This is a genomic window from uncultured Ellagibacter sp. (assembly GCF_934617235.1).
Taxonomy (GTDB): Bacteria; Actinomycetota; Coriobacteriia; order Coriobacteriales; family Eggerthellaceae; genus Ellagibacter.
The window spans coordinates 1-56,654 of the sequence record NZ_CAKTTZ010000007.1 but is presented as its reverse complement, the minus strand read 5'-3'; the positions used below and the strand labels follow the sequence as shown (position 1 = coordinate 56,654).

At 57.9% G+C, this 56,654-nt stretch carries 54 protein-coding genes and 1 tRNA gene (1 of these 55 running past the window's edge); 50 read left to right on the top strand and 5 right to left on the bottom strand.

Annotated features, from left to right (window positions below):
- The 13 genes from nusA to rnhA all read left to right on the top strand — a co-directional run.
- Positions 1-691, top strand: partial view of a transcription termination factor NusA gene (gene nusA, locus Q0G85_RS02655; protein ID WP_297154471.1) — the 3' portion only. It extends 527 nt beyond the left edge of the window; only the last 691 of its 1,218 coding nucleotides appear in the window; its start codon lies off the left edge, out of view; the stop codon is at positions 689-691.
- Positions 692-717: 26 nt separating this feature from the next.
- Positions 718-1,014: an RNase P modulator RnpM gene (locus tag Q0G85_RS02650; protein WP_297154469.1), complete on the top strand. Its 297-nt coding sequence runs from the start codon at positions 718-720 to the stop codon at positions 1,012-1,014.
- A gap of 12 nt (positions 1,015-1,026) precedes the next feature.
- Positions 1,027-3,786: a translation initiation factor IF-2 gene (gene infB / locus Q0G85_RS02645; protein ID WP_297154467.1), complete on the top strand. Its 2,760-nt coding sequence runs from the start codon at positions 1,027-1,029 to the stop codon at positions 3,784-3,786.
- A gap of 9 nt (positions 3,787-3,795) precedes the next feature.
- Positions 3,796-4,173 carry a 30S ribosome-binding factor RbfA gene (rbfA, locus tag Q0G85_RS02640; protein ID WP_297154465.1) on the top strand — a complete coding sequence of 126 codons (378 nt, stop codon included), beginning with the start codon at positions 3,796-3,798 and terminating at the stop codon, positions 4,171-4,173.
- Between the two features lies 1 nt (position 4,174).
- Entirely contained in the window at positions 4,175-5,161 is a 987-nt protein-coding gene (locus Q0G85_RS02635) for a bifunctional oligoribonuclease/PAP phosphatase NrnA (protein ID WP_297154462.1), read from the top strand.
- 29 nt (positions 5,162-5,190) lie between these two features.
- Positions 5,191-5,673 (top strand): pantetheine-phosphate adenylyltransferase, encoded by a 483-nt coding sequence (gene coaD, locus Q0G85_RS02630; protein WP_297154460.1) that lies wholly within the window; start codon positions 5,191-5,193, stop codon positions 5,671-5,673.
- A gap of 132 nt (positions 5,674-5,805) precedes the next feature.
- Entirely contained in the window at positions 5,806-6,825 is a 1,020-nt protein-coding gene (gene truB / locus Q0G85_RS02625; RefSeq protein WP_297154458.1) for a tRNA pseudouridine(55) synthase TruB, read from the top strand.
- Positions 6,809-7,732 (top strand): riboflavin biosynthesis protein RibF, encoded by a 924-nt coding sequence (ribF, locus tag Q0G85_RS02620; RefSeq protein WP_297154456.1) that lies wholly within the window; start codon positions 6,809-6,811, stop codon positions 7,730-7,732. The genes truB and ribF overlap by 17 nt, the downstream gene beginning before the upstream one ends.
- Before the next feature lie 176 nt (positions 7,733-7,908).
- Positions 7,909-8,184, top strand: a complete 276-nt coding sequence (gene tatA / locus Q0G85_RS02615; RefSeq protein ID WP_297154454.1) for a twin-arginine translocase TatA/TatE family subunit — start codon at positions 7,909-7,911, stop codon at positions 8,182-8,184.
- 307 nt (positions 8,185-8,491) lie between these two features.
- The gene (locus tag Q0G85_RS02610; protein WP_297154452.1) at positions 8,492-9,811 is read left to right on the top strand and encodes a helix-turn-helix transcriptional regulator; all 1,320 of its coding nucleotides are present in this window, start codon (positions 8,492-8,494) and stop codon (positions 9,809-9,811) included.
- Between the two features lie 107 nt (positions 9,812-9,918).
- On the top strand, positions 9,919-10,170 hold the full coding sequence (locus tag Q0G85_RS02605; RefSeq protein ID WP_297154450.1) for a DUF6110 family protein: 252 nt from the start codon (positions 9,919-9,921) through the stop codon (positions 10,168-10,170).
- 12 nt (positions 10,171-10,182) lie between these two features.
- On the top strand, positions 10,183-12,264 hold the full coding sequence (locus Q0G85_RS02600) for a heavy metal translocating P-type ATPase (protein ID WP_297154448.1): 2,082 nt from the start codon (positions 10,183-10,185) through the stop codon (positions 12,262-12,264).
- Positions 12,265-12,373: 109 nt separating this feature from the next.
- Positions 12,374-12,850: a ribonuclease HI gene (gene rnhA / locus Q0G85_RS02595; RefSeq protein ID WP_297154447.1), complete on the top strand. Its 477-nt coding sequence runs from the start codon at positions 12,374-12,376 to the stop codon at positions 12,848-12,850.
- Here the strand turns inward: rnhA and Q0G85_RS02590 are convergent.
- Positions 12,847-14,076 carry a deoxyguanosinetriphosphate triphosphohydrolase family protein gene (locus Q0G85_RS02590; RefSeq protein ID WP_297154446.1) on the bottom strand — a complete coding sequence of 410 codons (1,230 nt, stop codon included), beginning with the start codon at positions 14,074-14,076 and terminating at the stop codon, positions 12,847-12,849. The genes rnhA and Q0G85_RS02590 overlap by 4 nt on opposite strands.
- Positions 14,077-14,295: 219 nt before the next feature.
- Here Q0G85_RS02590 and Q0G85_RS02585 point away from each other — a divergent pair, with 219 nt between their 5' ends.
- The 14 genes from Q0G85_RS02585 (at position 14,296) to Q0G85_RS02520 (ending at position 28,414) form a co-directional block, all read left to right on the top strand.
- Positions 14,296-15,027: a hypothetical protein gene (locus Q0G85_RS02585; RefSeq protein WP_297154445.1), complete on the top strand. Its 732-nt coding sequence runs from the start codon at positions 14,296-14,298 to the stop codon at positions 15,025-15,027.
- A 12-nt stretch (positions 15,028-15,039) separates the two neighbouring features.
- Positions 15,040-16,926 carry a DNA primase gene (gene dnaG, locus Q0G85_RS02580; RefSeq protein WP_297154443.1) on the top strand — a complete coding sequence of 629 codons (1,887 nt, stop codon included), beginning with the start codon at positions 15,040-15,042 and terminating at the stop codon, positions 16,924-16,926.
- Between the two features lie 93 nt (positions 16,927-17,019).
- Complete coding sequence (locus tag Q0G85_RS02575; protein ID WP_297154442.1) at positions 17,020-17,457, top strand: NfeD family protein; 438 nt, start codon at positions 17,020-17,022, stop codon at positions 17,455-17,457.
- Between the two features lie 26 nt (positions 17,458-17,483).
- Positions 17,484-18,446 (top strand): SPFH domain-containing protein, encoded by a 963-nt coding sequence (locus Q0G85_RS02570; RefSeq protein ID WP_297154441.1) that lies wholly within the window; start codon positions 17,484-17,486, stop codon positions 18,444-18,446.
- 164 nt (positions 18,447-18,610) lie between these two features.
- Positions 18,611-19,153: a peptide deformylase gene (gene def, locus Q0G85_RS02565; RefSeq protein WP_297154438.1), complete on the top strand. Its 543-nt coding sequence runs from the start codon at positions 18,611-18,613 to the stop codon at positions 19,151-19,153.
- Positions 19,154-20,113 carry a methionyl-tRNA formyltransferase gene (gene fmt / locus Q0G85_RS02560; RefSeq protein WP_297154436.1) on the top strand — a complete coding sequence of 320 codons (960 nt, stop codon included), beginning with the start codon at positions 19,154-19,156 and terminating at the stop codon, positions 20,111-20,113.
- Positions 20,040-22,346 carry a transcription antitermination factor NusB gene (locus Q0G85_RS02555; RefSeq protein WP_297154434.1) on the top strand — a complete coding sequence of 769 codons (2,307 nt, stop codon included), beginning with the start codon at positions 20,040-20,042 and terminating at the stop codon, positions 22,344-22,346. Before fmt ends, Q0G85_RS02555 begins: the two co-directional genes overlap by 74 nt.
- A gap of 170 nt (positions 22,347-22,516) precedes the next feature.
- Entirely contained in the window at positions 22,517-23,101 is a 585-nt protein-coding gene (locus Q0G85_RS02550) for a helix-turn-helix domain-containing protein (RefSeq protein ID WP_297154433.1), read from the top strand.
- 98 nt (positions 23,102-23,199) lie between these two features.
- Positions 23,200-24,987 (top strand): AMP-binding protein, encoded by a 1,788-nt coding sequence (locus Q0G85_RS02545; protein WP_297154432.1) that lies wholly within the window; start codon positions 23,200-23,202, stop codon positions 24,985-24,987.
- Positions 24,988-24,989: 2 nt separating this feature from the next.
- Positions 24,990-25,721 carry a ParA family protein gene (locus Q0G85_RS02540; RefSeq protein ID WP_297154430.1) on the top strand — a complete coding sequence of 244 codons (732 nt, stop codon included), beginning with the start codon at positions 24,990-24,992 and terminating at the stop codon, positions 25,719-25,721.
- Positions 25,722-25,749: 28 nt separating this feature from the next.
- Positions 25,750-25,956 carry a 4Fe-4S binding protein gene (locus tag Q0G85_RS02535; protein WP_297154429.1) on the top strand — a complete coding sequence of 69 codons (207 nt, stop codon included), beginning with the start codon at positions 25,750-25,752 and terminating at the stop codon, positions 25,954-25,956.
- A gap of 3 nt (positions 25,957-25,959) precedes the next feature.
- Positions 25,960-27,027 (top strand): 3-methyl-2-oxobutanoate dehydrogenase subunit VorB, encoded by a 1,068-nt coding sequence (locus Q0G85_RS02530; protein ID WP_297154427.1) that lies wholly within the window; start codon positions 25,960-25,962, stop codon positions 27,025-27,027.
- Positions 27,027-27,866, top strand: coding sequence for a thiamine pyrophosphate-dependent enzyme (locus Q0G85_RS02525; protein ID WP_297154426.1), 840 nt, complete (start codon positions 27,027-27,029; stop codon positions 27,864-27,866). The genes Q0G85_RS02530 and Q0G85_RS02525 overlap by 1 nt, the downstream gene beginning before the upstream one ends.
- Entirely contained in the window at positions 27,866-28,414 is a 549-nt protein-coding gene (locus Q0G85_RS02520) for a 2-oxoacid:acceptor oxidoreductase family protein (protein WP_297154424.1), read from the top strand. The genes Q0G85_RS02525 and Q0G85_RS02520 overlap by 1 nt, the downstream gene beginning before the upstream one ends.
- Positions 28,415-28,585: 171 nt before the next feature.
- Here Q0G85_RS02520 and Q0G85_RS02515 read toward each other — a convergent pair whose 3' ends face one another.
- Together Q0G85_RS02515 and Q0G85_RS02510 are read right to left on the bottom strand one after the other, a co-directional pair.
- On the bottom strand, positions 28,586-29,590 hold the full coding sequence (locus tag Q0G85_RS02515; protein WP_297154421.1) for a formamidase: 1,005 nt from the start codon (positions 29,588-29,590) through the stop codon (positions 28,586-28,588).
- A 132-nt stretch (positions 29,591-29,722) separates the two neighbouring features.
- On the bottom strand, positions 29,723-30,259 hold the full coding sequence (locus Q0G85_RS02510) for an AmiS/UreI family transporter (protein ID WP_297154419.1): 537 nt from the start codon (positions 30,257-30,259) through the stop codon (positions 29,723-29,725).
- A 688-nt stretch (positions 30,260-30,947) separates the two neighbouring features.
- On the opposite strand from Q0G85_RS02510, the gene Q0G85_RS02505 reads away from it, so the two are divergent.
- From Q0G85_RS02505 to Q0G85_RS02435, 15 genes are all read left to right on the top strand, one after another.
- Entirely contained in the window at positions 30,948-32,261 is a 1,314-nt protein-coding gene (locus Q0G85_RS02505) for a trigger factor (RefSeq protein ID WP_297154417.1), read from the top strand.
- A 617-nt stretch (positions 32,262-32,878) separates the two neighbouring features.
- The gene (locus Q0G85_RS02500; protein WP_297154415.1) at positions 32,879-33,409 is read left to right on the top strand and encodes a 4Fe-4S dicluster domain-containing protein; all 531 of its coding nucleotides are present in this window, start codon (positions 32,879-32,881) and stop codon (positions 33,407-33,409) included.
- 29 nt (positions 33,410-33,438) lie between these two features.
- On the top strand, positions 33,439-35,601 hold the full coding sequence (gene fdhF, locus Q0G85_RS02495) for a formate dehydrogenase subunit alpha (RefSeq protein ID WP_297154413.1): 2,163 nt from the start codon (positions 33,439-33,441) through the stop codon (positions 35,599-35,601).
- 42 nt (positions 35,602-35,643) lie between these two features.
- A complete protein-coding gene (locus tag Q0G85_RS02490) occupies positions 35,644-36,231 on the top strand; it encodes a 4Fe-4S dicluster domain-containing protein (RefSeq protein WP_297154412.1) in 588 nt (195 codons plus the stop codon).
- Positions 36,231-38,249 (top strand): hydrogenase 4 subunit B, encoded by a 2,019-nt coding sequence (gene hyfB, locus Q0G85_RS02485; protein ID WP_297154410.1) that lies wholly within the window; start codon positions 36,231-36,233, stop codon positions 38,247-38,249. Before Q0G85_RS02490 ends, hyfB begins: the two co-directional genes overlap by 1 nt.
- Before the next feature lie 10 nt (positions 38,250-38,259).
- The gene (locus tag Q0G85_RS02480; RefSeq protein ID WP_297154408.1) at positions 38,260-39,189 is read left to right on the top strand and encodes a respiratory chain complex I subunit 1 family protein; all 930 of its coding nucleotides are present in this window, start codon (positions 38,260-38,262) and stop codon (positions 39,187-39,189) included.
- 15 nt (positions 39,190-39,204) lie between these two features.
- The gene (locus Q0G85_RS02475) at positions 39,205-40,662 is read left to right on the top strand and encodes a hydrogenase 4 subunit D (protein WP_297154406.1); all 1,458 of its coding nucleotides are present in this window, start codon (positions 39,205-39,207) and stop codon (positions 40,660-40,662) included.
- 10 nt (positions 40,663-40,672) lie between these two features.
- On the top strand, positions 40,673-41,323 hold the full coding sequence (gene hyfE / locus Q0G85_RS02470; protein ID WP_297154404.1) for a hydrogenase 4 membrane subunit: 651 nt from the start codon (positions 40,673-40,675) through the stop codon (positions 41,321-41,323).
- A gap of 3 nt (positions 41,324-41,326) precedes the next feature.
- On the top strand, positions 41,327-41,449 hold the full coding sequence (locus Q0G85_RS02465) for a hypothetical protein (protein ID WP_297154402.1): 123 nt from the start codon (positions 41,327-41,329) through the stop codon (positions 41,447-41,449).
- A complete protein-coding gene (locus Q0G85_RS02460; RefSeq protein ID WP_297154400.1) occupies positions 41,440-42,903 on the top strand; it encodes a hydrogenase 4 subunit F in 1,464 nt (487 codons plus the stop codon). The genes Q0G85_RS02465 and Q0G85_RS02460 overlap by 10 nt, the downstream gene beginning before the upstream one ends.
- A gap of 9 nt (positions 42,904-42,912) precedes the next feature.
- Entirely contained in the window at positions 42,913-44,646 is a 1,734-nt protein-coding gene (locus Q0G85_RS02455; RefSeq protein ID WP_297154398.1) for an NADH-quinone oxidoreductase subunit C, read from the top strand.
- A gap of 15 nt (positions 44,647-44,661) precedes the next feature.
- Complete coding sequence (locus Q0G85_RS02450; protein WP_297154396.1) at positions 44,662-45,180, top strand: formate hydrogenlyase complex iron-sulfur subunit; 519 nt, start codon at positions 44,662-44,664, stop codon at positions 45,178-45,180.
- 5 nt (positions 45,181-45,185) lie between these two features.
- Complete coding sequence (locus tag Q0G85_RS02445) at positions 45,186-46,004, top strand: NADH-quinone oxidoreductase subunit B family protein (protein ID WP_297154394.1); 819 nt, start codon at positions 45,186-45,188, stop codon at positions 46,002-46,004.
- On the top strand, positions 45,967-46,401 hold the full coding sequence (hycH, locus tag Q0G85_RS02440; protein ID WP_297154392.1) for a formate hydrogenlyase maturation protein HycH: 435 nt from the start codon (positions 45,967-45,969) through the stop codon (positions 46,399-46,401). Before Q0G85_RS02445 ends, hycH begins: the two co-directional genes overlap by 38 nt.
- Positions 46,391-46,861, top strand: a complete 471-nt coding sequence (locus Q0G85_RS02435) for a hydrogenase 3 maturation endopeptidase HyCI (RefSeq protein ID WP_297154390.1) — start codon at positions 46,391-46,393, stop codon at positions 46,859-46,861. Before hycH ends, Q0G85_RS02435 begins: the two co-directional genes overlap by 11 nt.
- 98 nt (positions 46,862-46,959) lie before the next feature.
- On the opposite strand, the gene Q0G85_RS02430 is transcribed toward Q0G85_RS02435, so the two are convergent.
- Both Q0G85_RS02430 and Q0G85_RS02425 read right to left on the bottom strand, forming a co-directional pair.
- Positions 46,960-47,322 carry a type II toxin-antitoxin system VapC family toxin gene (locus tag Q0G85_RS02430; RefSeq protein ID WP_297154388.1) on the bottom strand — a complete coding sequence of 121 codons (363 nt, stop codon included), beginning with the start codon at positions 47,320-47,322 and terminating at the stop codon, positions 46,960-46,962.
- On the bottom strand, positions 47,319-47,585 hold the full coding sequence (locus Q0G85_RS02425) for a type II toxin-antitoxin system RelB/DinJ family antitoxin (protein WP_297154386.1): 267 nt from the start codon (positions 47,583-47,585) through the stop codon (positions 47,319-47,321). Before Q0G85_RS02425 ends, Q0G85_RS02430 begins: the two co-directional genes overlap by 4 nt.
- Positions 47,586-47,919: 334 nt before the next feature.
- On the opposite strand from Q0G85_RS02425, the gene Q0G85_RS02420 reads away from it, so the two are divergent.
- From Q0G85_RS02420 to carB, 8 genes are all read left to right on the top strand, one after another.
- A tRNA-Sec gene (locus tag Q0G85_RS02420) sits at positions 47,920-48,016 on the top strand.
- A 151-nt stretch (positions 48,017-48,167) separates the two neighbouring features.
- The gene (locus tag Q0G85_RS02415) at positions 48,168-48,983 is read left to right on the top strand and encodes a hypothetical protein (RefSeq protein ID WP_297154385.1); all 816 of its coding nucleotides are present in this window, start codon (positions 48,168-48,170) and stop codon (positions 48,981-48,983) included.
- A 150-nt stretch (positions 48,984-49,133) separates the two neighbouring features.
- Positions 49,134-50,408 (top strand): ArsB/NhaD family transporter, encoded by a 1,275-nt coding sequence (locus tag Q0G85_RS02410; protein ID WP_297154384.1) that lies wholly within the window; start codon positions 49,134-49,136, stop codon positions 50,406-50,408.
- 164 nt (positions 50,409-50,572) lie between these two features.
- Positions 50,573-51,181 (top strand): bifunctional pyr operon transcriptional regulator/uracil phosphoribosyltransferase PyrR, encoded by a 609-nt coding sequence (gene pyrR, locus Q0G85_RS02405; protein ID WP_297154383.1) that lies wholly within the window; start codon positions 50,573-50,575, stop codon positions 51,179-51,181.
- 3 nt (positions 51,182-51,184) lie between these two features.
- On the top strand, positions 51,185-52,129 hold the full coding sequence (locus tag Q0G85_RS02400; RefSeq protein ID WP_297154381.1) for an aspartate carbamoyltransferase catalytic subunit: 945 nt from the start codon (positions 51,185-51,187) through the stop codon (positions 52,127-52,129).
- Positions 52,113-53,417 carry a dihydroorotase gene (locus Q0G85_RS02395; protein WP_297154379.1) on the top strand — a complete coding sequence of 435 codons (1,305 nt, stop codon included), beginning with the start codon at positions 52,113-52,115 and terminating at the stop codon, positions 53,415-53,417. Before Q0G85_RS02400 ends, Q0G85_RS02395 begins: the two co-directional genes overlap by 17 nt.
- Positions 53,418-53,489: 72 nt before the next feature.
- Positions 53,490-54,833 (top strand): glutamine-hydrolyzing carbamoyl-phosphate synthase small subunit, encoded by a 1,344-nt coding sequence (gene carA, locus Q0G85_RS02390; protein ID WP_367116856.1) that lies wholly within the window; start codon positions 53,490-53,492, stop codon positions 54,831-54,833.
- Positions 54,826-56,654 (top strand): carbamoyl-phosphate synthase large subunit (carB, locus tag Q0G85_RS02385; protein WP_297154375.1); only part of this gene is annotated, 1,829 nt, incomplete at its 3' end. The genes carA and carB, both read left to right, overlap by 8 nt.

Genomic DNA, 56,654 nt, shown 5'->3' with positions numbered 1-56,654 from the left:
GGTGCTGATCATCGACGTGCGCGACCCTGCAAGCGACCTTCCCAAGGCTCGCGGTGACCAGGCGCGTCCGTCCATCATCGTTTCCCGCACGCATCCCGACCTCATCCGCCGTCTCTTTGAGATCGAAGTCCCCGAAATCTATGACGGTGTGGTCGAGATCAAGTCGATCGCCCGCGAGCCTGGCGCCCGCTCCAAGGTTGCCGTCGCCTCCCGCGAGCGCAACCTCGATCCGGTCGGCGCATGCGTTGGCCCGAAGGGCAGCCGTGTGCGCATGGTCGTCGAGGAGCTGCGCAACGAGCGTGTCGACGTCATTCAATGGAACGAGGATCCAGCGGTCTATGTGGCAAACGCGCTTTCGCCCGCGAAGGTGACGAAGGTCATCATCGACGAGGAGAACAACTACGCGACCGTCGTCGTTCCCGACGACCAGCTTTCGCTCGCTATCGGCAAGGAGGGCCAGAATGCCCGTCTTGCTGCGCGACTGACTGGTTGGCATATCGACATCAAGAGCGCTAGCTTTGCCGGCGCGCCCCTTCGCAACGAGAATATCCTCATCGATGAGGACGAAATCGATGAGGATGAAGAGGGCTTGTGCGCCTTTGTGGACGAAGAGGGCAACCGCTGCCGCAACCATGCACGACCCAACAGCCGTTTCTGCGGTATCCATGCCGATTTGGATGACGCAGAATAAGCGTAGAGGGATTGCGGGAGCGTACAATGGCACAGACGACACCGACAAAGAAGAAGCAGCGTACGTGCGTTGCCTGCGGCACAGCCGATTCGAAGCGCGCGCTTTTGCGCATCGTTCGCTCGCCTGAAGGTGTCGTGTCCTTCGACCCTTCGGGGCGCGCTCCCGGGCGCGGTGCGTATGTATGCTCCGCGGAGTGCTTTGCCGCTGCACGTAAGGCGGGTAAACTTGACCGAGCCCTTCGCACGAAGCTCGGTGAGCAGGATTTAGAGCGCATCGCCGGCGAAATGTCTCGCGACACGAGCCGTTGCGTCGGAAGAGAATAAGAGGAGTGGTACATGGCCAGCATGCGAGTACATGAATTGGCGAAAGAATTCGACATGACGAGCAAGGAATTGCTCGACCGGTTGCACGAGATGAAGATACCGGCGAAAAGCCATGCGAGCATGCTTGCCGATGCCTACGTCGATAAGATTCGCAAGAATCTTTCGCCCGAGATCAAGCAGCGTGCTGGCAAGATCGATGCCGAGGAAGCTAAGCAGCTTGCCGAGGAGAAGGCGGAAGAAGAGCGCAAGAAGGCCGAGGAAGAGGCCAATCGCCGCGCTGCCGTCGAGAAGGAACGTGCACTGCGCGAAGCCGAGCGTGCTCGTCGCGAAGGCCAGGCGCCTGAGGCTGATGCCCGCGCCGAGAAGCCCAAGCATGAACCGAAAAAGGCTCCTGTGAGCAGCGGTTTCGAGGGTCTTGCGAGCCAGATCGAGTCCGAGAAGGAGCGTGTTGCCCGCGAGAAGGCTGAAGCGCGCGCCAAGGCTCGTGCGGCGAAGATGGCGGCAGAAGTTGCGAAGAAACAGGCTGTCGAGGAAGCGCTGCGCTCCCGCGGCAAGAAGTCTTCCAAGCCCGCAACGCAGCACAAGGGCCCGGCGCCTGTGCTCACCGCCAAGAAGTCTTCCAACTTCAGCTCGCTGCTTTCCCAGATCGAGTCCGAGAAGCAGCGCATCGAAGCACAAAAGGCCGAGCAGGCCAACAAGCCCAAGCCCGAGCGCGGCAACCGTCCCGCGAAGGGTGAGCGCGGTCCTAAGAAGGGCAAGCGCGGCAACGTCGTGCAGGTTGTTCCCGAGCTCGAGAATCAAAACCAGAGCCAGGGCGAAGATCGTTATGCCCAGATGGCGGTTCAGGCCGAAAAGCTCCAGCGCGACAAGGTGCTCGCTGAGGCGCGTGCTGCCGTCGCCGCCGCGAACTCCCATGAGGGAGAGGGTCGCCGCAAGAAGCGCAAGGAGAAGCGTCAGGCCGAGGCTCGCGAGCGCATGGAGATGGAGGCCATCCAGAAGGGCCTCGACCCCACGCTCGTGCTCGACGATTCCGTCGTGGAGATTCCCCAGGGTGCAACCGTTGCCAAGTTCGCCGAGCTTCTCGGCGTGCAGCCGAACGACGTGATCAAGCGTCTGTTCATGCTCGGTCAGGCGCTGACGCTTACGCAATCTATGTCTGATGACCTCATCGAGCTCATCGCTGACGACATGGGTCGCAAGGTGCGCGTCGTTTCGCCCGAAGAGGAATATGCCGTCGTGTACCACGACTCTGAGGAAGACTTGAAGCCGCGTCCGCCGGTCGTGACCGTTATGGGACACGTCGACCACGGCAAGACTTCGTTGCTCGATGCAATCCGCCACACCGGCGTCGCTGCGGGCGAAGCGGGCGGCATCACCCAGCACATCGGCGCATCGATTGTCAACATCGACGGCCGTCAGATTACCTTCATCGACACCCCTGGTCACGAGGCGTTTACCGCCATGCGCGCCCGCGGTGCCCAGGTAACCGACGTCATCGTGCTCGTCGTTGCCGCCGACGACGGAGTCATGCCGCAGACCATCGAGGCAATCAACCACGCGAAGGCGGCGGATGTGCCCATCGTCGTCGCGGTGAACAAGATCGACAAGCCCGGCGCGAACCCTGACCGCGTTCGCCAGGAACTCGTCGAGCACGGCGTCATCCCCGAAGAGTGGGGCGGCAAGAACATGTTCGTCGAGGTCTCCGCGAAAAAGAAGCTCCACATCGACGACCTGCTCGAGACGATTCTTCTCCAGGCTGACGTGCTTGAGCTCAAGGCGAACCCCGATGCCGAGGCTTCCGGCTACGTCATCGAGGCGAACCTCGACAAGGGCCGCGGCCCGGTTGCGACCGTGCTCATCCATCGCGGAACCCTGCATCCCGGCGACACCGTTGTGGCGGGCACGTCCTATGGTCGCGTTCGTGCGCTCATTGACCCGCGCGGCAAGCATGTCGATTCCGCTGGCCCCGCCGATCCTGTTGAGATTCTCGGTTTGAACAGCGTCCCGACGGCAGGCGACGAATTCCGCGTGTTCGAAGACGAGCGCGATGCTCGCAAGCTCGCTGAGGAACGTGCGCTGCGTGCCCGCCTCGCCGAGCAGGAGACCAAGTCCCACATGAGCTTGGATGATCTGTTCAGCCGCATCGAAGAGGGCAAACAGACCGACTTGAACCTTATCGTGAAGGCCGACGTTCAGGGCTCGATTGAAGCCTTGCGCGACGCCTTTGAGAAGATGGATCAGTCTGAGGTGCGCATCAACATCGTGCACTCTGCTGTCGGCGGTATCACCGAAACTGACGTTACGCTCGCTGCGGCTTCCGACGCCATCATCATCGGCTTCAACGTGCGCCCGACCGGCAAGTCCAAGCAGCAGGCTGAGAAGGAGAAGGTCGACATCCGTCTGTATCGCGTCATCTATCAGGCGATCGAGGACATCAACGCTGCGCGCGTCGGTTTGCTCTCGCCCGATATCATCGAGGAAGACACCGGTGTTGCCGAGATCCGCGAGACCTTCAAGGTGCCCAAGGTCGGCACCATCGCCGGTTGCTACATCACCGACGGCGAGATTCATCGCGAGGACAAGGTGCGCATCGTGCGCGACGGCACCGTCGTCTTCGAGGGTGAAATCGCCAGCTTGCGTCGCTTCAAGGACGACGTCAAGACGGTCAAGCAGGGTTACGAGTGCGGTATCGGCATCAGCGGTTACCAGGACCTCAAGGTCGGCGATACCATCGAAGGCTACGTCGTCAAAGAGGTCGAGCGTACGGAGTAGGAGGTCGGCATGAAGCAAGGTTCTTCGAGCCGCAAGGTCAACGAGCAGGCGCGCGAGGTTATCGCGAGCATCCTGCTGTTCGATATATCCGATCCCGAGTTGTCGATGGTCACAATCACCGGTTGCGAGGTTTCTTTCGACCGCAGCGTCTGCAACGTGTACTATTCCGCGGACAAGCAGCGCTACGACAAGGTTGCCGAGGCTTTCACCAGGGCGAGTGGCCGTATCCGCTCGCTCATGGCGCGCCGTTTGTCCTGGCGCGTCGCCCCTGAGTTGCGCTTCATGCTCGATCGAAGCGTCGATACGGCCGAGCGTATCGCCGGTGCCCTTGCGCGCGAATCCCAGCGTCCGCCGGTCATTATGAAAGAGGAAGAAGAGGACGAGTAGCATGCCGGTCACACCGCAAACGAACGTTTCGCTTACGGAGATCTCCGCGGTTTTGAAATCGCGCGATGATTATGTGATTTGCGGCCATGTGAGCCCTGACGGCGATTGCCTGGGCTCACAGCTCGCCTTAGCGGGAATTCTGCGCCGCCTCGGGAAAAAGGTGACGTGCGTGTTGGCGAAGCCTGAAAAGCCCGACGTGCGTCTTTCGTTTTTGCCGGGGATTGAAGACATGGTGTATGCGCGTGATTACATGGGCGAAGTCGGGACGTTCGTCGCTGTTGACGTTCCCAATCGTGAGCGAATCGGGGATGCTTCGCGTCTGCTCGATGAGGCGGAGTACTCGATTACCATCGACCACCACGCTTATCCCGAGACGATGAGTACCCTTACGTATTGCAATCCCTCGATGGCGGCAACTACTATGCTCATCTGGGAGCTTTCCAAATGTATGCGCGTCGACAACTCGGGCGATATCGCGTTGTGCGCCTATACCGGCTTGGTTACCGACACCGGTCGTTTCCAGTATCAGAATGCTGACTCTCGTGCGTTTGCGTCAGCTTCGGAGATGATCACCGCGGGCGTCGATGCCTCGTATGTTTCGCGAGAGGTCTTCCAAAACCGCAGTGAAGCATCCGTTTTGCTCGAGGCTTGTGCTATCAAGCACATGAAGCTCTTCTGCGGTGGTCAGGCTGCGATAAGTTATGTTACCCTGCGCGATTTCGAGAAATGTCATGCGGTAAAGGCGGACGCAGAAGCGCTTATCGACACGCTTCGCTCTATCGCGGGCGTTCGCGTTGCCTGCATGCTGCGCGAGCAAGCCGAAACGATTCGCGGCAGTTTCCGCGCGAAGGACGACACCGACGTTGCGGCAATCGCGAACTCATTCGGAGGCGGCGGACATAAGGCTGCTGCTGGTTTCTCAATCGAAGGTCCGATGGAAGGCGCGCTTGTGAGGGTGGAGAAGGCTATCAAGCAGGCGCTTGAATAGGCATGTTACCCCAGTTAGGATGATGCTATATGGTCAAATGCGCATTGACACCCGGTACGTTCGACCCGATCACGGTAGGGCATCTCGATGTGATTACGCGTGCTTCTCAGCTCGTCGATGAGGTTATCGTTGCGGTTGCCGAGTCCGTGAAAAAGGGCCCGCTCTTCACGCTTGAGGAGCGCGTGGCGTTGGTGAAAGAGGCTACCGTGGGTCTCGAAAACGTCCGCGTCGAGCCATTTAATGGGCTGCTTGTCGATTTCGCACACGAGGTTGGCGCGACCGCGGTCGTCAAGGGCCTGCGCGCTATCACGGACTTTGAATACGAGTTCCAGATGACGGCGATCAATTATGAGCTCGATCGCAATTTGGAAACGTTGTTCATCATGTCGACGCCGCAGCACATGTATCTGTCCTCCTCTGTGGTTCGGGAAATCGCCTCTATGGGAGGGGATATCAAAGATTTCGTGCCGCCTTGTGTCGAGCGCGCGCTTAAAGAGAAATTCTCACGATAAGCGCATTGCGGTCGTTGGCCTCCGTACGGTTTTTCGACGACGGGCTTTTGGTTCCGCGAGGATGATTTTATCGGTTTTGCAATGAGGGAAAGCGGGAGCACTCCCGCTTTCTTGCTGTATGAAGGGATAATAGTGGCAGCTAAGAGAGGACAATCGGGTTTGTCGCTCGTTGTGGGAGTGGATAAGCCCTCGGGCATGAGCTCGCATGATGTCGTGAACCGGGTCCGTCGTATCTTCGGGGAGCGCCGAGTCGGTCATACCGGCACCCTCGACCCTTTGGCATCGGGCGTGCTCTGCGTTTGCGTTGGGCCTGCGACGAGGCTCGATAATTATATGGTTGGGCACGACAAACACTACCGGGTGCGAATTACCTTCGGGGTGGGCACCGACACCGACGATGTCGACGGTACTCCCGTTAAGTTCGGAGCGGTTCCTTCTGCCGCTAATGAAGAATCGTTTGCGTGCGAGATACTTGCCCGTTTCATCGGGCCTCAAAAGCAGCTTCCGCCAGCGTATTCCGCTGTCAAGGTGGGTGGCGTCAAAGCGTGCGACGCTGCGCGCCGTGGCAATATCATCGAGCTGAAACCGCGCGATATCGAAGTGTATTCCGCCGACTTGGTCGCCATTGTTTCCGGTGAGGGCGATGCTCCCGTATCATGGGACGTGGATTTCCATGTCTCTAAGGGGACTTACATCAGGGCTCTTGCGCGCGATATCGGTGTTGCGGTGGGCTGTCCTGCGCATGTGGCGGTTCTTCGTCGCATGAGTGCTGGACTCTTGACGCTCGACGATTGTGCAACCCTTGAGGCGCTTGAGCGCATGGGCGTGGATGCGTCACTCGATCCCGTGAAGCTGCTAGGTTTTCGCTTTGCCTTTCTCGAAGGCGATGGGGCGCGCCTTGTTTCTAACGGCAATCCTTTGCCGGAAACTGCCGTTGAACTGTGCGAGCGCCGGCATGCAAGTGCGACCGACGAGATGTGTGCCTGCACGGCGGGTGTGCGTCAAAGTGCGATGGAACCGAAGGATGGCGAGCACGTCGCAATTATCGTCGACAACAAGCTCGTGGGGATTTATGCTTACGAGGAAAAGCGGCAGCGCTATCAGGCTTGCTGCATCTTCCAGACAGGAGTAAGACGTGGCGGAGATATTTAGCGTTGATGAGGCCTTCGATCGTACGCGCTTCGAGGGAGCTTGTTGCGCCTTCGGCGTTTTCGATGGCGTCCATAAAGGTCACGAAGCTCTGATTTCATGTGCGATTGAAGACTCCAAGAAGCGGGGAAGCGCTTCTTTTGCTCTCACGTTCGATCTTGACCCCGACGAGATGTTTCGACCGGGCGAGCTAAAGAAGCTTATGACCAATGAGGATCGCATTCGGGCTCTTGCCGCCTCGGGCGCCGACTTCGTTGCCGTGTTGCCTTTTACGCGCGAATTTGCATCACTTTCACCTGAGGACTTTCTCGCCTCAACCTTCGGCGAGCTTGCACCTGCAAGTATCCATGTTGGTGAAGGCTTTCGCTTCGGAGCACGTGCGAAGGGTACCGAGGAAACGCTTATCGAATGGGGATCGCGCCATTCGTGTAGTGTCACGCCGCATGAATTGCTTTGCCTTGAAGGGGCTCCGGTAAGTGCAACGCGCATCAGAGGACTTCTTTCAACGGGCAACGTCGAGGAGGCTACAAAGCTTCTCGGTCGCCCTTGGAAGGTACGCGGTACGGTGGTATCGGGTCGCGGCGAAGGTGCCCAAATGGGTATCCGCACGGCCAACCTTTCTATCCCCGATGAGTTCCGTGCCGTTGGCGATGGGGTCTATGCCGCCTATGTGCATGTCGATGGGAAGCGCTACAAGGCAGCGGTCAACATGGGTGTTGCGGCGACATTTGCCGACCGTTCGACCGCAAACTGCGAAGCGCATCTCCTGGATTTCGATGGCAATATCTACGGATGCGAAATCGAGGTAGAGTTCATCGCGTGGCTGCGCCCAATGCGTGTCTTCGACGATGTCGACGAATTGATCGCGACTATCATGTCGAATATCGAATGGGTTCGCGAGCATTTGTAGCGTATACTTCCCAATTAGTTAATTGACCTGCTATTTCGCCTTTGTCATGCAAATACATGACAAGGACGATTTTTTGTCATGCGGCAAAATCATGGGTTTGCGTGATGGCCTTCTCACGCCGTTCGCTGCATAGTCGGGATAACACGTTGGCAAGGCAATGCAAAAGGAGCATCGCAATGAAAATCCTCGGAATGGGAACCCCTGAACTTCTTATTATTCTCGTTGTCGTTCTTCTTATCTTCGGGCCGAAGAACCTTCCGAAGCTCGGCAGCGCCATCGGCAAGTCGGTCAAGGGCCTGCGCGAAGGCCTTGGTTCGAACAAGAAGACCGAAGAGGCAACCGATGCAGAAGAGGTTGCAGATAATCTTGTCGAGTCTGAATCTGCCGACGATGAGGAGGCTCCTAAAACCACGAAGAAGCGCGTCGTGAAGAAGGTTGTTGCCTCCGAATAGCGAACCATCCAACGAAAGACCCTTCCCTTGGGCACGCGGCTTGAAGCTGTGTGCCCAATTTGCTTTCGGGCGGGGTATCATCTCTCTACGATGCTTTCCGTGGATACTGATTAACTAACCGTTCGATAGAGGAGGAGTTGGCGTGGTCCAAGTTCCAAGCGACGCAAGACGCGCTCGTTGCGCTATTTTGGGCTTTGCGTCTTTCCAGTCGTGCGTTATCTCGCTTCTCTACATGGGATCGAATTGCTCTTTTTCAATCGGCGAATTCGAGTTCGAACGCGGCGAGCTACTCTTTTCCTTGTTTTTCATGGCGTTCGCGCTCATTGCATGCGCGTTCGCTCCGAACCCTCTCAGGCATCGCCTGCTTTCCACCCCCTCGCTTATCGTGAGCACTGTCCTTATGGCGGCGGGGTCGCTTGCGACGCAATTGCTCGGCACGCATAACGGCGCGCTGCTCTTAATTGAAGGGCTGTTGGTCGGTACCCCAAGTGGCATTGTTTTTGCCGCATGGGGCCAGGCGCTCGGCGGTTTCGAAATCGAGCATTCTGTCCCCGAGGCACTTATCGGCTCCGCACTCGGCGCTGCGATATGCTTCCTTTTGGGGTCTGAGTCGCTTCCCTCCGTGCTCGGCTTGCTTATCTGCGTTTTTCCTCTTCTGTCGCTTTTTTTTCTGCTTGCGCTTCGTCGCGTCGGCTCCGCCCTGCCTGCCACGAAGGGGCCATCAAACAAAGGTGATGCGCCGAAGAATCGCTTCACGAGACGACTTCTTTTTGGCACGCTGCTGTTCGGGTTGGCGACGGGAATCATGCAGACGTACGGCTCGGAACCCGGGATGGATGCCACGCCGACGCTTCCCGTTACGCTCGTGCTCTTCATCTTCTTCTGTCTTGCGGCATTGCAGCTCTTCGGGGGCGAGGGCACACGTCTCGCTTCGAAGGATGCGCCGCGTCCAGAAGGGGGGATGCTTGCTGTCCTCTCGCGTGGCCTTGCCTTCGTTCAGGGTGGGGAAACCGGCCCCCTGGGTGGTACGTATCGTCTTTCGGTGCTCCTGCTTATGGGGGGCTTTCTCTTCGTCGAGGTCCTCGGTGATATCGGGGTACCGGGAGAAGCTGTTGCGATGGCGGGTTTTCTCTCCCTTATCGTTGTCATGGTGTCTCTTTTCCTTGTCATGGGCAAGATCGATGGCGGAGATGCCGCGGTCACGTTTGGGCGCGGTTTTGCCGCGCTTTTCTTTGGCGAGTTCATGGGGCTGGTCGTTGGCAACTTCTTCGATGTTGTGTTCTTTGGAAACGCCGCCGCCCATTTCATGTGCGCTTTGGCGGGTTTGTGCGCTCTGATCGCTTATCTCTATCTGTTTACCGAGCGTGACTTTTCGGCGCTCTCCCAAGTCGCCATTACGCTTGACCGCTTCGATGCCACCTGTCGGAAGATCGGAGCAGAAGCGGGGCTTTCCCCTCGCGAAGCGGAGGTTTTACCGCTCGCGCTCAAGGGCCGTACAGGCGAGCGCATCGCAAGTGAGCTTTGCATCTCAAAAAGCACGGTCGACACGCACCTGCGTCGCATCTACGCGAAATGCGGCGTCCATAACCGCCAGGAGCTCATCGATTTTGCGGAAAGCCATAGTTAACTTTATGTGAATTCCATCGCTCTTTTCTTACCAACAGTTTACAATCCTTTCTGTTCGTTATCTTGGGCTAACTATGCGTAAGCTCAATTATCAGAAAGGAATCTGTAATGAAAAAGAAAACGTTCAACTCCTTGCTCGTCGGCGCAGGCTTTCTTGCCGGTACGGTCGGTGTGAAGGCGCTCACTTCTAAGACTGCGCGGAAGTGCTACGTTCAGGGCGTCGCCAAGGGCCTGCAGGTGAAGCAGGGTTACCAGAACATCGTTGAAGAGGCGAAAGCCCAGGTCGACGACATCGTTGCCGAGGCAAATTACATCAATCTCGCCGAATCCGAAAAGGCCGAAGCCAAGGACGAGAAGTAAAGAAGCCGCTCGATGAAATACACGATTGAGCATGAGATACCGGGGCGAATCCGCGTTCGCCTCTATGGTCGCGTGCCGGAATCGGACGTCGATGCGCTCGAGTCGCTCATGACGGCATGCCCTGGTGTCTCCTCGGCTTGCGTTTACCCGCGAATCGGATCGCTTGCCATCACCTATGGAGGTGGGGAAGAGACAAGGGCCTCGTTGCTCGCTGCGATGGATGCCGTCGATGCGGCGTCCATCGAGAAGGCGAAGCTCGCATGCCCGACGGCGCTTTCGGTTCGCACGCATTCCCTGTTGATGGACATTGCGATGCTTGTCGGTTCCCACTTCGCACGCAAGTGGTTCCTTCCCGCGCCGCTGCGCGTCATAAGGACCATCTGGCATTACCGCCTTTTCCTGAAGGCCGCCTTGAACTCGCTTTTGCACGCGCGTCTCGATGTGCCCGTCCTCGACGCGGCCGCTATCGGCATCTCGTTTGTGAAGGGCGATTTCGCGACAGCTGCCTCGACGATGTTCCTTCTCGATTTGGGCGAGACGCTCGAAGACTACACGCGAGCGCGTTCGGAGAACCAGCTTATCTACTCTTTGCTCGGAGCTCCCGAAAACGCCCAGCTTGTCGACGGGGATAGGGAAATCACTGTTCCCTCCGCCAACCTTAAATCGGGTGACTTGGTCGTCGTCCGTACCGGCATGCCCATAAGCGTCGACGGTGTGGTCGAACGCGGTGTGGCCATGGTGAACCAGTCGACTCTCACCGGCGAGCCGCTTGCCGTCGAACGCACGGTCGGCGATGACGTCTTTGCGGGTACCGCCTGCGAAGAGGGAGAGATTTTCGTCCGTGTCAAGGCGGCGACGGGCGAGACGAAGATCCGCTCCATCGTCTCGCTGGTCGAGATGTCCGAAAGCATGAAATCGGATGTTCAGACAAAACGCGAACGCTTGGCGGATCGCATCGTTCCGTGGAACTTCCTGCTCGCAGGCATCGTTGCGCTCACCACGCGCAGTTTGGTGAAGACGTCTGCGGCGCTTATGGTTGACTACTCCTGCGCGCTCAAGCTGACGGGGTCGATTTCGGTGCTGTCCGCCATGAGCCAGGCCGCCAAGGCTGGTTTCACGGTGAAGGGATCGAAGCATTTCGAGGCTTTTGCCCAGGCCGATACTATCGTCTTCGACAAGACCGGCACGCTTACCGAGGCTCAGCCCCAGGTGAAGTGCATCATCGCGCTTGATGGATGGAACCGAACCCAAGTGCTTCGCTTCTCGGCATGCCTTGAAGAGCATTTCCCGCACCCTGTCGCTCGCGCGGTCGTTCGCGCTGCGGCGGAAAAGAACCTCAAGCATCGCGAACGCCATGCCGCCGTCGAGTACATCGTGGCGCACGGCATTGCAAGCTCCCTCGATGGCAAACGCGCGGTCATCGGGTCGAGGCACTTCGTCGTCGAGGACGAGGGTGTCGTCGTATCCGAGGAGGAGCAACAGATGATCGACGCCGAAGCGAGCGATCTCTCGACGCTCTATCTTGCCGTCGATGGCAAGCTTGTCGGCGTTATCGGTATCGACGACCCTTTGAAGTCGGGCGTTTCCGAAGCGGTCGAAGAGCTGCGTAATCTCGGCTTCGAGCGGATCATCATGCTGACAGGCGACAACGAGAAGACGGCTTCCCGCGTTGCGCAGGCTGCCGGAATCACCGAGTTTCGTGCCGACATGCTCCCCGAGGACAAGCATGAGGTCGTTGAACAGCTGAAGGCCGAAGGGTGCAAGGTGGTCATGGTGGGGGATGGCGTGAACGATTCCCCTGCTCTCTCTGCGGCAACGGTGGGTGTTGCCATGGGGCAGGGCACTGCTATTGCCAAGGAGGTTGCCGATATCACGCTCTCAGAGGGCAATCTGAGTTCGCTCGTTCAGATGCGCAAGCTCTCGCAGGGCCTCATGGGACGAATGGACACCTCGTTTGCACAGACCATTGGGTTCAATTCGGCGCTCTTGGCGCTTGGCATCGGCGGTATTATCACGCCGCAGACCTCCTCGCTTCTGCATAACGCCTCGACGATCGCGCTCAGCATGCACAGCTCGCGTTCGTACAATCTGTAGGGCTTCGGCCCTTTGCCCTTCCCATCGTGCGATGGCTCGGGTATCTTAACTGAGGGCGGGCACCCGCAAAAGGGACCCGCCCTCAGTTTGCTTGAGACGAAAGGACGGCATGAAAGTCACGATCTTCACCGACGGCTCATCTCGTGGGAATCCCGGCCCTGGCGGCTATGGCGCCGTGCTGCAGTTCGTCGATTCGGCGGGCAAGCTGCACGAACGCGAACTCTCTCAGGGGTACGCGACCACGACGAACAACCGCATGGAGCTGCTCGGCGTCATTGTGGCACTTGAGGCGCTCAAACGCCCCTGCACCGTCGAGGTGCATTCCGACTCGCAGTACGTGGTGAACGCCTTCAACCAACATTGGGTCGAGGGCTGGCTTAAGCGCGGGTGGAAAAACGCGAAGAAAGAACCTGTCAAAAACGTTGATTTGTGGAAGCGCCTGCTCGAGGCGAAAAAGCCCCACGATGTGACCTTCATCTGGGTAAAGGGTCACGCCGGCCACCCCGAAAACGAGCGCTGTGATGCGCTTGCGACCGCCGCCGCCGACGGGGAGGGGCTGCTCGAGGACGTCGGTTTTCCCGGTTAGCGCAAATCGGCGCAATAGCCTCGCAGTTGAACCTGGTTCGCGCGTTCCGGGAACAGGTGAGCGTAGAGCGCCATGAAGTAGCTGTCCGTCATCGAGGCGATGTAGTCGACCACAATCTGGTTCGGCTCCGTTGCGTCCACGTAGCGCTCGCGCGTGATGGAGCGCGATTTCCTCGCGAGATAATCGATATGGTGCCTGAATATGGCCGACTCCTCGCGGTCTGCCATAAGGTCGCCGAGCAGTTTCTCGTAGACTTCCTCGAACATCTGCCCGACGGTGATCCCGTCACTTGCGGCAAGGCCTTCCTTGTTATAGATGAGCTCGTAGTTTTGGCGCTTCGCCCGCTTGAGGTCCTCGAACATGGCCTCGCTCATGGCGATGCGGTCCGTGCCGTAACTCTCGTTCACGATATCGGCCGTAAGGTTGTTGATGATCTGCGCGTTCGCCTTGCCCATCACCGTCGACTCGAATGCATCGAGCGAGGAGAGCGCGCCCATATCCATAGCATCCTGACGGTCTTTGCCGACGTAGGCGATCATGTCCGCTACGCGCACGACGCAACCCTCGAGTGTTGAGGGGCGCAGTGTGGCGATGGCTTTCTCATTGGCCGTGCAGTCCTCGACGAGCGCGTCGAGCTCATCGAAGGTGGTAACGTGCCCGCGCTTGAGTTCCTGCTGGGCGAATTCGCCGTTGTGGCAGAGCACGCCGTCGAGCGTCTGCAGGCTCACATTGCGGCGATAGAGCTGGTCGAGCACGCGAACCGAATGGACGTTATGGTTGAAGTAGCGGCCGGTGCGCTCATGGTAGCAGCTCGACAAGAACCGCTCTCCCGCATGTCCGAACGGCGTGTGCCCCAGGTCGTGTCCAAGCGCTATGGACTCGATCAGATCGCAGTTCAGCCCGAGGAGCCGCCCGATGCCCCTCGCAACGCGGCTCACCAGCTGCACATGCAGGCCGCGGCGGCAGATGTCGTCGTTCTCGACAAACGAGAATACCTGCGTCTTTCCCGCGTAACGGTTATAGGCGGGCACGTTCACGATCTTCTCGATATCGCGGGCGAATGCCGGTCGTGCAATTGTCGCGACATCATGCGGGTTCGCTTCGCGTCGCACCACGTCCTCGTCGCGAAACCGATAGGGATTCTCTCGCCCGGCAGCACGGTCGGCAAGAATGCTCGCCTCGATTTCCGCGTCAATCGAAAGATAGGGAATGGTTTCTTTCGGCATGCTCGCCTTCCTTCTCGCCGCAAGCGAAACATCGCGGCTTTGATGCATGCGATGTCGCGCCTTCTTCGTGTGCCGCCATTGTAGCAGTGGCTTGCGCTCTTCGGGCAAGGTTATAGGCGCACTGCGCATTTGCCCGAGCTCGCGGGGCGGGCGCCAATCGGTCGTGCTACCATAAGGGCCATTGCAAAAAGCATCGTCATCGCGCGAAGGGAATCGTCCATGCCGTGGGTTTTGATCATCTTGATCGTCATTGTTGCGATCGGCCTGTTCGGAGTATTGTCGTCTAAGGTCGACGAGCTCTCCGGCATCGGCCGTGAGCATCCCGCCGGGTCGTTTCGCTGGCCTCACGGCAAGGTTGTCCGCACGCGCATCCTTTCTGCGGAAAAGGAGTTCGAGCGTGGCGAAATCGCGAAGAAGGTGCTCCTCCCGTGTGTCGTCATCGCTTTCATCTGCGCTGCTCTGACCATGTTCGGACCCATCGTTTCTTATGGCAACGTGCTTACCGTGGTTTCGCTTCTCGCATCGCTTGTCATCGCGACTCTCGTGTGCGGTAAAAACGACGCTGGCCGCGCATTCTGCTACGTGGTGGTGGGGCTCGCCATCGCCTGCTCCGTCCTCATTCTTATCACGCGCGCCTATGTGTCGGTTTCCACTGCCGAGGTGAATGCGTTCACGGCCGTCTTTGGAGCTGTGGGCGCATCCGTCGGCGCGGCGATTCTCCCGGCGCGCGTCACCTTCGCCCGCGAGTTTTCCGACGAGACTGTCGGCTGCGTGCGCCTTTCGCAGCGCACGACCGCTGCGAAGCTTCTGCTCGATTTGCAGGATAAGCAATGGGAAGTCCCCGAACACGTAAGGGAGCAGGCAAAACGTCTCGAAAAGCGCAACAAACCCGCATCGGCGGCAGCGGCGGACCCATCAGAGTCTGTGTCGTCGCCTAAAGCGGACGAGTAGGCGGCACGCCCTATGCCTGGCGGCCGCATAACCGACGAGGACATCCAGAAAGTTCGCGATGCGAGCGACATCGTCGCCGTGTTCAGCGAGCGCGTTCCCGTGAAACAGCGCGGTCGCGACTTTTGGTGCTGCTGTCCCTTTCACAACGAGAAATCGCCTTCTTGCAAGATCGATCCAGCACTGCAGCTGTGGCACTGCTTCGGTTGCGGTGAGGGCGGCGATGTGTTCGCGTTCATCATGAAGGCGGAAGACCTCTCTTTTCCTGAAGCGGTCCACAGGCTTGCCGAACGCGCGCATATCGATATCGTCGAGGTGGGTGGGAAACCTGCAGCGCCCGCAAGTAAGAAGGCCCGCCTGAAGGATATCTGCAAGGCAACTGCGGAATTCTATCATCTGCAACTGATGCGTTCGACCTCGCCTGATGCGGCGGCGGCGCGCGAGTATCTCTCAGGGCGTGGGCTTGGCGGTAAGGTTCCAAACGATTGGAACCTCGGGTTCGCCCCTGGCAGAGGTGCGCTTACCCGCCATCTTTCCTCGAAGGGCTTTAAGGCCGACGAAATGGTCGAGGCGAACGTCTGCAGCCGTGATTCCCAGGGCAAGCTGCGCGACCGCTTCTACAACCGCGTCATGTTCCCCATAAACGATGTGTCGGGCGACTGTATCGCCTTCGGCGGCCGCGTCATCGGGACGGGAGAGCCGAAGTACCTCAATTCTCAGGAAACGCCGCTGTTTCATAAGTCGCAGGTGCTCTACGGGCTCGACAAGGCGAAGGTCTCCATGGCTTCGAGCGGCGTCGCCATCGTATGCGAAGGCTACACCGACGTGATCGCCCTTCATGAAGGGGGCGTGCGAAACGCGGTCGCCACGCTCGGCACGGCGCTTACTATGCGCCATATCCGCATCCTCGCGCGTCATGCGCAGAAGAAGATCGTCTATCTTTTCGACGGTGACGCCGCAGGTCAAAAGGCGGCCGATCGAGCGCTTGAATTCATTGACTCCTCGATGACGCCCGAAGCGGGCAAGACTCGGATCGAACTGTGCGCCGTCACGCTGCCCGACAACCTTGACCCCGCAGAGTTCATGGGATCTCACGGTGGCGCCGAGCTTGAGGAGCTCATCGAGCACGCGCAGCCCCTTTTGAAGTACGGCATCGATCGCCGTCTCGCCGCGCATGACCTCTCGAGCGCCGAGGGCCGCTCGGCAGCGCTTGCCTCGGCGCTTTCGGTGCTCGCTCCGATCAAGGATTCGCTTCTCGCCAAAGACTATGCCATCCAGATTGCAGGCCGAACGCGTGCCCGCGAGGAAGATGTGCTCGAAGCGCTTGCAAAGCTCGAGCCGCCCGCCCGCTTCGGCGATGCTGGCGAGACTTCCGAAGCGCGCGGCCCCGTTCCTGTCGAGGTTCCGACACGACGAGCGATTTCCAAGACCGAGCTCAACCGTTTGCGGCTCGAACGCGAGCTTCTAAGCGTTCTCTCGCAGTATCCGCTCGTCGCGCTGACGCACGCCGATGCGCTCGCGCAAACCCAATGGCACGACCCGCTGCATGCTACGCTTGCGACAAGCATCCTCGACACGCTTGCGTCCGACCCGACGGCAAGTGCTGCGGCCATCGTCTCGAACGCAAGTGCCGCCGATGCCCGTGCGGGGCGCGTGCTCACCGCGGGGGGAAGCTCTACCGAGACGGCATCTCCCGAAGACGTTGCACGCTTTCTCACCGAAGAGCTTGCCATAGGCGATGCCGAAGACGCGATTGAAGAGCTTCGAGCGCAGCTTGCCAACGAATCGCTTGCGGGAACCGAGGAATACGACTTTCTCTTCCAAGCGACGACGGCACTGCAAAAGGAGCTGCTCGAGAAGCGCCGCGCCCACAAGTCCGTCGCGCATGAGGGCCGTCTGTAGTTTGCAAACCCTTGTAAAGTGTTATGTGTGCCCCGCAGAATAGTATAGGTGCTCTGATATACTTACTATGTCTGTGAATAAGGAGGTGCACCAATGTCGCATGTTGTTCTCTGGCTCGTGGTCGCCGGCGTCATGGCAGTCATCGAGGCGTTTTCGTTCGGCCTCATCACGATGTGGTTTGTCGTGGGCGCTCTTGTGGCCTTCGTCGCCGATCTACTCGGCGCGAGCTTCGTCGTGCAGATCGTGTTGTTCCTTGTGGTGTCGGTGCTCTGCCTTGTTCTCCTGCGCCCCGTTTTCGTGAAATACCGTAATCGCGGCCATTCGGCGGAACCATCGCTTCTCGGCGAGAGGGGAGTCGTGTGCGAAGTGATCGACAACGATGGGCTTACCGGCAGGATCGAGCTTTCCAACCATATGACGTGGTCGGCGCGCTCGGCAACAGGCGAAGTTCTTCCCGAGGGCACACGCGTCGAGGTTGTTGCCCAAGAATCCATCAAGCTCATCGTACGACCGTGTGAACCGCAAGCGTAAATCATCCGCTATCGAAAGGAATCGCTATGCCACTGCTCACCTTCCTCATCGTTCTCGTTGTGATTGTGGTGGTCTTGGCCGTCACCTGCGTGAAGATCGTTCCGCAGGCTGAAGCCGCCATCGTCGAGCGTCTGGGATCGTATCTCACCACTTGGAACAACGGCCTGCACATCAAGGTTCCCTTCATCGACCGTGTGCGCATGGGAATCTCCCTGAAAGAGCAGGTTTTCGATTTCCCGCCCCAGCCCGTCATCACGAAGGACAACGTCACCATCTCAATCGACACGGTCGTCTTCTTCAAGATTCTCGATCCGAAGCTCTTTTGCTACGGCGTTGAGAATCCCATCGTCGCAATCGAGAATCTCTCGGCGACCACGATCCGCAACATCATCGGCGAGCTCGACCTCGACACGACGCTCGTTTCTCGCGATACCATCAATGCGAAGATGCGTTCCATTCTCGACGAGGCGACGGATGCTTGGGGCATCAAGGTCAACCGCGTCGAGGTGAAAAACATCACGCCGCCTGCAGCCATTCAGCAGGCGATGGAGAAGCAGATGAAGGCTGAGCGAGAGAAGCGCGAAGCGGTGCTTTTGGCAGAGGGCCAGAAGCAGAGTGCCATCACGGTTGCTGAAGGCGAGAAGCAGGCGCAGATCCTTTCTGCTGAAGCTGAGAAGCAGGCCATCATCCTTGCTGCAGAAGCTGAAAAGGAAAAGCAGATCCGCGAAGCAGAAGGTGAAGCCGAGGCTATCCGCAACGTTCAGCGCGCAACCGCAGAAGGCATCGCGATGGTGCGCGAGGCGGGCGCCGACAACGCCGTTTTGACCCTCCAGGCTTACGAGGCGCTGAAGTGCGTTGCGAACGGTCGAGCCACGAAGCTTATCATCCCCTCCGATATCCAGGGCATCGCCGGGCTTGCGGCGTCGATCAAGGAAATCGTGACCGACGACCCTAACGCTCCGAAGCAAAGCGAGACGCCGAACGCTTAGGGGCCTTTTCCCAAAAGGTGGGCCCAATTCCGCTTAATTGTGTTCGTTTCCCGTTCAACCTGGCTTTTTGGGTGGACAGGGGCGGTTGGGCTTGCCACAATTGCGCAAGCGAAAAAGACGGGCGCGCGGTTATCGCGCGCCCGTGTGTCAATCGAATAAAGGACGTGTTGCCAGTGGTCAGTATCGTTATTGCCCCCGACCCGCTTCTTCGTCAGGTGTGCGAGCCGTGCACGCCGGGCGATCGTAGCCTGAAAAAGCTCGCCAAGCAGATGGCCCGAGCGATGTACAACAACAACGGCTGTGGCATTGCAGCTCCCCAAGTCGGCGTGACAAAGCGCCTGGTCGTCATCGATGTTGACGATTCGGAGGAGCAAAATCCCATCGTTTTGGTCAACCCTGAGATCATGGAGCTTAAAGGCGATCCCGAAACTCAAGGCGAAGGCTGCCTTTCCTGCCCTGGCATCACTGTTCCCGTTTCGCGTAAGCCCTGGGCTCGCGTTCGCTATTACGACCTCGACGGAGAGCTGTGGGAAATCGAGGGCGACGGTCTTCTCGGGCGTTGCTTACAGCATGAGATCGACCACCTGAACGGGCGCACCCTTTTCGAGTCGTGCGACCCCTTAACGCGCATCCGCGCTCTCGAGGCATACGATGAGGCGCGCAAGAAGGGCGCTAAGCCCGGCGACACCTCTATCGAGGTGGATTGAATGCGAATCGTCTTCATGGGTACGCCGAATCTGGCGGCAACCATCCTTGAGGATCTCTCCCAACACTATAACGTCGTCGCGGCTTACACGCGCCCCGATGCGGTTCGCGGTCGCGGTAAGAAGCTCGTTGCGTCTCCGGTTAAAGAAACCGCCATGCAGCTGGGTATTCCCGTCGAGCAGCCGACGACCTTCAAAGACCCCGAGGTCATCGCCACGCTCGAGCGTTATCGGCCCGACTTCATCGTCGTTGCGGCGTATGGAATGATCCTTCCCGCGGAAGTGCTTGAATGCCCCACGTACCACTGTTTGAACGTGCATGCGTCGCTTCTGCCGCGCTGGAGAGGCGCGGCTCCTATCGAGCACGCCATTCTCGCAGATGACGAAGAGACGGGCGTGTGCATCATGCGGATGGAGGAGGGCCTCGACACCGGCCCCTTCTGCGTATGCCGCACGCTCAATGTGGGGGAGAAATCCCTTCCCGTGCTTGCCGACGAGCTCGCAAACTTGGGGTCGCATGCGCTTTTGACGGCGATCATGCAGATCGTGCGCGGGCAAGAGAGATGGGTCGTTCAGAAGGAATCCGATGCGATCTATGCTCACAAGATCGAGAAGGGCGAGCTCGATTTGAATCCTGCGCTCGGTGTCGATCTGCTTGCGCGACGCGTGCGTGCATCGAGTGCGGGCCATCCGAGTAAGTGCCTTTTGCTCGGCAAGGGCGCAACCATCCTCGACGCGTGCCGTGCCGACTATGACGAACACGGAAAAGCGGCTGCAAGTGGGCTCGGCGCCGGTCGGGTGCGCTATGCGTCGAAGCGGCTTTTGCTTGGGTGCGCCGACGGAGCGCTCGAGATCTTCCGCTTAAAACCGGACGGAAAGAAAGAAATGGATGCTCAGGCCTTCGCGGCTGGCGCTTCGGCGCTTCATGGGCACGATGGAGAATGGACGGCTTACCATGCCTGATGGCAACAACCAGCATAACGGAGAACATCGCGGCGGCCGCGGCGGCCAACGCAACGGCTCGGGCGATCATCGCGGGCGTTCGAATTCGGGCTCGTATGGCTCGAAGGGACGAGGAGACCGCAAAGGCTCTTACGGCGGATCACGCGACAACGACCGCAAGGGCAGCTATGGCAAGCGCGATTCCCGCGGTGGCAGCTCTTCCCGTGATGGGGAACACCGCTCCCGCAAACCGTTTGACAACGAGCGCTCAAACGACCGCAAGCCCTATGGCAGGCGCGATGGCGATCATCGTTCGGGCGGCAAGTCCTTCTCGAAGCAGGGAGATGCTGGTCGCAAGTCCTATGGGTCTCGCGACAACGACCGCAAACCCTACGGCAAGCGCGATGGCGAGCGCAAGCCCTACGATAAGCGTGATGGTGACCGCGACGGTCGCAAGCCTTTCGCTAAGCGTGATGGGGAACGTAAACCCTACGACAAGCGCGACGGCGAGCGCAAGCCCTTCGACAAACGGGATGGCGCGCGCGGCGAGCGCAAACCTTACGAGAAGCACGACGCTGGCAATCGCGATTTCGACCGTGCGCCTCAAGGTGACGCACCCTTCAAGAAAGATCGTGCAGACGATCACGACTTCTCCCGTAAAGACGCAGGCGATCGCCGCGGCTTCGAGCGCCGTGGGCCGTGGCGTCCCAACGAGCAGAATGCGGCTCTCGCCGAGGGTCGCGAGCAGGAGGCTAACGTCTATCGCGGAGAGCTCGAACTCGACGAGGACGGCGAGCTCAAGTACCGCAATCGTCCCAAGGGCAGAGAGCGCCGCGGCGCGAAGCACTCCTTCGGCGACAAGCCCCGTACGAGCGGCGTCGTCCACAAGGAAGGCGAACGCAGCGCTTCCCCTGCACGCCAGGCTGCCCTTCGCGTGACTTCCATTGTTCGCGAGCGTGACGCGTTCGCACAGGAGCTTATCCATAAGTACATCGACTCCTCCCGCATGTCGCGCGAGGACCGCGCCTTTGCAACGCGCCTCACGCTCGGCGTGGTGAGCTCATATGGCACGCTTGACGATGTCATCAACCGTTGCCTCGACCGCATAAGCGACATCAACGATGACGTACGCGACGCGCTGCGCATCTCAACGTACGAGATCATCTTCCTCAAGAAGGAGCCTCACGCTGCGGTCAGCCAAGGCGTCGAGCTGGTGAAGACGATCGCGCCGAAGGCGTCTGGCCTGGCCAACGCCGTGCTGCGCCGCATTGCCGACAAGGCGCATAAGTTCCCCTTCGGCGATCCGCGTACCGATATCGAGGCGTTCGCTCGTCTCCATGCCTTCCCCGAGTGGCTTGCGAAACGCGCGCTGCTCGATTTGGGCCCCGAGGCTACGCGCGACTACCTCGCGGGTTCGAACGAGCCGGCACCCCTCTTCATCGCGATCAATGCGGCGAAGGCGAACGAATCCGAGGTCGTCGAGACGATCGAGGCTGCGCACGGCGAGCCTGTTGCCGTATCGGTCAATGGCGAGGACATCCCCGGTTGCTACTGCCTCTCCGAGGGACGCGTGCTCTTCGACGGGCGCGTTCGCCATATGATCCAGACCGGGCAGCTGCTTGTCTCCGACGCGTCTTCCCAGCAGATTGCGCGTTTGGTGCTTCCTGAAGAGAAGCCCGCATCGTTGCTCGAAATCGGCGCGGGACGCGGTACGAAGACGGTCCTCATCCAAAGCGACGCCCAGCGCCGTTTCGGATCGCAGATCGACGAGTACGTAACGGTGGACAACCTTGAGTTCAAAACGAACATCACTTCCGAGCGCGCCGAGGAATACGGCGTTCACGTCTCCGAGTCGATTACCGGTGACGCGACGGAACTAAACGATGTCATCGGGGATCGCGCGTTTAATGTGGTCTTCATCGATGCCCCCTGCTCGGGGCTCGGAACGCTGCGCCGTCATCCGGAAATCCGTTGGCGCTTAAACCCCGAGAAGATCGACGAGTTCGCCAAGACCGGCTTGGAGCTTCTGAAGTCCGCTTCCTCGCATGTCACCCCGGGCGGCTACATCGTCTTCTCCACGTGCACCATCACGCGCGCCGAGAACATCGATGTCGTGAAAGCGTTCCTTGCAAGCGATGAAGGCGCTTCGTTCGAGCTCGCCCCGATCGGCGGTGCCCCGTGCTTCAACCCGGCGCTCAAACCGGGCTCGCCCGATGCCCATTTCGCCGTGCGACTGCTCAAAGCAGCGGAATAGCGTTAATCCGTTAATGTGAAGGATTTGTCCATAATGGCGGCTACCCATGTGCTGGTTAGCCGCCATTTGCATATCAAAGCACTTCCATTTCGCAACGTTGCGATACAATCCATGCGTTAGATATCGTTTACGAATAGTTGTACGAGATAAAAAGAAAGGGGGAGTCGCATATGGAACCGAAGATCGAAGAGGTGGCTTCGCGAATTAGATCCCTGCGCGAGGATCTCGACATTTCAATGCAAGAAATGGCCCAGGCAACGGGTCGTTCGCTTTCGGAATACGCAGCCCAGGAATCGGGCGAGCAGGACTTGAGCTTCACCTTCCTTTCCAAATGCGCCAAACGCCTTGGGGTGGATGTTGTCGAGCTGCTCACGGGCGAGAACCCCCATCTGACTGGGTATTCCCTCATCCGCGAGGGCGATGGCCTGTCCGTGAAGCGCCGCGCCGGTTTCGAGTACCTGCATAAGGCGCCGCAGTTCAAGAACAAGCTCGCTGAGCCCTTCTTGGTCACGATGCCCTATCTTCCCGAAGAGCAGGAAAAGCCAATACACCTTTCGTATCACCGCGGTCAGGAAATCGACTGCATCGTGTCGGGGCATATGCGCTTCGCCTACGAGGGCCATATCGAGGATTTGGGGCCAGGCGATGTCCTGATGTACGACTCTGGACGCGGCCACGGCATGATTGCTACGGGCGGCGAGCCGTGCGTGTTCTACGCGATTGTCTTGAAGCCTCAGGATATCGAGATTATGTAGGCGCGCTCGGTACTATCCGGGTTGCGCCAATCCTTCGGTTCCTACAAGACGATACGGGCATGTCGCCCTGCTTGCACTGAAAGAGGTTCTTTTATCCTATGAGGAATATCAATCTGCGCTACGTTGACGAAACCTATGCTCCCGACGGGCAGCTCGAAACGTTCAGCGTCCATTACCCCGACAATTTCAACTTTGGCTACGACGTCGTCGACGACATCGCGGTGAACGACCCAGATCGTCGCGCGATGGTCTGGTGCAACCCCGAAGGCGAGGAGCACATCTTCACGTTCGCCGACATGAAGCGCTGGTCCGACAAGACGGCGAATTTCCTAGTTGACCAGGGAATCAAACGAGGCGATTACGTTCTCGTCGTACTGCGCCGCCACTATCAGTTCTGGTTCGTTGCGACGGCGTTGGCGAAGATCGGTGCAGTCATGGTTCCTGCAACGTTCATGCTTAAGGAGCATGACCTGGAATATCGCCTGAACGGCGCCTCGATTACCTCCGTCATCTGCACGTCCGTTGGGGAAATCGCTCAGGTCGTGGACAACGTGGTCGCTGAATGCCCGACGCTCACCTCGCGAATCCTCGTCAACGGTGCGGGTGGCGGCACGACCAAGTGCGATGCTGATGGAAACCTCGTCGCTGTCGCGGGCACCGTCGGCTCGGCGCTTTCCGACGAGGAGGGAATCTGTGCCGCTTCGATCGAGCGTGAGGGCTGGGCGGACTTCAACAGCGGCGTCCGCACGGCGAGCGAGGTTTTCGAGCGTCGTGAAACTGCTGCGGCGGACCCGATGCTCATGTACTTCTCCTCGGGCACTTCTGGCAACCCGAAGATGGTGCTCCATAATTCCGGCTATGCCGTAGCGCACCTCATCACCGCGAAACACTGGCATAACGTCCAGCCCGACGGCGTTCACTTCACCATTGCGGACACGGGCTGGGGTAAGGCTGTGTGGGGCAAGTACTACGGGCAATGGCTTATGGAAGCTTGCGTGCTCACGTACGACTTCGATCGCTTCAACGCTGGCGAAATTCTCTCGCTCATTTCGAAATACCAGGTCACGACTTTGTGCTGTCCGCCGACGATGTATCGTCTTATGATGTCTGAGAATTTCACGGACTACGATCTGTCGTCGCTTCAGTACTCCACGACGGCTGGCGAGGCGCTCAACCCCGACCTGTTCAACTTCTGGAAGGAAAACACGGGCCTTACGATTTTCGAGGGCTTCGGTCAAACGGAAACGCCGCTTACCATCGCGAACCTTACGCATTCGACGCCTCGCTCTGGCTCGATGGGCAAGCCCGTGCCGCTTTACGACGTCGAGATTCAGCGCGATGATGGATCCCGTTGCAACACCGGCGAGACTGGCGAGATCTGCATTCGCATGGAGCCGCGCCCCGCGGGCATCATGATGGAGTACTTCCGCGATCCGGAAAAGACCGCGAACGCGATTTACAACGGCTGGTATCACACGGGCGATACCGCATGGGTTGATGAAGATGGTTACTTCTGGTACGTCGGCCGAAACGACGATGTCATCAAGTCGTCCGGCTACCGCATCGGGCCTTTCGAAATTGAAAGCGAGCTGCTCGAACACGAGGCGGTACGCGAATGCGCCGTTACCGGCGTGCCTGACCCGGTTCGCGGCTTTGCCGTTAAAGCGACGGTCGTGCTTGCGGAAGGCTTTACCGGTTCCGACGAGCTGACCCATGAGTTGCAAGCGTGGGTCAAGCATCGTACGGCTCCTTACAAATATCCGCGCATTATCGATTATGTCGATGCGCTTCCGAAGACGGTGAATGGCAAGATCCGTCGTGTCGCGATCAGGCAGAAGGACGGGGCGGACTTGAAGTCGCCCAAGCTTCCCGAAGGCCTTATCTAGCAATGGGTCAGGTTCGCGGTTTCGACGTTTCTCAAATCTCGGGCGTGCTCATCGTGTGCGGGCACTATGGAGTTGGGAAGACGGCGCTCTCGCTTGCGCTTGCGAAGGATGCAGCGCATGCGGGGAAGCGCGTCACGCTCGTCGATCTTGATGTGGTAAATCCCTATTTCAGGTCGAGCGATCAGGCTGAATCGCTTCGAGAAGCCGGCATCTCGGTGATAACGCCGGTTTACGCCGGTCCCGATTGCAACATCGACATGCCGGCGCTCACGGGCGCCATCGTTCCTGCGGTCGAGCGTGCGCAGTCTGAAGAAAACGAGCTCTGCATCATCGATGTGGGTGGCGACGATTCGGGTGCTGCGGCGCTTGGTCGCTTCTCGCGCACAATCGCTTCGGCACCTTACGAGATGTGGTATGTCGTGAACCGCTATCGGGCGCTTACGCGCAAGGCGCGCGAAGCCTGCGAGGTTCTCTTCGAAATCGAGAGCTCATCGCGGCTTTCCGCAACGGGCGTCGTTGCGAACTCTCATCTCATGGGCGATACAAACGAGGAGTCGATTTCCCGATCGCTTCCCTTCGCCCGCGAGGTGGCGCAAGCTGCGGGTTTGCCGCTCGTGTTCGTGTGCGTCCCTGCGACCTGCTCAGATGCAACGAGAGAGAGACTTTCGCAAGAGGGCGTCGACGTGGCGCTCTACGCAATAGATCCCTATCGGCAAACGCCGTGGAGTAACTGAATTTTTAGAGGGCGGGGGTTAACGTCAAATGGCAAGAATCAACGTGGACGAGGGCTTCTGCAAAGGCTGCGGCCTGTGCATAGATGTATGCCCGACCCACATCATCGAACTCGATCAGGCGAGGGTGACCGCTAAGGGTTATCATCCGGCGCACTGCATCGACCAATCAAAATGCACGGGGTGCTGCACCTGCGCGACTATGTGCCCCGATGTCGCCATCTCGGTTTGGAGGTGAGTTATGGCTGAAAAAGTTCTCATGAAGGGAAACGAAGCGCTCGCTGAAAGCGCGCTTCGCGCGGGGTGCCGCTTCTTCTTCGGGTATCCCATCACGCCGCAGACCGAGCTTGCGGCCTACATGTCTAAGCGCATGCCGAAGATCGGCGGGACGTTTTTGCAGGCCGAAAGCGAGATCGCGGCCATCAACATGGTCTATGGTGCCGCTTCTGCCGGTGCGCGTGCGATGACCTCATCGTCAAGTCCCGGAATCTCGCTTAAGGGCGAAGGAATTTCCTACATGGCAGGCTCCGATTTGCCGGGCGTCATCATCAACGTGCAGCGAGGGGGCCCGGGCCTTGGTGGCATTCAACCGTCGCAATCCGACTATTGGCAGGCCACGCGCGCGACGGGACACGGCGACTTCTTCATGCCCGTGCTTGCTCCTTCGACGGTGCAGGAGATGGCCGACTGCGTCTACCGCGCGTTCGACTTGGCTGACGAGTATCGCACGCCCGTTATGGTGCTCTCCGACGGCATGCTCGGGCAGATGATGGAGCCAGTCGTTTTGCCGGAACCGAAGGAAAGCCTTCCCGAGAAGCCGTGGGCGACGACGGGCCATGAAGGCAAGCGCCCCCACAACATCGTGAACTCGCTTTACCTGACTGCTGATGCGCTTGAAAAACTCAACATCGAGCGTTTCGCACGCTATGAGATTATCCGCGAGAAAGAGCAGCGCTTCGAAGCCTTCATTCTCGATGATGCCGAAGTCGTCGTCGTTGCGTTCGGTGCATCGAGTCGTGTGGCGCGAAGCGCGGTCGTGGCTGCGCGCGAAGAGGGCGTAAAGGCCGGCCTCCTTCGTCCGATCACCCTCTGGCCCTTCCCGACAAAGGCGATTGACCAGGCGCTTTCCCATGCGAAGATCTTCCTGTCGGTTGAGATGAACATGGGACAGATGGTCGACGATGTGCGCCTTGCGGTGAACGGGCGCGTCCCCGTTGAATTCTTCGGTCGCACCGGTGGCGTTATCCCGACGCCCGAAGAGGTGCTTTCCGCTATCAAGGATTCCGCGAAGAGGGGAGGGGTGCTCTAATGGCGCAAGAAGAGAAACTCGTATTTTCCCGCCCGCATTCCCTTTTGCCGGTGGTGACCAATTACTGCCCAGGATGTGCTCATGGCATTGTGCACCGCCTCGTGGCTGAGACGATTGACGAGCTCGATATCGAAGGGAAGACCATCGGCGTCGCTCCTGTCGGCTGTTCGGTTATGTCGTACGACTTCTTCGGTAACGACATGATCGAGGCTGCCCATGGTCGCGCTCCTGCGGTGGCGACGGGCGTGAAGCGCGTTTTGCCCGATCATGTGGTTTTTGCTTACCAGGGCGACGGCGACCTTGCGTCGATCGGCATGGCGGAGACCGTTCATGCGGCAACGCGCGGTGAACATATCACCATCATCTTCATCAACAACGCGATCTACGGCATGACGGGCGGGCAGATGGCTCCGACGAGCCTTCCGAACCAGGTCACGCAGACAAGCCCCTATGGACGTGATGTTTCCAAGGCAGGCTATCCCGTTCGCGTTTGCGAGCTTTTAAGCACGCTCGACGGCCCGGCTTACATCGAGCGCGTCACGGTCGATTGCCCGAAGAACATCCGCAAGGCGAAAAAGGCCATTAAGAAGGCGTTTCAGTATCAGATCGACGGCATAGGCTACTCGTTTATCGAGGTTGTGTCTACATGCCCCACGAACTGGGGTTTCACGCCGCAAGAAGCCTTCGAGTGGATGCGCGAGAACATGCTTCCGTACTATCCGCTCGGTGTCTACCGCGATGTCGTTGCCGACGGTTACGCAAATGCCGCCGAGGCTGCTTCGGCGCGTTCGGCCGCCTGTCCCATTGCCCATCCCGAGACGTCGGAAGGGGGTCGCTAATGGCAGAGGTAACGTTTCCCGATCGAAAGATCGTGCTTGCCGGTTTCGGTGGGCAGGGTGTACTTTTCGCTGGCAAGGTCATCGCCTATACGGGGCTTATTGGCAACCGCGAGGTTTCGTGGCTTCCCTCCTATGGTCCCGAGATGCGCGGCGGCACTGCGAACTGCAGCGTCAGCTTGGCAGCTGAGCCCATTGGCAGTCCGCTCATCACGGCGCCTGATGTCCTTGTCGCGATGAATCAACCGTCGCTTGACAAGTTCATCGACGCGGTCGTTCCCGGCGGTCTTGTCATCGCCGACTCCACGCTTGTGCAGAACATTCCCGAGCGCAGCGACGTCACGGTGAAGGCCATCCCCGCCGCCGATATCGCTGAAAAGGCAGGGCTTAAGGGCTTGGGCAATATCGTACTCGTGGGTGCCCTGTTCGCAGCGGACCCGTTCTGCAATCCCGAAGTGCTCACGGCGGCGATCGAGAAGTGCGTCCCCGCGCGCAAAGCCGCGATGCTCGAGAAGAACAAGCAAGCGCTTGCCCTTGGCAGAGAAGCGTAATCTGGAGCTCATTTGTGCATCGCGCGTTTTGCTTGCAAAATGAGCTCGTAAAAGCAAAAATGAACCCCGCTCTGACATCTGTCAGAGCGGGGTTCGGTGCGTGGTCTTTAAGCTGCTTTAAGAACCGTACTTAAGTGAGGGGAACACTGAAGTATAGGCGTCTTTGCTAGCTTACTTGCCGAAGCGACCGCCAGTGGTCGGGTAACCGTAGATGGTTCCGTCCTTGATTTCCATCTCGTCTTCCCAAGGCAGGCAGTACTTGCCAGCAGCAAGATCCTTGACCCAGGTGAGACCCGCATCGGGCTCGCCGCCGGGGAGAGCGACGTAACCGCGGTGGCCAAGGTTGTAGATGTTGTTCTCGAGGCCCCAGCAACGACGTGCCTGGTCTGCGAGGTGCGGGAAGACTTCGCCGGTGACGATTTCCCAAGGATTGCGATGACCCTGAACGAGGACGGTGCCGTCGTAGTTCGTGATCTGGCCTTCGCCGAAGTAGTAGAACACGTTGTCGTAACCAGCAAGGTTGACAGCCAAGGTGTACATGAGGTTGTGCCATGCGTTCGAGCGGTTGGTGAGGATCCACTGCTCGTTAACCTGGGTGGAGTAACCGGAGATGCGGATGTAGACGTTGCAGCCCTTGTAGGCAGCTTCGCGAGCGAGCTCAGGAATCATGCCGTCGTGGCAGATGCAGACAGCAAGCTTGGAGCCGGCGGGGCCGTCGCAGACGGGCATGCCGAGGTCGCCAGGATACCAAGGCTCGATTGGGTTCCACGGGAAGAGCTTACGATACTTCAGGCAAATCTCGCCGTTCGGGTCGATAATGATTGCCGTGTTGTAGGGGTTCTTGTTCGGATCGGGGTTGCGCTCCATGATGGAGAAGACGCCGTAAACGCCAGCTTCCTTGCAGGCCTTGCCGAATGCGTCGGTCTCGGGACCAGGAACGTCGCAGAGGAATTCCTCGGTCAGCCATTTAGCAGTGTTCAGACCCTGAGTGGAGTACTCGGGGAAGACGATGAGCTCGAGACCCGGATAACCGGCCTTCGTCGCATGAAGCGTACGAATGATGCTCTCGATCTGCTTGTCGATGTCAGCCCGGGAGTTGACGATCGGCACGGGGAACTGGATGAGTGCGCACAAGAAACCATTTTCCGGCTTATTCATGCTACCGCTGCTACCCATAATTCTGTCCTCCTGTCTGGTGAAGTTTCCGCTTCACCTTTTGGCTTGACGAAGCCGTTGCTCCGTCCCTTTATGAGAAACAGGAAACCTCCCTGAATCCTGCTTCTACCTAGAAAAAATCGCTCCCCTTACTTAGTAAAGGAGCTGCCACCAGTTCGCGAGCATCATATAGCCCGGGAGCCAGCAGGTAATGACGCCAACAACAACCGTGTACCAGCCGATGAATTTTGGTCCAAGCGTGACCTTCATCTCGGCGCCAGCGAACCAATAAGCCAACCACAACGTACCCCAGATGATCCAGATGATGCCGAAGATTGGATCGTTGGCGACAAACGAAAGATACGCACAAGGAATGGTGTTGACTGCAACGAAGAAGCAGTACCAAGCGAGCGGCCTTCCATTCAGCTTGAATGCATTGGTGGCTCCGACGAACAAGTACGTAAAACCGAAGAGCATGTTGGTTGCGACAGGGTAGAGATCTGCAGTAATACCTGCAGCGCCCATGGTGACGACGGTGAAGGCGATGTTCACGGTGTTGATTACAACGAGCAATCCACCCGTGAAGAAGTTCATCACCGCCATCGCTTTGCTATCCCATTTTTGCAAAGTTCCGATGCCGTTCATGAACAGAACGCAACCGACGTAGAGAAGCCCTAACCCCAAAGTCATTCGAAAAACACCCCCTAAGTTTCGTTGAAACTTACACCTGTAAGTTTGCGATTTCCTGAAGCGTGCATCCGATGCACCATCATCATTTCGTGGATCGCAAATAATGTCAAGCGAGGTTCGCTAAGAGGGTAGAGCTGGAAGCAAAGATATGAGATTTGCAAAATACCAGTTGAGGGCCATAAATACTGAGTATTTCGTTATTACGAATGGTTGGCTTAAGCAGGTACTTTGAGTTATTTCGTCTCATTTTTCCAGTATTATATTTATGATACATTTTTTGAAATGACATGCGAATTTCTTTTGAATTCGGCTTGCTAGTCATGATTTTGGGACGCTTGACCTCGTGATAATTTGCTTTGCTATAACCAGTCGAAAAAAGTCCAAATATTTTTTTGGGATTAATTATTTTTTCGGCAAATGGACATAAATAAATCTGTTGTAAGCGGTTAACTCCCTCGTTATGCTCGTAAAAGTGCCTTATTGAGGTAACTCGCTAGAACGCTGGCCTCACTCATTACCCGTCTCTGCGTGGTCCTAATGGCTGAAAACCGTGTAGTGATGCTATACTGATAAAAGCGATATCACTCTATGCGATATGCATCCGATGGCACATTCATTCTTCTCTTGTCTGCTCGTTTGAACAGGCAAGATCGTTCATGCATACCTATGCATAGAAAGAGGTGCAGCCATGGAACTGCAGGCAAGTCTGGAGCGCGTGGACGAGGACCGCTCGCGTTTGCACATCACCATCCCGGCAAACGATACGAATACGCTTATCGATCAGTTCTTGATCGCCCTCGCTTATCAGAGCAACATCACCCCTGAAGAAGGTCAGGAACTTGAAGATGCTGCTATTGCCCGTTTGGGGCGAGAGGCTGTGTTTGAGAATCTCAACACTTCTATTACGCACTATTCGTTTCCTTTCGCGGCAGAGGGGCAGGGCATCGTATATATAGGTAAACCTCAGTTCGAGATTAAGGAGACCGTCAAGCGCGATACGCCTTTCGTCTTCGACGCTATCTGCGTCCTGAAGCCGAGCTTCTCTCTTTCTTCTTACGATCCCGTCGAGATTACCGTTCCGCCTCTCGTGGTTACCGAAGCGGATATCGACAACTACCTGGCGCAACTTGCTCAGAGCCATGCTTTCGTGGAAGAGGACGCGAGTCATTCCGATATCCGCGAAGGTGACCAGGTCGAACTTGAGATCGAAACCTTCCGTGATGGGGTGCGCTGCGATCAGCTTTGCTCTGAGGGCCGCTCCTATACGACGGGAGCCGATATGATGCCTGAGGAATTCGACCAAGCAATTATGTCCATGCATGTAGGGGAGACCAAGGAAGTCGAATACTCTTCCCCGGGTTTCACGCTTGATGAAAACAATCAGCCCGAGATGGACCACTACGTTTCGACCGTTACCGTTAAAAGCCTGCAAAAGACTATTATCCCGACGATCGACGACGAGTGGATTGTCGAGAATATGCAAGGTGAGGCATCAAGTGTCGCTGAATTGCGCGAGAAGATCCGCGGTATGATTTCCGACAGAAAAACCGTGGAGTACCGTCATTTTAAGAATCTCCAGAGCGCAAAGGCACTTGCCGAGCGGTTCGAGGGCGAGATTTCCGACGCGATTTATGATGCGGTGACTGCCGACGTTCTTGTCGCCTTTGAAGATCAGCTTGCGGAGCAGAATATGACCAAGGAAGACTTCCTTCGTGCTCAGGGAGTCACAGAACAGCAGCTCAAGCGCCATTTAAATGGTCAGGTGCACGAGCAGCTGGTCCGTCAGTTCGCACTTGATTCCGTTGCCGAGCACTTCAATCTCGAGCTTACCGATGACGACTTGAACGAGTATTTCCGTGCCGCCGCATCGCCGGGTCTTGAAGCAATGATCCGTCTTGATTTCGAGAGAAACGGCAAAATGCCCGAAGCGCGTCTTTCTGCGATGCGTCTGAAGGCAAACGATTACGTCACGGAGCATGCGATCATTCATATCGAGGGTTAGCAAATAGTTTCTAGTTATACAGAGTCGCCTCCTGGGTGTTAAGGAAGAGCACGAAGCTCGCTTATTCCAAAATACTCAGGAGGCTATTTTTGTGCAGTGCCCCTTGTCTCGGTGCCTTCTACCGAATAATTGGGAATGCAAGTCAAAAATGAGTGAAATTACATGTCCTATTTTTGGGATATTTGATTCCAATTAACTCACTTGTTCAAATTTAATGAAACGACAGAGTAATCAGCTGATTTTTACTTGGAAATCTTCCGAATTTAGCATCTCGTATCGCTCTCAACTTGGGAAATAGAATTATCGGTATTACAAATATGATACAAACTACAATGCCATATTTCTTCTTTCAACGGTGATTGGGCAATCGGGGCACAGCATTGGAAATCAGGCGCGTAAAAGCGTAAGACACCATAGTTGACCTGGGAATCTGCTCCGACTACCGTGATTTACCCCTCGCTTATCGAGCGACTGTTCACTAAATTGACAAGCTTAAATTTCGGTCGGTATAGTTTCATTACGCGTAAAACAAAAATCGAATTTCTTGTGATTTGCCAGTCGTCTTTGGGGCAAATACTGCGCGGAAAATCAGCAAATAATGGGGGGAAGGAAAATGAATGAACGCAAGGAAATTCGTTGCAGCAAACCCTGACAGGTGCATTGGGTGCAAGACATGCCTTGCGGCGTGTCTTCAGGCTCACGATGCTCCAGGAGGACCCGGGGAGCCGCGTTTGCAGTTCGTCAGCACGTTGAGAGTATCAACGCCGATCACCTGCCATCACTGTGTTGATGCTCCCTGTGTCAAATCTTGTCCGACAGGTTGTTTGTACTCTGACGAAAATCGAGTAGGGGTTCACGAGGAGAAGTGTATCGGTTGCCACAACTGCGTACTCGCTTGCCCGTTTGGAGCGATTTCGATCAAGTCGAGGATCAAAACGAGACGCCTTGGCAACCTCGAGGTCAATTGCGGTTGGGCTCCCGTTGTAATCAAGTGCGACCTTTGCGCTGAACGACCGGAAGGCCCTGCTTGTGTAACCGCATGTCTGACAAACGGCTTGATGCTCGTCGACCAGGATTATCTGGACAACTTGGCAAAAGAAAAGCGCGTCCACGCAGCAATGTCCGCTGAATCGCATGTGCATTCGTGAAGTCAACACTTGCTAGTAAGGGGTTTCTCATGGAAAAACATATGGCAGTTTGCCCGTACTGCGGTGCGGGCTGCAAGTTGAACCTGGTTGTCGAGAACGGAATGGTTGTCGATGCCGAGCCGCTTAACGGCATCACCAACGAAGGCAATCTTTGCCTTAAGGGCTTGTGCGGATTCGATTTCATCAATGACACGAAGATTCTGACGCCTCGAATCCTGCATCCCATGATTCGCCGCGAAAAGGGCGGCGAGCTCGAGCGCGTTACGTGGGATGAAGCGCTCGACTTCACCGCGCGCCGCCTTATGGAAATCAAGGCGCAGTACGGGCCTGATTCGATTTTGCTTACCGGCTCGTCTCGCGGCCCGGGCAATGAGGCGAACTATGTGATGCAGAAGTTCACGCGCGCTTGCATCGGCACTAACAACATCGACAACTGCGCACGCACGTGCCACGGCCCGTCGGTTATCGGCCTTATCGACACGCTTGGTAGCGGTGCGATGAGCGTTTCCATTCCAGGCATGGAGGAAGCAGACTGCATCATGCTCATCGGCTATAATCCCGCCGCCAGCCATCCTATTGTTGCGAGCCGCATCGTCAAGGCCCGCGAGCGCGGCGCTAAAATCATCGTCGTCGACCCTCGCGTTATCGAGACTGCGCGCATCGCCGATATTCACTTGCAGATCAACAACGGCTCAAACCTCGCTTTCCTTAACGCCATGGCAAATGTCATCATTAAGGAAGGTCTCGAAGATAGGGCGTTCATTGACGCCCATACCGAGGGATTCGAGGAGTGGCTCGAGGTTGTTGTGCGCTATACCCCCGAGTATTCCGCTGAGATTTGCGGTGTCGATGCTGATGATATTCGCGAAGCCGCGCGTATCTATGCAACTGCCGATACGGCGATCCTCGGCTGGGGCATGGGCGTTACGCAGCAGCGTCAGGGCGTCCATACTGTTCACGCAATTGCATCGCTCGCCTGCGTTGCCGGTCAGATTGCGCGCCCGCATTGCGGCGTCGCGCCTGTTCGTGGCCAGAACAACGTGCAGGGCAGCTGCGACATGGGCATGTGGCCGAGCCTGTATCCGGGCTACCAAAAAGTTACCGACCCTGCTATCCGCGAGAAATTCGCGAAAGCTTGGAACCTTCCGCCCGAGCGACTCTCCCTTAAAGAGGGTGCGAAGCTTACCGACCTTCCGCATGGCGTTAAGGAAAAGAAAATCCGTGCCTTCTACAACTTCGGCGAAGACCCGCTGCAGACCGAGCCCGATTCTGCCGACATGAAGGAAACGCTCGAGAACATCGACTTCCTCATCAGCCAGGATATCTTCATGACGCAGACGACCGCGATGGCAGACGTCGTGTTGCCCGGCACCTCTTGGGGTGAGCACGAGGGCGTCTTCACCGCATCCGACCGTACCTTCCAGCGCTTCACGGCAGCGGTGCCCCCGAAGGGCGAATGCAAGCACGATTGGGAGATTTTCCAGGAGCTTTCGACGCGTATGGGCTACCCGATGCGCTATCGCAACACGAAAGAGATTTGGGACGAGGTTCGCGAGCTGTGCCCGCTGTTTTATGGCGCAACCTACGAGAAGATGGAAGGCCTCGGTCATGCCCAGTGGCCGATTCCCACCATTGAGCATCCGGGTACTCCCGACCTTTACCTTGGCGGCAAGTTCAATACGCCGAACCAGAAGGCAAAGCTCATGACTCACGAATGGATTGAGCCGACCGAGCTTCCCGATGACGGCTACCCGCTGATTCTTTGTACCGTTCGCGAGGTTGGCCACTACTCCTGCCGCTCGATGACCGGCAACTGCAAAACGCTGGCGCAGCTTGCTGACGAACCGGGCTTCGTGCAGATCAACCCCAAGGACGCAGACGAGCGCAACATCAAGGACGGCGATCTTGTTTGGGTTTACTCGCGTCGCGGCAAGGTCATCACGCGCGCAGCGGTTGATGAGCGCATTAACCCCGGTACCGTCTATATGACCTATCAGTGGTGGATCGGCAAGTGCAATGATTTGACGCTGCACGCCACCGACCCTCTTTCGGGCACCCCCGAAGACAAGTTCTCTGCATGCCAGGTTGCCCAAATCGAAGATCAGGTTTGGGCCGAACAGCACGCTGAGAAGCTTTACGCGGAAATGAAGGCGCATCTGGCTCGAGAGGCGGCTCATCAGTATTCGGCATAAGGATTCTCACGGCTGCCGACTATTCAGAGAAAGGAGGCGCCCATGAGTTCATATATTGCTGTCGATCCCGATAAGTGCATTGGCTGCAAGACATGCGAAGCGGCGTGCGCAAGCAGCCATCGCAGGGCCGGGATGCAGCGGCGCCATCGACTGATTTTCGTTTCGAACAGAGGCATATCCACGGTGGTGACATGCCACCACTGCGATGATGCCCCTTGTGTAAATGTGTGTCCCGTGGAAGCACTCAAGGCTGAAGATGGCGTGGTTCGCACGGATGAACAGCGTTGCATAGGCTGCAAATTATGCGCCATCGCTTGCCCCTATGGGGCGATAGAGCCTTCGGGAACTCCGGTTTCAGGTGTAGCGGGCGTTATGTACAAGACGCCCGCCGCCCCGGCGGGGCAAAGCCCCCTTATTACTTGGGAAATTGGCGTTTCTCCCATCGCTGTTAAATGCGACCTCTGCACAGGGGCCGCTGGTAAACCCCAATGTGTTGCAAATTGCTTGTCTGGCGCGCTTAAACTCGTCACCGACGAGGAAATCAATCGCGAAACCCGCTATCGCAACGTCATGAGCGCAAATGCCAGCGAGGTGATGATGCTGGACTCCTGGAATGAGCGGAGGTTGTGATGATGGTTGAATTACTTGCGGCGTCAGGCGCTCTTTCACTCGCCGGTGCCTTGTTCTCCCTTTTGCTCATTCGTTGGGATGGTCCCTCTAAGACTGTCGCTTGCTTGTTCGGCATTCTTGCGGCCTTAGCGAGCCTCGGTTCGGGCATGCTTGCTCTTTTTAGTGAGCCCGTGATTCTCACCGCCCCAACCGTCTTTTGGTTCGCAGATTTCACCCTCTTGTGGAATCCATTGGCGGGCTTGATCGTAGTGGTTATCTCGCTGCTCTCCGTTTCGGCGTGGATTTACGGCTTCTCGTACTTTGATGAATATCGTGGTCACGGTGTTGGCCAAATCGGTTTTTACATGCACCTGTTCATAATCTCGATGTTGCTCGTGGTGCTATCCGACAATGCATTTTGGTTCTTGGTCTTCTTCGAGCTGATGTCTCTGACGTCGTACTTCCTCGTCGTTTTCGACCAAACAAAGCAGTCGATACGCGGCGGCTTTATGTACTTTGTCATGGCGCACATCGGCTTCATGATGATCATGATCGCATTCTTCGTGATGGCTTGGGCGGCTGGCAGCTTCGAATTCTCCGCGTTCAGAATGCTCGAGCTTCCCGTCGGCCTGGCTTCGGTCGTGTTTATCCTCGCCTTCGTCGGCTTCGGCATCAAGGCCGGTATGCTCCCGTTCCATTCTTGGCTGCCCCAGGCCCATCCGGCGGCCCCTTCGAACGTTTCTGCGCTCATGTCCGGTGGCATGATCAAAATCGGTATCTTCGGTATCGTGAAAGTAGCGTTTGACCTGCTCGCAGGATCCGATTGTCAACTGTGGTGGGGTCTTGCGGTTTTGGTCATCGGCGTTGTCTCGAGTGTGCTGGGCATTGCCTATGCCCTTATGGAACATGACGTGAAGAAGCTTCTCGCGTTTTCGTCTGTTGAAAATATCGGCATTATCCTGATTGGTGTCGGCGTCGCACTTGTCGGCTGCGCGATGAGTAATTCCGTTGTTGCCGCTCTTGGTCTTATGGCTGCTCTGTACCACACTATCAACCATGCGATGTTCAAGGGCGCGCTCTTCCTTGGCGCAGGTTCGATGATTTACCGTTCGCATACGCGCAATATCGATCAGATGGGCGGACTTTCTAAGTTCATGCCGGTTACGGCAATCATGTTCCTCATTGCTGCTGTGTGCGTTTGCGCCATCCCGCCGCTGAATGGCTTTGCTTCCGAGTGGTTCACCTATCAGTCGCTTCTGACGGCAGCTCTTCAGGGGGACGGCCTGGTCATGGGCTTCATGGCGTTTGCCGCGGCGGCCCTGGCCATCACCGGTGCCCTTGCGGTCATCTGCTTCGTCAAATGCTACGGTGTTGCCTTCGCCGGCAAGCCGCGCGTTGACTTCTCCGATGAGATGCGCGAAGTTCCAACCAGCATGGTTATCGGCAATGCTTTGCTCGTGTTGATGTGCATCGTGCTTGGTTTGGGCATTGCGTACTTCGCTCCCATCATGCAGGATATCGCGAGCGCAACGCTCGGCATCGCCTCCGTTGCCATCGCGTCTGGCACTGTCGTTTCGATACCAGGCTCGTACGCAGCGATTTCACTCCTCGTTGTTGCGATTGTGCTCTTTGTTCTTTGCCTGTTCCTCCGGGGTATCTTGGGAATCTTCAACGCTAAGTACGGCGCCGGTGTGCGCGACGACGCGTGGGCCTGCGGCTATCTGCCGGATCGCTCCATGCCTCCCTCCTCAGGCACCTTCGCAACGAACGTCCGCGGTTTCTTCGGTCCCATGTACGACGCCCGCGATGCGATTGTCGAACGCAAGTCTCTTGTCATGCGCGCCTATGAGGGCCTGATCAGCTTCTTGAAAAAGCTCGAGCCCGTTGCCGATAAATATCTGGTTGACGGTGTCACAGGCATCGCCAAGCGAATCGGCGTGGCCGCGAGAAGCGTCGAGGGCGGAGACTACCGCCGCTATATCGGCTATATCGTTATCGTCCTCGGAATCTCGCTGATTCTGACTGTGGCTGTGGGTTAGGTGGTGCATCATGAACGAAATTTTCTTGGCGATTCTCCAACCTCTGCTGCTTCTCGTATTGGCGCCTTTGTTCTCCGGCTTCAGCCGCGTTTTGCGTGCGAAGATGCACGGACGTAAGGGCCCGAGCATCCTGCAGGATTACTATGACCTGGTCAAGCTCTTCAAGCGCGAGGACCTTCGTACGGAGAATTCGGGCTTGCCGTACCGAATTATGCCGATACTGTTTCTGGCTACGGTTTTGCTTTTAGGCGCTGCGATTCCGCTTGTCACCCTGCAAAGCCCCATCCCGCTCCTGGGCGACTTCATCCTTGTCGTCTACCTGCTCGTCCTGCCGCGCTTCTTCTTCGCGCTATCGTCGGTCGATTCCTCAGGCGCCTACCCGAGTGTCGGCGGCATCCGTGAGCTGCTCGTGAGTGCGCTTATCGAACCCGCAATCATCCTTGCCCTGTTCACGGTGGCGCTTTCGACCGGTATGTCCAACTTAGGCGACATGTGCACCGCTGTGCGCGCATTCGCCATCGACACCCCGGTAGCTATCGTCATTGCAGGTTGCGCCATGGCGGCATGCTGTTACGTCGAGCTGGGCAAGCTGCCCTTCGACATGGCGGAAGCTGAACAGGAAATCCAGGAAGGCCCGCTCGCGGAGTACTCTGGTCCGTCCTTGGCAATCCTCAAGGTCGCGATGACGCTCAAACAGATGCTCATGGCCGGCTTGTTCGTGTCGTTGTTCGTTCCGTTTGGAAACGCGGCCGAGCTCACGCTGCCCGCGTTGGTGTTTGGGACTATCTGGCTCTATATCAAGCTCACGATCGTTTTCCTTATTTGCGCCGTGATCGAGAACACGGTTATGCGTACACGTTTCAACAGTCTTTCCCGCAACACCTGGATGATCGTCGGCTGCTCTGCTCTGTCGTTCGTGTTCCTCATCGTCGGTGTGTAGAAAGGAGGTCTGAAGATGACTATCGGCTTTATTTCAACGCTCGTTCCAGCGTTGGCCATCTTGGTTCCGTTCATCGGGATGCTGCTGATCTTGATATCGCCACGTCCCGCGACACGCTGGCTGTGCGTTGTGGCCTCCGCGATATCGCTTCTTTTCTGCCTGTTCAGCATGCAATCATGTTGGGTGAACGGCATGGAAGGCGCGACGACTCCGCTGTTGCACCTAGACTCGGTCACGATATTCGGACTCACGGTCGATCGCGTGAGCTCCCTTCTTGCGACGGCGTTTGTTGGCATCGGCATGCTGGTGACGATTTACGCTACCGCTTACCTCAATGAGGGAAACAAGGAGCACCCTGACAAGCACCGCAAGCGCTTCTATGCCGTTTTCTGCGCCTTCATCGGTGCGATGGCGGGCGTCGTGTTCAGCTCCACTATTTTGGGTCAGCTCGTGTTTTTCGAGATCACCGGCGCCTGCTCCTGGTCGTTGATCGGCTACTACAACACGCCAGCTTCCCAGAAGGCGGCTATGAAGGCGCTGATTATCACGCATCTAGCCTCCCTTGGTCTGTACTGCGCCACTGCGGTTCTGTTTATGCAGACGGGTACCTTCGATCTTGCTGCCATCGCGCAGCTTGAAGGTGGATGGAAGACGGCTGTCGTGATCGGCATCCTCATTGCCGCTTGGGGCAAATCTGCTCAGCTGTCGTTCTACATGTGGCTGCCTTCCGCTATGAATGCGCCGACGCCGGTTTCTGCTTACTTGCACGGTGCATCCATGGTTAAAGTCGGCGTTTACATCTTCGCGCGCGCTCTCATATGCGCAGGTCCCGTGGACCCGGTGATCGGATGGATTGTCGTTGTGGGCGCCATCGTGACGATGGTCTTCGCCTTCTCGATGTATCTTCCGCAGAAGGATATCAAGCGCCTCCTGGCGTTCTCGACCATCGCTCAGCTGTCTTATATGTTCCTCGGCTTCGGTTTCGCAATCTTCGGTTCCGAACTGGCTCTCGAGGGCGGCATTGCCCATATCTTCAACCATGCGTTCGCGAAGATCCTTTTCTTCCTGGTTGCCGGTGCATTGAGCTACTGCATGGGCACGCGCATGCTCACGGATATCCGCGGCTTGTGGAAGAAAGCGCCACTTATCGCGGTCTCCTTTGCGGTTGCGGCGCTTGCTATCGGTGGCGTTCCTCCTTTCGGCCTCTTCTTCAGCAAGTTCGCGATCCTGGCAGGCGGATTCGAGACGGCTGTCGGCAACATCCCGCTCATGATCATCGTTGTCGTAGCCATCATCGAGTCGATTTGCTCGTTCGCCTGGTTCTTGAAATGGATGGGCTCGACACTTCCCGGAGAGCCCTCCGAGACTGTTGCGGAGGCGCGCCCGCTTCCGAAGGCAATGGCCGGCGTGTTCATCGTGCTGATCATCCTGATTGTGTGCTCGGGTTTCGTGGCCATCGCGTGGCTCAATTAAGGAGGATCTCATGACAGGATTTACGCTGGTTAATATTTTAGGCGGTTTGCTGATCGTCACATCGACGGTCGTGGTTCTCGCGAGAACGGCCAAGAAATCCGCTTTGCTCTACATGCTTCAATCGTTTGTTCTCGTATTGCTGCTGCTCTCTCTTGGCTTCGCAACGGATTCGAGCGAGCTGTTTGTTTGGTCAGCCTCGGCATTCGTTACGAAGGTCGTTCTCGTGCCGAGCATCTTGCTCTATACCATTAAAAAGCTTGGGGAATCCGGTGAAGTCGAAAATAAGATTTCACCCGCGCGAAGCATCGCAATCATCGCGATTGAGGTACTGGTGTGCTTTGCGGCGGTCAAGCATGTGGACCTGTATACGGCTGCAGAGGTCAAGCCCGCGCTCGCGATTTCGCTCGCACACTTCTTCATCGGCCTGACGTGCATCATCTCGCAGCGCAACATCATCAAGCAGATTTTCGGTTACTGCCTGATGGAGAACGGCTCTCACGTTACGTTGGCCTTGTTGGCACCGCATGCGCCAGAGTTGGTGGAAATCGGCATCGCGACTGATGCCATCTTCGCCGTGCTTGTTATGGCGCTTGTGGTTAGGCAGATTTTCCGCAAAACCAACTCTCTTGACGCGAACGACTTAATGGAATTGAAGGGATAGGTTATGGACGCTTCATTATTGGTATTGCTCATGCTGGCAACGCCGTTGGCGTCGTGCCTGCTCATGGCGGTGATTCCCGCCATTGCGCCTCGGGGTTTGTTCGAGGCGATCCAATCATGTGCTTGATCGCCGTGCTTGTCTTCGGTGCTGGCGTTGTTGGTACGGTGGTGCTCGGTGGGGAAGAGGTCCACGCGTTTGACCTGTGGCTTCATGTCGATGCACTCTCTTCCATCTTCGTCGGTATCGTGTGTGCGGTAGCTTTGCTTACAGGTGTCGCTTCCCTTTCCCATATCCGCTACGACGCGGACGAGGGGAATGTCGGAGCTAAGCAAATCAAGCGTTTCTACGCGCTGTTCAGCCTGTTCGTCTTCACGATGCTGCTTGTTGCCACATCGAACAACCTTATCATGATGTGGGCTTCTATCGAGGGTACGACGCTTGCTACGGTATTTCTCGTCGGAACGTACAACACGAAGATCTCGCTTGAGGCGGCATGGAAGTATCTCATCGTCTGCACTGCCGGAGTTGCTTTCGGCCTGTACGGAACGCTCTTGGTGTACGCGAACGCAGCGGACGTCATGGCCAATCCGCATCAGGCGGCATTCTGGTCGACGCTCGTGCCATACGCTGGTCAATTCGACCCCGCTTTGATCCAGATCGCCTTCGTGTTCATCGCGATCGGTTTCGGTACCAAGGCCGGCTTGTTCCCGATGCATACATGGATGCCCGATGCGTACTCGCAGGCTCCAAGCCCCGTTTCGGGTCTGCTTTCAGGGGCGCTCGCCAAGTGCGCAATCCTTGTCGTCATCAGGTTCTATGTGCTGGCCGTTCAGGCTATCGGGCCGGCGTTTCCGCAGGCCATCATGCTGATCTTCGGAGCAGCCTCGATCGTCTTCGGAGCCTTTGCTCTTCTTTTGCAGTCCGACTTCAAACGCAAGCTGGCTTACAGCTCGTGCGAGAACATCGGCATCGTTGCCCTCTGCCTTGGCCTGGGCGGCCCCATCGGTGTTGCAGCCGCGCTTCTGCATTGCGTGTTCCACAGCCTCGTAAAGTCGCTTATGTTCTGCATGTCGGGCAATCTCGCCATGAAGTTCAAGACGAGCGATCTGGGGCAGATCAAGGGCGTGGTGAAGGTTGCTCCCGTCACTGCCGTTCTTGTCGGAATTGGGCTTTTCGCCATTTCGGGATTCCCGCCGCTGGCGCTTTTCACAAGCGAGATGCTGGCGTTCGTGGCTGCCGCGTCCTCGGGCTTCATGTGGTTGATCATCATCATCGCGCTTGCCCTCACCGTTGTGGTGGGCGCCTTCTCGATTGTGTTCCTCCGCTCGATTTTGGGCGAAGCCCCTGAAGGCTTAAAGCGCGGTGAGCCTAAGGCGCTCACGCTCATTCCCGAGTTTGCGCTGGTGGCTCTTATCTTGTGGTTTGGCGTTGCGCTCCCAGCACCCGTCGTTTCCGGTGTCGGTTCGGCAACCGAAATCGTGTTGCAGGACGACATCTCCAGCGAAAGTAACTTACCTGGTGCGGCGCTATTTGACAGTATCTTCAATGCGTCCGACGTGACTTGGACTATCGGAGAGTAGGAGGCCAAAGTGAGCAAGAAAAGTTCCAACAAATCGAAATGCGGTAAGTCGCATGTCGAATTTGTCCAGCGGCGCTTCCATGGTGCTTTGCTTGATAGCACGTGGCAAACAGATGAGCAGCTCACCCTTACGGTTCGCGCTGATTCTACTCCCGATATTGTGCAGCATCTCTACTATCGCCGTGGCGGTTGGCTCTCTGTTGTCGTAGGCAACGACGAGCGTCCCATCAATGGCAAGTATGCGCTCTACTACGTCCTTTCGATGGAAGAAACCGACCCGTGTATTCTCGTTGTTCGAAGCGAGGTCGATCCCGATCCGGGCACGTTCCCTTCGGTGGCGGCGCGCGTTCCTGCCTGCATGTGGGGTGAACGCGAGGTTCGCGACATGTTCGGCCTGACTCCTATCGGGCTTCCTGACCCCCGTAGATTGGTGCTTCCTGACGATTGGCCGGAGGGGCTCTATCCGCTGCGCAAGGACTCCATGGATTACCGCCACCGGCCCAACACGACGACCGATCTTGAGAACTACGAGTTCTTGAACGACGCTCCTGAGGGTTCGACAACCACCATCCCTATGGGCCCGTTGCATATCACCTCCGACGAACCTGGTCACTTCAGGCTGTTCGTCGAGGGCGAAAACATCGTCGACGCCGACTATCGCATGTTTTATGTGCATCGCGGTATGGAAAAGGTTGCCGAATCGCGCATGACCTACGACGGTGTCCCGTTTTTGGCCGATCGCATCTGCGGCATTTGCGGCTTTGCCCACTCGGTTGCCTACTCCGAGTCGGTGGAGCATGCCATGGGAATCGAGATTCCGCTCCGCGCTCAGGTTATCAGGTCGATCATGCTTGAGGTCGAGCGTCTGCATTCCCATCTGCTCAATCTCGGCCTTGTCTGCCATTTCACTGGCTTTGACACGGGCTTCATGCATTTCTTCCGCATCCGCGAGAAGGCGATGGACCTTGCCGAGCTTTTGACTGGTGCTCGCAAAACCTATGGCATGAACCTTATCGGCGGTGTTCGTCGCGACATCCTCGCTGAACAGAAGCTCGAGACCATCAAGGTTCTGCACGAGCTGCGCGAGGAAGTGAGGCATCTCCTCGATGCGCTCGTGTCGACGGCTAACTTCGAGCAGCGTACGGCTGGCATCGGCATCCTCGACAAGCAGGTCGCCCGCGACTGGAGCCCCGTCGGTCCAACGGTTCGCGGAAGCGGCTTTACCCGCGATTCGCGATTCGACCACCCGTTCGACGGCTATAAGCTCTTGACTGACAAGACTGCGCGTACGTATGACGGCTGCGATGCGAAAAGCCGTACGCTCGTGCGCGTCGACGAGTTCTTCGACAGCATCGATATGATCGAGTTCTGGCTGGAAAGCGCACCAACTGGCCCCATTCTCAACGAATCGTGGAGCTATGAGCCCTACCTCTTCGGCGTTGGCTTCACCGAGGCGCCGCGCGGTGAGGACCTGCATTGGTCGATGACGGGCGACAACCAGAAGTGCTATCGCTGGCGCGCTAAGGCCTCGACGTACAGCAACTGGCCGGTGCTCCGATCGATGCTTCGCGGGAATACTATCGCCGACGCCGCTGTTGTCATCGGCAGCATCGACCCGTGTTACTCGTGCACCGATCGCGTCACCATCGTCGATGTGAAGAAGCGCAAGCAGAAGGTCCTCTCGAAACAGGAGTTCGAGGACAGCTGCAGGAAGCGCGATATGAATGAGCTTGTCGTTCGTTAAGGAAAGGAGGGCCGAATGCTAAAGATGCTTAAGCACATCCTGCAACAGGGCGAAGGCACGGTGAAATACCCTTTTGCCCCGCTTGAGCAGGCGAAAGATGTGCGAGGAAAGCCCGAGCACACGCATGAGTTGTGCATTGCGTGCGCAGCATGCGCCGCAGTATGTCCTCCGAACGCGATTCAGATGGACGCCGATACCGAAGAGGGCACCATCGTTTGGAGCATCAATTACGGGCGCTGCATTTTCTGCGGCCGCTGTGAGGAAAGGTGCCCGACTGGCGCAATCAAGCTGACGCCCGAATTCGAACTCGCCGTCATGTCGAAAGACGACCTGACCGATACCTGCACCTTCAAACTGCAGAGATGCTCCGAGTGCGGCCAGTACTTCGCCCCTCGTAAGGAGGTCGAGTACGCAGCCGCGTTGCTCGAGCGTATCGGCAACGACGGTGCAGCTTACGAAAACGTGGGCGTTTGCCTCGATTGTAAACGGAAGCATACCCTCGATATGCAGGGCGTGAAGCTTGAAAGGAAGTGAGTTTTATGGTTATGAAAGAGATTCCGGAAGAGCTTCAGGTGCGCCTTGATCGCAAGGTTGTTGATGCCGAAGTCGCGAAGGCGAAGGGAAAGCTGCTCAGCGACATCAAGCGCTCGGTATATGTGTATCGCGTTGACTGCAGCGGATGCAATGCGTGCGAAATCGAGATTTTCGCGAGCATCACCCCCGTGTTCGACGTCGAGCGATTCGGTATCAAGGTTGTTCCGACGCCGCGTCATGCGGACATCCTGGTTTACACGGGCGCGATCACTCGTTCCATGCGCATGCCTGCCATCAGGGCTTATGATGCTGCTCCTGATCCGAAGATCATCGTTTCGTACGGTGCCTGCGGATGCACGGGCGGAATCTTCCACGACAACTATTGCGTGTGGGGCGGAACCGACAAGCTCTTGCCGGTGGACGTCTACATTCCGGGCTGTCCTCCGACACCGGGCCAGACGGTGTACGGTTTCGCGATGGCGCTTGGCAAGTTGGCTCAGAAGCAGCATGCCACTCATCACTTCGAGGGCGAAGGGGAAGTTGCCCCCATCGCTTTTCCCGATATTCCCTACAAGCTCCGCGTGGAACTTGAACGAGAAGCTCGCAGGATGTCGGGTTACCGATACGGCAGAGATCTTGTCGACGGATTCATGGGGGCCCTCGAGCACAGCGACGATGTTCTATTGAGCGTCAACGACCTGATCGCTACGCAAGACGATCCGCGTCGAGCTGAAGTCTACGAGGAACTCAAGGGTATCTTGTTGGCGAGGACGATAGGGGACGGGCATGGAAAAGAAAGTAGTGTTCTACCGTCTAACAGCTAAGTTTGTCGATAGCGCGGTCGACATCCCCGAAGAGGTTAGCAACATCATGTACTACACGCTTTCTGTCGGGCATCACACGGGCGTGGCTGATTGCTTGAGCCCGTGTTTGTCCTGCTCGATGGACACCTATCGCTCGATTGTGTCTCACCTCGATTCGGCCGAGGCCCGCTACAAGCTCGAGGGCATCATGCGCTTCGGGGAGATACAGATCGACAAGGTGCACGTGCCCACTTTGAGCAAAGCGTTGAAGAAGGAGCTCCAATCACTCTACCTTCAGAAAACGTCGAAGCTCTATGCGGGCGAGATTACGTGGCTCACCCAATTCCTCGATCTTCTTGAGGAAGTAAGGACCCAGACCGCAATGTACATGATGGGGAGATTGACCGATGGGCAGTAACGTGCTTTTGGCGGTTGGCAGCGTGCTCCGCGGCGATGATGCCGCAGGGCCGCTTTTGGCCAAGATGATGACCGACTCGCCGGTTGATGGCTGGTCGGTGATCGACGGCGGGCAGTGTCCCGAAGACGAGTTGGGCGTGATCAGGCGGCTTGAGCCTGACACGGTTCTCGTGTTCGATGCCGCCGACATGGGCCTTCCGCCAGGCGCCGTTCGCAATCTCAGCGCCGGTGACGTCGCGACGAACTGCCTGATCTCGACGCACGCGCTTCCCATCACCTTTTTGCTGGGTGAAATCGAGAGCATGGCAAAACGCGTCGTGTTCCTCGGTATTCAACCAGCTGATACGACCTTTTTCGCACCGCTTACCCCGGCGGTGCGAGAGTCGGTCAAAGAGCTCTTCGAGCGTATTTCCGCCAACGAAGGATGGGAGGACTATCGCTTCGTCGGTGAAGAGGGCTAAGGGGAACCGCACAGGGATTTCAGACGTAGACAACTACACGCTGACGGTATCGGACGTCCTTGAGAATCTCGAGAAGTCGTACTGTTAAACGAATAAACCTACATCATATGTTTGATGAGCGGTTTGTCGAAGGTGATGACATCGTGCTCGTACAGGTGATTTCGCGCCACGAGCAGGCAGTCGATGTAATCGAACAGCGTTGTTCCGAACAGACGCGTCGCGTAACGCACGATGTCCTCTTCGCCTACGCAAATATCGTTTAGCAGCGTAAGAAGCGCTTCGCTGATAAGCGAGCGGGGCACCTGATACACGTCGCGCAGGGTGACCGCCACGCGAGCGAAGATTTCGGGGTAGGAATATGCTTGGCCGGACTTGATGACTTCGGCAACTTCGCGGGCTTTTTTCCTTTCGTCATCCAGCAGGTAGCGAAGGATGGCGCTTTCGTCGAGTACGGTAATCATTTCTTCGCCAACGAGGAGATCCAGGCTTCTCGCTCCTGATCGCGGGTGATTGGTTTCGAGTAGAGCTTCAAAAAGCCGTAAGCGGAATTCTCGCCTTTTTGCGCGCAGCTTTTAATTTGGAAGGGAAACTTCTGGTCGAGGATGCACTGCTTGAGGAAAATCCTGATAGCCTCAGACATGCTCGTTCCCATTGATGAGAAAAGGGCTTCGGCTTGTTCCTTGAGGTTCTCGTCGACTCTTACGTGGATGATCGATTTATCCATGTGGGCAAAACCTCCGTTGTGTCAGGTTTTGTGTCATGAACAGTATACAATAACACCCCACCATATCCGGCGTTTTCCCTGCTTTCATCTTGTTTTCCTGCGCGAACGCCAAATTGAATGTATCCCGCAGACGCGTTAACCGAGTGGCGATTTTGCGGATTCGAATTCCTCAGTGCTCGTGTCCGTCAACCTCACGTGCGCAATGATTGGACACAATCGAAATCTTTCGCGATAATGTCATCGGCAGGTAATTTTAGCTACTGCATTTTGATTATTGGGTATTGCGGTCGCATACGGTAGAATAGGCGGGCTGCAAAAAATTGAGTTTTCTTTTGGAGATGGATGGGTCCTGGTGGGCCCCGCGGCCTTCAAAGCCGTTGTGAGGCGCGCAGAACGTCTCGGGTGTGTTCGATTCGCACGCATCTCCGCCAGTTGCAACTTGCAAGGGACTCCGCGGGGTCCCTTTTCTCTTTTTCGGTCGGCGCTGCTTGCCCATTCGCATATCGAACTCGTGAGGTTCGTGCCTATGGCGGCACGATTAGGCTACACTGCTTCAAAACAAATGACGGGAAGGCGAATTTCATGCTCACATACTTCAAGCGATATGAGATTGCCGCATGCGCCATTGCGGTTGCGATTCCGCTTGCCGTGGTTTTCGTCTGGTCGAACATCGAAGGCCGCGCGATGGGTTTCACCGCAGCGGGCGCTGGGGCTTCCGTTGTGCTTCTGCTCGCCGGCCTTTTCATCTTCACGAGGCTGTTCGCGCGCGCCGCGCAGTCGAAGCTCGAGAGTCTCGTGTCGCTCTACAACGACGACTGCAATGTCGACGCGTTCCTCGCGGGCTCGTCGAAGATTGCGCAATCCGCAGAGCCGCCCCTGGGAGAGCTTCCCGCTTGGTTTCTTTCCTTCTATGCGTGCGCGCTTATCAACGATGGCAAGAACAGCGAAGCGGCGAAGATCGGCCTCATGATCCAAGACAGCGTGAAAACTGCACCGACTGACGAGATCAAGCTCGCGCTCTATGCCGATCTCGTTCCCCTTGTGAAGAGCCTTTTCGACAACGATCGCGTGATTGCCCTTATCGATGAGGCGCTTTCCCTGCCGAACTTGGAGGACGACTTCATCACGAAGCAGCGTGGCGCGTACCTTTCGTGGTCGCGCGAAGTCGCTGAGGCGGAACGTGCGGGCGATTCCCCAAAGCTTATTGGCCTGTATCGCTCCATCTGGGACAACCACGACCAGTGCCTGCGCCTGCGCGTCGTTTACGCTTCCAAGGAAGGTGAACTTCACGCTGCAGCGGGCAACAGGGATGCTGCGGCGGGTTGCATGCGTTTCGCGGCGGACAACGGGAAGAACCTCCCCGCAGCTCGCACGGCGCGTGCATTCTTCGGCGAATAGAGGCTTAGTACTTCGTCTCCTAAAAGCACCCCTCTCGGAAAGAGCGCCCCCACTTACGGAATATCGCCGGGACTTGTTAGCACGTTCGAAACAAAAGACTCCTATAATGCCGAACGTTTTTGCAATTCACGGCACAAGTGGGGTAGAGGTATGGATTTGATGCAAATCGTGGCCGTGGTGGTGTTCGTCGTCGCGATGGTCGCCATCATGTCGGAGAAGGTGCACCGCGCGCTCGTCGCCATCGTCGGCGCGATGATCCTGCTCGTCGTTCACGTCGTCACCTTCGACCAGGCCATGAGCCACGTCGACTTCAACACGCTCGGCGTGCTCCTGGGCATGATGCTCTTCGTCGCCGTGGTGAAGCTCTCGGGCATCTTCGAGTACCTCGCCATCAAGTGCGCGCGCCTCGCGAAGGGCAACCCTTGGCACGTCATGGTGCTGTTCGTCTGCCTGACCGCCGTGCTCTCGGCGCTGCTCGACAACGTGACGACGGTGCTGCTCATCGGCCCCATGACCATCACGGTGTGCCGCCTGCTTGACATCGACGCGGTGCCGTTCTTCCTCGCCGAGATCATGGCCTCCAACATCGGCGGCACGGCGACGCTGATCGGCGACCCGCCCAACATCATGATCGGCTCGGCGGCGGGCTACTCATTCGTCGACTTCGTCGTCTACGACACCCCGGCGGCGCTGCTCTCGCTCGCCGTGATGCTCGCCCTGTTCTACCTGCTCTTCGGCCGAAAGCTCCATGTCGACGACGCGCACAAAGACGCGCTCGCGGGCCTCGACGAGCGCGAGCAGATCAAGAACCCGATCCTTCTGCGCCAGAGCGTCGTCATGATCGTCCTCGTCGTCGTGGGCTTCATGGCCCACGGCTCGCTCGGCATCGAGTCCTGCGTCGTCGCCCTCACCGCGGCGGGCGTCCTCATGCTGATCTCGGGCGAGCGCATCGAGGAGGCGCTCGCGCACGTCGAGTGGACGACGCTCGTCTTCTTCGCGGGCCTGTTCATCATCGTGGGCGCGCTCTCGGAGGTCGGCGTCATCGGCATGCTCGCGCAGGCCTTGATCGACGTCACGGGCGGCTCGACCTTCGTCGCCATGCTCGTGCTGCTCTTCGCCTCCGCCATCATCTCGAGCTTCCTCGACAACATCCCCTTCGTCGCCACGATGATCCCGATCCTGCTCTCCATGGAGGCGACCGGCATGGACGTCGCGCCCCTGTGGTGGGCGGTCTCGCTCGGAGCCTGCCTCGGCGGAAACGGCACCTTGATCGGCGCGTCGGCGAACGTCGTCATGTCTGACATATCGCGCAAGAACGGCCACGTCATCACGTTCGCGCACTTCTTCAAGGTCGGCTTTCCCACGATGCTCGCGACGGTCGCTGTGTCAGCCATCTATCTAATCGTGCGTTTTCCGCCAATGTAGCATTTCGGGGTTTCGCGTTGTGCGAAGCTGCCCTATACTTGCGTGCAGTCCTTTAAAAGCGGTACAGAGAGACCGACAAGGAGCGCGAGCGTTTCCCCACTACGGAAGCGCGTTATCGCAGAACCGAGCGGTCTGCCTGCATCCCTGACCAGAAGAGGGTGCGAATGACAGATTCAACTACAGTGAAATCCGTCTGTATGGACGCAGACGAAATCGAGCGATCGCTCACGCGCATCGCGCACCAGATCTTAGAGGCCAATCACGGCGCCTCGAACATCGCTTTGGTGGGAATCCTCACCCGTGGCGACTTGCTCGCCCATCGCCTCGCGAGCAAGATCAAGCAGATCGAGGGCACGGACGTTCCGCTCGGCGCGCTCGACATCAGCTTCTACCGCGACGACTTCGCGACGCACCTTTCCCCAGAGGTTCACTCAACCGACATCCGCTTCGGCATCGACGGGCTCACCGTCGTTCTTGTCGACGATGTCTTGTTCACTGGCCGCACCATCCGCGCTGCGCTCGACGCGTTAAGCGATTTCGGCCGCCCCTCCTGCGTGCAGCTTGCGGTCCTTGTCGACCGAGGCCATCGCGAGCTTCCCATCCGCGCCGATTTCGTCGGCAAGAACGTGCCCTCGTCATCGCACGAGAACGTTCGCCTTTTCCTGGAGGAAGTCGATGGCGTCTCCGCTGTCGAGGTTCTTGAAATGGCGCCCGGCGATCGCGCTGGCTCGGCTCCGCTTGGTATCGAGCACGATCAGGAAAAGGAGGCGTAGGCAATGGCTTTCAACCACAAGCACCTCATCAACATCTCCGACTACTCTGCAGAAGACATCACGCGCATTCTCGACACTGCGGCGAGCTTCCGCGCGGTGAACGAGCGGCGCATCAAGAAGGTACCGACGCTTAAGGGTTTCACGGTCGTGAACATGTTCAACGAGCCTTCGACCCGCACGCGTTCCTCCTTCGAACTCGCCGAGAAGCGCCTGTCGTGCGACACGCTCAATTTCGGCGGGTCATCCACCTCCACGGTGAAGGGCGAGAGCTTACGCGACACCGTGCAGACGCTCTGCTCGTACAAGATCGACGCCATCGTCGTGCGCGACAAGCACGCAGGCGCTCCGCGCAAAGTCGCCGATGTCTCAGGCGTTTCCGTTATTTGCGCAGGTGACGGCAAGCATCAGCATCCTACGCAAGCGCTCCTCGACCTGTACACGATTCGCGAGCGTTTCGGCAGGCTCGAAGGCCTCCACGTCGGCATCGTCGGCGACATCGGCCATTCGCGCGTCTGCGGCTCGCTCATTCCCGCGCTCAAGATTATGGGCGCGCATGTTACCGTCATCGCGCCGCCGACGCTCATGCCGGCTGCCCCTGAAATCTTAGGGGCCGATGTAATAACGAGCGATCTCGACGCTGCGCTGCCCGAGCTCGACGTGGTTTATATGCTGCGCATCCAGCGCGAGCGCCTCGAAGGTGCGCCGTACCCGAGCCTTCGCGAATACAACCTGCTCTTCGGTCTGACCGAGGCGCGCGAGAAGCTCATGAAGCCCGACGCGATCATCTGCCATCCGGGGCCGGTGAACCGCGGCGTCGAGCTCGATGACTACATGTGCGATCATCCGCAGCGCGCCGTCATCCTTGACCAGGTCTATTCCGGGGTGCTCGTTCGCATGGCCGTTCTCTATCTGCTGCTAGGAGGAACCGACAATGGCGTTGATGCTTAAAAACGCACGGCTCATCGATCCCCAGGTTGGCCTCGATGAGGTTGCCGACATCCTGATTCGCGACGGGCGCATCGTGGAAATCGGCCACGACCTCGACATGCCGAAGGGCGTCGAGCGCGACCTTTCGGGCAAGATCGTCGTCCCCGGGCTGGTCGACATGCATGTTCACTTGCGCGACCCCGGCTTCGAGTACAAAGGCGACATCGAGTCCGAAACGAAGGCGGCGGCACACGGTGGCTTCACCGCGGTTTGCGCGATGCCGAACACGAATCCCGTCTGCGATAATGCGACGATTGTGGAATACGTGCAGCGCAAGGCCTCCGAGGTTGGCTTTGCCCGCGTGCTCGTGTCGGGCGCGCTCACGCAGGGCCTCAAAGGCGAGGTGCTCTCCGAGATGGGGGATATGGTCGCCCATGGCGTCGTTGCGTTCACCGATGACGGGCGCGGCGTACAGGACTCCGGCATGATGCGCCGCACGATGGACTACGCCAAGCAGTTCGATCGCGTCGTCATGTGCCACTGCCAGGACGAGGGCCTTGTGGGCGCCGGTCAAGTGAACGAGGGCGAATGCTCCACGCGGCTTGGCCTTTTGGGCTGGCCTGCGGAAGGCGAGGAGCTCGAAATCATGCGCGACATCGCGCTTTGCCGCCTGACGGGCTGCCATTTCCATGCGCAGCACGTGACGACCGCGCGTGGGCTCGACCTCATCCGCGCGGCGAAGGCGGAGGGCTTGCCCGTCACCTGCGAGGTGACGCCGCACCATCTGCTTCTCGACGACTCCATGATCGGCGAGGACTACGATACGAACTACAAGGTCAACCCGCCGCTGCGCACGAAGGCCGACGTTGCCGCATTGCGCGCCGGGCTTGCGGACGGCACGGTCGACGCCATCGTCACCGACCACGCTCCGCATGCGACCTACGAGAAGGATCGCGAGTTCGAGCTGGCTCCCTTTGGGATGACCGGCATCGAGACGTCGCTCGGGCTTATGCTCACCCATATGGTGGGCGAGGGCGTGATCGGATGGGATCGCCTGATCGAGCTCATGGCGGTGAACCCGCGCGCTATCCTGTGTGACGAGCGCGTGGCGATCGAGCCAGGTTGTGTTGCAGATTTGACGGTCATCAACCCCGATGCGGCTTGGACGGTCAGCAAAGAAGACTTCTGCTCGAAGGCGCAAAACACGCCGTTTATCGGTTGGAACCTTCGTGGTCGCGCCACCGATGTGTATGTCGGAGGCTATGCAACGATGGAAGATGGCCAGGTCATCTCCACGGTGAAACATTAAGGCGCCATAACGGCGATTGCGATACGTAATGGATGACGCTCGCGAGGGCGAGCTTGAATGGAAAGGAACGAAGTGAGCGAGATCACGAAAAAGCTGCTTGAGAACACCTCGAAGCCGCTCGGTGCACCGGCGCTGCTCGTGCTCGAGGACGGCGCCGTGTTCAGCGGCACCTCCTGTGCGGCACAAGGCGAAGTGTTCGGCGAAATCTGCTTCAACACCTCCCTGGAGGGCTATCTCGAGGTGATCACCGACCCGAGCTATGCGGGCCAGATCATCACGATGACCTACCCTCAGATCGGCAATTACGGCGTGAACCGCGAGGATTGCCAATCTGAAAAGCCGGCGCTTCGCGGACTTGTCGTGCGCGATATGTGCTCGGTTCCGTCGAACTGGCGCAGCGAACTCTCGCTGCCCGACTTCCTGTGCGAGAACAACGTCGTCGCCATCGAGGGCGTCGACACGCGTGCGCTCGTGCGCCATGTGCGCGACAACGGTGCCCAGCGCGCGGTGCTCTCTACGACCGACACCGACGTCGAGAGCCTGCTTGCGAAGGTTCGCGCGAGCGAGTCCATCGTGGGCGTGAACCTCGCCGAGACGGTTTCCCGTGCGGAGAAGGCGTCGTTTGGCCAGGACGACCTGCCCGAAAGCCAGGCGTTCGCGCTCACCGCCCCCGCGCCCGCGAAGTATAAGGTTGTCGCCTATGACTGTGGCGCAAAGCTCTCCATCTTCCAGAACCTCGTGCGCGTGGGCTGCGAACTTGTCGCCGTTCCGTGGAACACCCCTGCCGAAGACGTGCTCGCCATGAATCCCGATGGCGTCTTCCTCTCCAACGGCCCCGGCGACCCCGATGCGGTTTCGGGCACGTATTCCCAGGTGGAAAAGCTGCTCGGTAAGGTACCTGTCTTTGGTATCTGCCTCGGCCACCAGATGATGGGCAAGGCCGCCGGCGCACAGATCGAAAAGCTCAAGTTCGGCCATCGCGGCGGCAACCACCCCGTCATGAACCTGCGCACGCATCGCGTCGAGATCACCGCGCAAAACCACGGCTTCGGCATCCTGTTCCCCTCGCTTGGCGAGCTTATCCCCGAGGAGTCGGCAGGTGTGACCGAGCACGTTGATGACCTGCGCTTCTGGGTGGAAAAGAACGTAGCTCCGGTTGTGCGCAACGAGCGCTTCGGCCGCATTCAGCTCACGCACGTGAACCTCAATGACGGCACGGCCGAGGGCATCGCATTCCTTGACATCCCGGCTTTCTCGGTGCAGTACCACCCCGAGGCGTCGCCCGGACCGACCGATGCTCACTACCTGTTCACCGCTTTCTCGCGTCTCATGGATGGCCGCGAGGATTATCTCGATATCGACATTGCCGCCGACCGTTTGGCCGGTTGGAAGTTTGGGGGAGAAGTCAATGCCTAAACGTACCGACATCAAGTCCATTCTGGTCATCGGATCGGGCCCGATCGTCATCGGTCAGGCATGCGAGTTCGACTATTCAGGCGCTCAGGCCTGCAAGGTCCTCAAGGCGGACGGCTACCGCGTCATCCTTGTGAATTCCAACCCGGCGACCATCATGACCGACCCAGGTCTGGTCGACCGCACCTACGTCGAGCCCATCACACCCGAGTTCGTCGAGAAGGTCATCGAGAAGGAGCGCCCCGACGCGCTTTTGCCGACGCTTGGCGGACAGACCGGCCTGAACACCGCAGTCGCCCTCGCGAAATCCGGCGTGCTCGACAAGTACGGCGTCGAAATGGTCGGCTGCGACCTTCCCGCCATCGAGCGCGGCGAGGACCGCAAGCTCTTCAACGAATGCATGGAAGAACTCGGCATCGAGGTCGCGCGCAGCGGCTACGCCTACTCCATGGAAGACGCCGAGGCAATCGTCGCTAAGCTCGGCTTCCCCGTGGTGTGCCGCCCGTCGTTCACGCTCGGCGGTGCCGGTGGCGGCATCGCGCACGACATGGATGAGCTCCACCTCATCGTGAGCCAAGGCCTCGAGCTTTCGCCCGCAGGCGAGGTGCTCGTCGAGGAATCCATCGAGGGATGGAAAGAATACGAGATGGAGGTCATGCGCGATCGCGTCGGCAACGGCATCATCGTGTGCTCCATCGAGAACTTCGACGCTATGGGCGTCCACACCGGCGACTCTATCACCGTTGCCCCTGCTCAGACGCTTTCCGATGTGGAATACCAGCGCATGCGCACAGCCTCGCTCGCCATCCTTGAGAAAATCGGCGTCGAAACCGGCGGCTCGAACGTTCAGTTCGCGGTGAACCCGAAGACGGGCCGCATGATCGTCATCGAGATGAACCCCCGTGTGTCGCGCTCCTCTGCGCTCGCTTCGAAGGCGACGGGCTTCCCGATCGCCAAGGCTGCGGCCAAGCTCGCTGTCGGCTACACCCTCGACGAGATCGTGAACGACATCACGAAGGCGACGCCCGCATGCTTCGAGCCTTCCATCGACTACTGCGTCGTCAAGGTGCCGCGCTTCGCGTTCGAGAAGTTCCAGGGCACCGACGACACGCTCACGACCCGCATGAAGGCGGTCGGCGAGATCATGTCCATCGGGCGTACCTTTGAAGAGTCGCTCGGGAAGGCACTTCGCTCCCTTGAAAACGGGCGTGCGGGCCTCGGTGCTGATGGCAAGGGTGCAGAGTGCACCATGCAGGGCGCGGAATTCGACGACATGGTGAGCCGCCCGACCGCGAACCGCATTTTCTTCATCGCTGAGGCAATGCGCCGCGGCATGAGCGTTGAAGAGCTCCATGCAAAGACGGGCATCGACCCGTGGTTCTTGGCTCGCATGGCCGACATGGTCGCTGTTGAACAGGCCCTTTCGGGTCATAAACTCGAAGAGCTCGACGCGGAGGACATGCGCTGCGCTAAGCGCTTCGGCCTCTCCGACGTGCAGATCGCGCATCTGACCGGAACCGACGAGCTTTCCGTTCGCGCCCACCGCAAGGCGCTGGGCGTTATCCCTGCGTTCAAGACGGTCGACACCTGCGCTGCTGAAACCCCCAGCAAGACGGCGTATCACTACAAGACGTACGACGCATGCGAAAGCGAGGTCGCGCCGAAGACGAAAAAGCGCGCGATGATCCTCGGCGCCGGCCCGAACCGCATCGGCCAGGGCATCGAGTTCGACTACTGCTGCGTGCATGCGAGCTACGCGCTTGCCGATGCGGGCTTCGAGACCATCATGGTCAACTGCAACCCCGAGACGGTATCGACCGACTA

What these genes read in the sequence shown, in the direction of transcription:
- coaD (WP_297154460.1), top strand. Translation starts at nt 5,191, where the DNA reads ATGGTCAAATGCGCATTGACACCCGGTACGTTCGACCCGATCACGGTA.
- Q0G85_RS02430 (WP_297154388.1), bottom strand. Translation starts at nt 47,322, where the DNA reads ATGATTACCGTACTCGACGAAAGCGCCATCCTTCGCTACCTGCTGGAT.
- Q0G85_RS02460 (WP_297154400.1), top strand. Translation starts at nt 41,440, where the DNA reads ATGTGCTTGATCGCCGTGCTTGTCTTCGGTGCTGGCGTTGTTGGTACG.
- Q0G85_RS02410 (WP_297154384.1), top strand. Translation starts at nt 49,134, where the DNA reads ATGGATTTGATGCAAATCGTGGCCGTGGTGGTGTTCGTCGTCGCGATG.
- Q0G85_RS02525 (WP_297154426.1), top strand. Translation starts at nt 27,027, where the DNA reads ATGGCGCAAGAAGAGAAACTCGTATTTTCCCGCCCGCATTCCCTTTTG.
- Q0G85_RS02435 (WP_297154390.1), top strand. Translation starts at nt 46,391, where the DNA reads ATGGGCAGTAACGTGCTTTTGGCGGTTGGCAGCGTGCTCCGCGGCGAT.
- hycH (WP_297154392.1), top strand. Translation starts at nt 45,967, where the DNA reads ATGGAAAAGAAAGTAGTGTTCTACCGTCTAACAGCTAAGTTTGTCGAT.
- infB (WP_297154467.1), top strand. Translation starts at nt 1,027, where the DNA reads ATGGCCAGCATGCGAGTACATGAATTGGCGAAAGAATTCGACATGACG.
- Q0G85_RS02575 (WP_297154442.1), top strand. Translation starts at nt 17,020, where the DNA reads ATGTCGCATGTTGTTCTCTGGCTCGTGGTCGCCGGCGTCATGGCAGTC.
- Q0G85_RS02600 (WP_297154448.1), top strand. Translation starts at nt 10,183, where the DNA reads ATGAAATACACGATTGAGCATGAGATACCGGGGCGAATCCGCGTTCGC.
- fdhF (WP_297154413.1), top strand. Translation starts at nt 33,439, where the DNA reads ATGGAAAAACATATGGCAGTTTGCCCGTACTGCGGTGCGGGCTGCAAG.
- Q0G85_RS02610 (WP_297154452.1), top strand. Translation starts at nt 8,492, where the DNA reads ATGGCGTTCGCGCTCATTGCATGCGCGTTCGCTCCGAACCCTCTCAGG.
- hyfB (WP_297154410.1), top strand. Translation starts at nt 36,231, where the DNA reads ATGATGGTTGAATTACTTGCGGCGTCAGGCGCTCTTTCACTCGCCGGT.
- Q0G85_RS02530 (WP_297154427.1), top strand. Translation starts at nt 25,960, where the DNA reads ATGGCTGAAAAAGTTCTCATGAAGGGAAACGAAGCGCTCGCTGAAAGC.
- Q0G85_RS02475 (WP_297154406.1), top strand. Translation starts at nt 39,205, where the DNA reads ATGACTATCGGCTTTATTTCAACGCTCGTTCCAGCGTTGGCCATCTTG.
- dnaG (WP_297154443.1), top strand. Translation starts at nt 15,040, where the DNA reads ATGCCTGGCGGCCGCATAACCGACGAGGACATCCAGAAAGTTCGCGAT.
- Q0G85_RS02520 (WP_297154424.1), top strand. Translation starts at nt 27,866, where the DNA reads ATGGCAGAGGTAACGTTTCCCGATCGAAAGATCGTGCTTGCCGGTTTC.
- Q0G85_RS02545 (WP_297154432.1), top strand. Translation starts at nt 23,200, where the DNA reads ATGAGGAATATCAATCTGCGCTACGTTGACGAAACCTATGCTCCCGAC.
- Q0G85_RS02445 (WP_297154394.1), top strand. Translation starts at nt 45,186, where the DNA reads ATGGTTATGAAAGAGATTCCGGAAGAGCTTCAGGTGCGCCTTGATCGC.
- Q0G85_RS02555 (WP_297154434.1), top strand. Translation starts at nt 20,040, where the DNA reads ATGCTCAGGCCTTCGCGGCTGGCGCTTCGGCGCTTCATGGGCACGATG.
- hyfE (WP_297154404.1), top strand. Translation starts at nt 40,673, where the DNA reads ATGACAGGATTTACGCTGGTTAATATTTTAGGCGGTTTGCTGATCGTC.
- Q0G85_RS02480 (WP_297154408.1), top strand. Translation starts at nt 38,260, where the DNA reads ATGAACGAAATTTTCTTGGCGATTCTCCAACCTCTGCTGCTTCTCGTA.
- Q0G85_RS02570 (WP_297154441.1), top strand. Translation starts at nt 17,484, where the DNA reads ATGCCACTGCTCACCTTCCTCATCGTTCTCGTTGTGATTGTGGTGGTC.
- Q0G85_RS02590 (WP_297154446.1), bottom strand. Translation starts at nt 14,076, where the DNA reads ATGCCGAAAGAAACCATTCCCTATCTTTCGATTGACGCGGAAATCGAG.
- Q0G85_RS02605 (WP_297154450.1), top strand. Translation starts at nt 9,919, where the DNA reads ATGAAAAAGAAAACGTTCAACTCCTTGCTCGTCGGCGCAGGCTTTCTT.
- Q0G85_RS02550 (WP_297154433.1), top strand. Translation starts at nt 22,517, where the DNA reads ATGGAACCGAAGATCGAAGAGGTGGCTTCGCGAATTAGATCCCTGCGC.
- Q0G85_RS02425 (WP_297154386.1), bottom strand. Translation starts at nt 47,585, where the DNA reads ATGGATAAATCGATCATCCACGTAAGAGTCGACGAGAACCTCAAGGAA.
- Q0G85_RS02395 (WP_297154379.1), top strand. Translation starts at nt 52,113, where the DNA reads ATGGCGTTGATGCTTAAAAACGCACGGCTCATCGATCCCCAGGTTGGC.
- Q0G85_RS02535 (WP_297154429.1), top strand. Translation starts at nt 25,750, where the DNA reads ATGGCAAGAATCAACGTGGACGAGGGCTTCTGCAAAGGCTGCGGCCTG.
- Q0G85_RS02500 (WP_297154415.1), top strand. Translation starts at nt 32,879, where the DNA reads ATGAACGCAAGGAAATTCGTTGCAGCAAACCCTGACAGGTGCATTGGG.
- Q0G85_RS02450 (WP_297154396.1), top strand. Translation starts at nt 44,662, where the DNA reads ATGCTAAAGATGCTTAAGCACATCCTGCAACAGGGCGAAGGCACGGTG.
- Q0G85_RS02415 (WP_297154385.1), top strand. Translation starts at nt 48,168, where the DNA reads ATGCTCACATACTTCAAGCGATATGAGATTGCCGCATGCGCCATTGCG.
- Q0G85_RS02490 (WP_297154412.1), top strand. Translation starts at nt 35,644, where the DNA reads ATGAGTTCATATATTGCTGTCGATCCCGATAAGTGCATTGGCTGCAAG.
- fmt (WP_297154436.1), top strand. Translation starts at nt 19,154, where the DNA reads ATGCGAATCGTCTTCATGGGTACGCCGAATCTGGCGGCAACCATCCTT.
- Q0G85_RS02510 (WP_297154419.1), bottom strand. Translation starts at nt 30,259, where the DNA reads ATGACTTTGGGGTTAGGGCTTCTCTACGTCGGTTGCGTTCTGTTCATG.
- tatA (WP_297154454.1), top strand. Translation starts at nt 7,909, where the DNA reads ATGAAAATCCTCGGAATGGGAACCCCTGAACTTCTTATTATTCTCGTT.
- Q0G85_RS02540 (WP_297154430.1), top strand. Translation starts at nt 24,990, where the DNA reads ATGGGTCAGGTTCGCGGTTTCGACGTTTCTCAAATCTCGGGCGTGCTC.
- Q0G85_RS02505 (WP_297154417.1), top strand. Translation starts at nt 30,948, where the DNA reads ATGGAACTGCAGGCAAGTCTGGAGCGCGTGGACGAGGACCGCTCGCGT.
- Q0G85_RS02585 (WP_297154445.1), top strand. Translation starts at nt 14,296, where the DNA reads ATGCCGTGGGTTTTGATCATCTTGATCGTCATTGTTGCGATCGGCCTG.
- Q0G85_RS02635 (WP_297154462.1), top strand. Translation starts at nt 4,175, where the DNA reads ATGCCGGTCACACCGCAAACGAACGTTTCGCTTACGGAGATCTCCGCG.
- rnhA (WP_297154447.1), top strand. Translation starts at nt 12,374, where the DNA reads ATGAAAGTCACGATCTTCACCGACGGCTCATCTCGTGGGAATCCCGGC.
- pyrR (WP_297154383.1), top strand. Translation starts at nt 50,573, where the DNA reads ATGACAGATTCAACTACAGTGAAATCCGTCTGTATGGACGCAGACGAA.
- rbfA (WP_297154465.1), top strand. Translation starts at nt 3,796, where the DNA reads ATGAAGCAAGGTTCTTCGAGCCGCAAGGTCAACGAGCAGGCGCGCGAG.
- Q0G85_RS02650 (WP_297154469.1), top strand. Translation starts at nt 718, where the DNA reads ATGGCACAGACGACACCGACAAAGAAGAAGCAGCGTACGTGCGTTGCC.
- Q0G85_RS02400 (WP_297154381.1), top strand. Translation starts at nt 51,185, where the DNA reads ATGGCTTTCAACCACAAGCACCTCATCAACATCTCCGACTACTCTGCA.
- Q0G85_RS02465 (WP_297154402.1), top strand. Translation starts at nt 41,327, where the DNA reads ATGGACGCTTCATTATTGGTATTGCTCATGCTGGCAACGCCGTTGGCG.
- Q0G85_RS02515 (WP_297154421.1), bottom strand. Translation starts at nt 29,590, where the DNA reads ATGGGTAGCAGCGGTAGCATGAATAAGCCGGAAAATGGTTTCTTGTGC.